This window comes from Phytoactinopolyspora halophila (assembly GCF_003287285.1).
Lineage (GTDB): Bacteria > Actinomycetota > Actinomycetes > Jiangellales > Jiangellaceae > Phytoactinopolyspora_A > Phytoactinopolyspora_A halophila.
This window is the reverse complement of sequence record NZ_QMIG01000025.1, coordinates 1-57,671: the sequence shown is the minus strand read 5'-3', so window position 1 is coordinate 57,671 and position 57,671 is coordinate 1. Positions and strand designations below refer to the sequence as shown.

Annotated in this window: 47 protein-coding genes and 1 pseudogene (1 of these 48 running past the window's edge); 18 read left to right on the top strand and 30 right to left on the bottom strand. The window is 69.0% G+C overall.

The genetic code is table 11. From position 1 onward, the window contains the following. On the top strand, positions 1-288 hold the end of the coding sequence (locus DPM12_RS18705) for a GntR family transcriptional regulator (protein ID WP_211659136.1). It extends 429 nt beyond the left edge of the window; only the last 288 of its 717 coding nucleotides appear in the window; its start codon lies beyond the left edge, outside the window; it ends in the stop codon at positions 286-288. On the opposite strand, the gene DPM12_RS18700 is transcribed toward DPM12_RS18705, so the two are convergent. The 3 genes from DPM12_RS18700 to DPM12_RS18690 are packed head-to-tail and all read right to left on the bottom strand — an operon-like array spanning position 264 to position 5,400. Beyond that, complete coding sequence (locus DPM12_RS18700) at positions 264-1,481, bottom strand: metal-dependent hydrolase family protein (protein WP_112259870.1); 1,218 nt, start codon at positions 1,479-1,481, stop codon at positions 264-266. The genes DPM12_RS18705 and DPM12_RS18700 overlap by 25 nt on opposite strands. A gap of 54 nt (positions 1,482-1,535) precedes the next feature. After that, complete coding sequence (locus DPM12_RS18695) at positions 1,536-3,257, bottom strand: hydantoinase B/oxoprolinase family protein (RefSeq protein WP_112259869.1); 1,722 nt, start codon at positions 3,255-3,257, stop codon at positions 1,536-1,538. After that, on the bottom strand, positions 3,250-5,400 hold the full coding sequence (locus DPM12_RS18690) for a hydantoinase/oxoprolinase family protein (protein WP_112259885.1): 2,151 nt from the start codon (positions 5,398-5,400) through the stop codon (positions 3,250-3,252). The genes DPM12_RS18695 and DPM12_RS18690 overlap by 8 nt, the downstream gene beginning before the upstream one ends. Before the next feature lie 183 nt (positions 5,401-5,583). Between DPM12_RS18690 and DPM12_RS18685 the strand changes: the two genes are divergently transcribed. The 8 genes from DPM12_RS18685 to DPM12_RS18650 are packed head-to-tail and all read left to right on the top strand — an operon-like array spanning position 5,584 to position 14,319. Beyond that, entirely contained in the window at positions 5,584-6,660 is a 1,077-nt protein-coding gene (locus DPM12_RS18685) for a sugar ABC transporter substrate-binding protein (RefSeq protein ID WP_112259868.1), read from the top strand. Positions 6,661-6,677: 17 nt separating this feature from the next. Continuing rightward, complete coding sequence (locus DPM12_RS18680) at positions 6,678-8,204, top strand: sugar ABC transporter ATP-binding protein (protein WP_158542948.1); 1,527 nt, start codon at positions 6,678-6,680, stop codon at positions 8,202-8,204. Next, a complete protein-coding gene (locus tag DPM12_RS18675; RefSeq protein ID WP_211659134.1) occupies positions 8,201-9,190 on the top strand; it encodes an ABC transporter permease in 990 nt (329 codons plus the stop codon). Before DPM12_RS18680 ends, DPM12_RS18675 begins: the two co-directional genes overlap by 4 nt. A gap of 4 nt (positions 9,191-9,194) precedes the next feature. Further along, a complete protein-coding gene (locus tag DPM12_RS18670; RefSeq protein ID WP_112259866.1) occupies positions 9,195-10,424 on the top strand; it encodes an NAD(P)/FAD-dependent oxidoreductase in 1,230 nt (409 codons plus the stop codon). After that, complete coding sequence (locus DPM12_RS23675) at positions 10,421-10,867, top strand: (2Fe-2S)-binding protein (protein ID WP_211659133.1); 447 nt, start codon at positions 10,421-10,423, stop codon at positions 10,865-10,867. Before DPM12_RS18670 ends, DPM12_RS23675 begins: the two co-directional genes overlap by 4 nt. Further along, positions 10,860-12,395 carry an NAD(P)/FAD-dependent oxidoreductase gene (locus DPM12_RS18660; protein WP_211659132.1) on the top strand — a complete coding sequence of 512 codons (1,536 nt, stop codon included), beginning with the start codon at positions 10,860-10,862 and terminating at the stop codon, positions 12,393-12,395. Before DPM12_RS23675 ends, DPM12_RS18660 begins: the two co-directional genes overlap by 8 nt. Continuing rightward, positions 12,392-13,309, top strand: coding sequence for a dihydrodipicolinate synthase family protein (locus tag DPM12_RS18655; protein ID WP_112259864.1), 918 nt, complete (start codon positions 12,392-12,394; stop codon positions 13,307-13,309). The genes DPM12_RS18660 and DPM12_RS18655 overlap by 4 nt, the downstream gene beginning before the upstream one ends. Before the next feature lie 8 nt (positions 13,310-13,317). Continuing rightward, positions 13,318-14,319 (top strand): proline racemase family protein, encoded by a 1,002-nt coding sequence (locus DPM12_RS18650; RefSeq protein ID WP_112259863.1) that lies wholly within the window; start codon positions 13,318-13,320, stop codon positions 14,317-14,319. 100 nt (positions 14,320-14,419) lie between these two features. Here DPM12_RS18650 and DPM12_RS18645 read toward each other — a convergent pair whose 3' ends face one another. Next, entirely contained in the window at positions 14,420-15,550 is a 1,131-nt protein-coding gene (locus DPM12_RS18645; RefSeq protein ID WP_211659131.1) for a YeiH family protein, read from the bottom strand. Between the two features lie 71 nt (positions 15,551-15,621). Here DPM12_RS18645 and DPM12_RS18640 point away from each other — a divergent pair, with 71 nt between their 5' ends. Next, the gene (locus DPM12_RS18640) at positions 15,622-16,551 is read left to right on the top strand and encodes a LysR family transcriptional regulator (protein WP_112259861.1); all 930 of its coding nucleotides are present in this window, start codon (positions 15,622-15,624) and stop codon (positions 16,549-16,551) included. 15 nt (positions 16,552-16,566) lie between these two features. Here DPM12_RS18640 and DPM12_RS18635 read toward each other — a convergent pair whose 3' ends face one another. The 5 genes from DPM12_RS18635 to DPM12_RS18615 all read right to left on the bottom strand — a co-directional run bounded on the left by DPM12_RS18635 (position 16,567) and on the right by DPM12_RS18615 (position 22,172). Then, a complete protein-coding gene (locus tag DPM12_RS18635; protein ID WP_112259860.1) occupies positions 16,567-17,382 on the bottom strand; it encodes a carbohydrate ABC transporter permease in 816 nt (271 codons plus the stop codon). A gap of 12 nt (positions 17,383-17,394) precedes the next feature. After that, on the bottom strand, positions 17,395-18,363 hold the full coding sequence (locus DPM12_RS18630; RefSeq protein WP_211659130.1) for a carbohydrate ABC transporter permease: 969 nt from the start codon (positions 18,361-18,363) through the stop codon (positions 17,395-17,397). Between the two features lie 142 nt (positions 18,364-18,505). Further along, the gene (locus tag DPM12_RS18625; RefSeq protein ID WP_112259858.1) at positions 18,506-19,843 is read right to left on the bottom strand and encodes an ABC transporter substrate-binding protein; all 1,338 of its coding nucleotides are present in this window, start codon (positions 19,841-19,843) and stop codon (positions 18,506-18,508) included. A gap of 29 nt (positions 19,844-19,872) precedes the next feature. Continuing rightward, entirely contained in the window at positions 19,873-21,288 is a 1,416-nt protein-coding gene (locus DPM12_RS18620; protein WP_112259857.1) for a hypothetical protein, read from the bottom strand. Continuing rightward, positions 21,288-22,172, bottom strand: a complete 885-nt coding sequence (locus DPM12_RS18615) for an aldolase (RefSeq protein WP_112259856.1) — start codon at positions 22,170-22,172, stop codon at positions 21,288-21,290. The genes DPM12_RS18620 and DPM12_RS18615 overlap by 1 nt, the downstream gene beginning before the upstream one ends. Positions 22,173-22,371: 199 nt before the next feature. On the opposite strand from DPM12_RS18615, the gene DPM12_RS18610 reads away from it, so the two are divergent. The 3 genes from DPM12_RS18610 to DPM12_RS18600 are packed head-to-tail and all read left to right on the top strand — an operon-like array spanning position 22,372 to position 27,960. Continuing rightward, positions 22,372-23,178: a DeoR/GlpR family DNA-binding transcription regulator gene (locus DPM12_RS18610; RefSeq protein WP_112259855.1), complete on the top strand. Its 807-nt coding sequence runs from the start codon at positions 22,372-22,374 to the stop codon at positions 23,176-23,178. Beyond that, positions 23,178-25,622, top strand: coding sequence for a GH116 family glycosyl hydrolase (locus DPM12_RS18605; RefSeq protein WP_112259854.1), 2,445 nt, complete (start codon positions 23,178-23,180; stop codon positions 25,620-25,622). The genes DPM12_RS18610 and DPM12_RS18605 overlap by 1 nt, the downstream gene beginning before the upstream one ends. A gap of 10 nt (positions 25,623-25,632) precedes the next feature. Further along, positions 25,633-27,960 (top strand): glycoside hydrolase family 31 protein, encoded by a 2,328-nt coding sequence (locus DPM12_RS18600; RefSeq protein WP_158542947.1) that lies wholly within the window; start codon positions 25,633-25,635, stop codon positions 27,958-27,960. A gap of 25 nt (positions 27,961-27,985) precedes the next feature. Here DPM12_RS18600 and xerD read toward each other — a convergent pair whose 3' ends face one another. From xerD to DPM12_RS18585, 3 genes and pseudogenes are all read right to left on the bottom strand, one after another. After that, the gene (gene xerD / locus DPM12_RS18595) at positions 27,986-28,918 is read right to left on the bottom strand and encodes a site-specific tyrosine recombinase XerD (protein WP_112259852.1); all 933 of its coding nucleotides are present in this window, start codon (positions 28,916-28,918) and stop codon (positions 27,986-27,988) included. Then, complete coding sequence (ald, locus tag DPM12_RS18590) at positions 28,915-30,030, bottom strand: alanine dehydrogenase (RefSeq protein WP_112259851.1); 1,116 nt, start codon at positions 30,028-30,030, stop codon at positions 28,915-28,917. Before ald ends, xerD begins: the two co-directional genes overlap by 4 nt. 263 nt (positions 30,031-30,293) lie before the next feature. Continuing rightward, positions 30,294-30,914 (bottom strand): annotated as a pseudogene (locus DPM12_RS18585) (NUDIX domain-containing protein); the annotation flags it as partial. A gap of 73 nt (positions 30,915-30,987) precedes the next feature. On the opposite strand from DPM12_RS18585, the gene DPM12_RS18580 reads away from it, so the two are divergent. Further along, positions 30,988-31,503, top strand: coding sequence for a TetR/AcrR family transcriptional regulator (locus DPM12_RS18580; RefSeq protein ID WP_112259883.1), 516 nt, complete (start codon positions 30,988-30,990; stop codon positions 31,501-31,503). 7 nt (positions 31,504-31,510) lie between these two features. On the opposite strand, the gene DPM12_RS18575 is transcribed toward DPM12_RS18580, so the two are convergent. Together DPM12_RS18575 and DPM12_RS18570 are read right to left on the bottom strand one after the other, a co-directional pair. Then, complete coding sequence (locus DPM12_RS18575; RefSeq protein ID WP_112259882.1) at positions 31,511-33,181, bottom strand: CTP synthase; 1,671 nt, start codon at positions 33,179-33,181, stop codon at positions 31,511-31,513. A 66-nt stretch (positions 33,182-33,247) separates the two neighbouring features. After that, on the bottom strand, positions 33,248-34,522 hold the full coding sequence (locus DPM12_RS18570) for an aspartate aminotransferase family protein (RefSeq protein WP_112259849.1): 1,275 nt from the start codon (positions 34,520-34,522) through the stop codon (positions 33,248-33,250). A 386-nt stretch (positions 34,523-34,908) separates the two neighbouring features. Here DPM12_RS18570 and DPM12_RS18565 point away from each other — a divergent pair, with 386 nt between their 5' ends. Continuing rightward, on the top strand, positions 34,909-35,850 hold the full coding sequence (locus tag DPM12_RS18565) for an IclR family transcriptional regulator (RefSeq protein WP_112259881.1): 942 nt from the start codon (positions 34,909-34,911) through the stop codon (positions 35,848-35,850). 369 nt (positions 35,851-36,219) lie between these two features. Here the strand turns inward: DPM12_RS18565 and DPM12_RS18560 are convergent, their stop codons facing one another. Further along, a complete protein-coding gene (locus DPM12_RS18560) occupies positions 36,220-36,474 on the bottom strand; it encodes a helix-turn-helix domain-containing protein (protein ID WP_112259848.1) in 255 nt (84 codons plus the stop codon). Positions 36,475-36,664: 190 nt separating this feature from the next. Next, positions 36,665-37,696 carry a nucleotidyltransferase family protein gene (locus DPM12_RS18555; RefSeq protein WP_281269674.1) on the bottom strand — a complete coding sequence of 344 codons (1,032 nt, stop codon included), beginning with the start codon at positions 37,694-37,696 and terminating at the stop codon, positions 36,665-36,667. A 325-nt stretch (positions 37,697-38,021) separates the two neighbouring features. Here DPM12_RS18555 and DPM12_RS18550 point away from each other — a divergent pair, with 325 nt between their 5' ends. Then, the gene (locus tag DPM12_RS18550) at positions 38,022-39,470 is read left to right on the top strand and encodes a helix-turn-helix domain-containing protein (protein WP_112259846.1); all 1,449 of its coding nucleotides are present in this window, start codon (positions 38,022-38,024) and stop codon (positions 39,468-39,470) included. Between the two features lie 124 nt (positions 39,471-39,594). Here DPM12_RS18550 and DPM12_RS18545 read toward each other — a convergent pair whose 3' ends face one another. After that, a complete protein-coding gene (locus DPM12_RS18545) occupies positions 39,595-40,566 on the bottom strand; it encodes an AraC family transcriptional regulator (protein ID WP_112259845.1) in 972 nt (323 codons plus the stop codon). 299 nt (positions 40,567-40,865) lie between these two features. Here DPM12_RS18545 and DPM12_RS18540 point away from each other — a divergent pair, with 299 nt between their 5' ends. Beyond that, positions 40,866-42,239, top strand: a complete 1,374-nt coding sequence (locus DPM12_RS18540) for a tryptophanase (RefSeq protein WP_112259844.1) — start codon at positions 40,866-40,868, stop codon at positions 42,237-42,239. A gap of 110 nt (positions 42,240-42,349) precedes the next feature. On the opposite strand, the gene DPM12_RS18535 is transcribed toward DPM12_RS18540, so the two are convergent. After that, on the bottom strand, positions 42,350-42,643 hold the full coding sequence (locus DPM12_RS18535) for a helix-turn-helix transcriptional regulator (RefSeq protein ID WP_112259843.1): 294 nt from the start codon (positions 42,641-42,643) through the stop codon (positions 42,350-42,352). Positions 42,644-42,931: 288 nt separating this feature from the next. Here DPM12_RS18535 and tsrT point away from each other — a divergent pair, with 288 nt between their 5' ends. Next, positions 42,932-44,611, top strand: coding sequence for a tryptophan 2-C-methyltransferase (tsrT, locus tag DPM12_RS18530; protein ID WP_112259842.1), 1,680 nt, complete (start codon positions 42,932-42,934; stop codon positions 44,609-44,611). Here the strand turns inward: tsrT and DPM12_RS18525 are convergent. The 12 genes from DPM12_RS18525 to DPM12_RS18470 form a co-directional block, all read right to left on the bottom strand. Continuing rightward, the gene (locus DPM12_RS18525; protein WP_112259841.1) at positions 44,580-45,797 is read right to left on the bottom strand and encodes a glycosyltransferase family 4 protein; all 1,218 of its coding nucleotides are present in this window, start codon (positions 45,795-45,797) and stop codon (positions 44,580-44,582) included. The two genes, tsrT and DPM12_RS18525, sit on opposite strands and share 32 nt — an antisense overlap. After that, entirely contained in the window at positions 45,794-47,389 is a 1,596-nt protein-coding gene (gene murJ, locus DPM12_RS18520; protein WP_112259840.1) for a murein biosynthesis integral membrane protein MurJ, read from the bottom strand. Before murJ ends, DPM12_RS18525 begins: the two co-directional genes overlap by 4 nt. Positions 47,390-47,531: 142 nt before the next feature. Beyond that, on the bottom strand, positions 47,532-48,410 hold the full coding sequence (locus DPM12_RS18515) for a hypothetical protein (RefSeq protein ID WP_112259839.1): 879 nt from the start codon (positions 48,408-48,410) through the stop codon (positions 47,532-47,534). 2 nt (positions 48,411-48,412) lie between these two features. Further along, positions 48,413-49,489, bottom strand: a complete 1,077-nt coding sequence (locus DPM12_RS18510; protein ID WP_112259838.1) for a copper transporter — start codon at positions 49,487-49,489, stop codon at positions 48,413-48,415. Further along, positions 49,490-50,674, bottom strand: a complete 1,185-nt coding sequence (gene steA, locus DPM12_RS18505; protein WP_112259837.1) for a putative cytokinetic ring protein SteA — start codon at positions 50,672-50,674, stop codon at positions 49,490-49,492. A 2-nt stretch (positions 50,675-50,676) separates the two neighbouring features. Next, entirely contained in the window at positions 50,677-52,494 is a 1,818-nt protein-coding gene (locus DPM12_RS18500) for a DNA repair protein RecN (protein ID WP_112259836.1), read from the bottom strand. A 75-nt stretch (positions 52,495-52,569) separates the two neighbouring features. After that, positions 52,570-53,475, bottom strand: a complete 906-nt coding sequence (locus tag DPM12_RS18495) for an NAD kinase (protein ID WP_112259880.1) — start codon at positions 53,473-53,475, stop codon at positions 52,570-52,572. Positions 53,476-53,546: 71 nt separating this feature from the next. After that, complete coding sequence (locus DPM12_RS18490; protein ID WP_245951313.1) at positions 53,547-54,350, bottom strand: TlyA family RNA methyltransferase; 804 nt, start codon at positions 54,348-54,350, stop codon at positions 53,547-53,549. Positions 54,351-54,354: 4 nt separating this feature from the next. Next, on the bottom strand, positions 54,355-54,624 hold the full coding sequence (locus DPM12_RS18485; RefSeq protein WP_211659126.1) for a hypothetical protein: 270 nt from the start codon (positions 54,622-54,624) through the stop codon (positions 54,355-54,357). Positions 54,625-54,692: 68 nt separating this feature from the next. Then, positions 54,693-55,802, bottom strand: coding sequence for an HAD-IIA family hydrolase (locus DPM12_RS18480; RefSeq protein ID WP_211659125.1), 1,110 nt, complete (start codon positions 55,800-55,802; stop codon positions 54,693-54,695). After that, complete coding sequence (locus tag DPM12_RS18475) at positions 55,799-56,206, bottom strand: single-stranded DNA-binding protein (RefSeq protein ID WP_112259834.1); 408 nt, start codon at positions 56,204-56,206, stop codon at positions 55,799-55,801. The genes DPM12_RS18480 and DPM12_RS18475 overlap by 4 nt, the downstream gene beginning before the upstream one ends. Positions 56,207-56,396: 190 nt before the next feature. Continuing rightward, entirely contained in the window at positions 56,397-57,296 is a 900-nt protein-coding gene (locus DPM12_RS18470; protein WP_112259833.1) for a hypothetical protein, read from the bottom strand. Between the last annotated feature and the right edge of the window lie 375 nt (positions 57,297-57,671).

Here is a 57,671-nt window from a genome sequence, read left to right as displayed (position 1 = left end):
CACCTCTCGCTGCTGGAGCTGACCGGGAACCAGCGGCTCGTGGACATGGTGGCCGAGCTACGTCGCCAGACCCGGCTGGTCGGGCTGGCCAGCCTGAAGGACACGGTGGAACTGGAGCGCTCCGCTCACGAGCACCACACCCTGCTCGACCTTCTCTCCTCCGGGCAGGGTGAGCAGGCCGAGTCGCTGATGCATCAGCACATCGGCCACGTCCTCGGCTGGTGGGCCGGACGCCCAGAGGACGCTGAGAACCCTCGAGGCGCTCAGGCCACGACGGCGCCCGCCTGAACTACGGTCCGCGGCCGCACCTCATCCCAGAGGACGGAGGGTTCGGCGAACGGGTCGCCGGAAAGCAACACGAGGTCACCGGCACAGCCCTCGGCGATCCGGCCGATGTCGGAGCGTCCCAGCAGCGTGGCGTTCACCGACGTGAGCGCGCGCAGCACGTTCTCTACGGGCTCCACGTCGAGCTGCAGCCGGATGCCGTGCAGCTGCTCGCCCTCCAGGGGACCCATCAAGTCGGTGCCGAACCCGATGCGCACCCCGTGAGCCCGGGCGATCTCGATGGCCTGCTTTCCCGTGTCCAGCACTTCGGAGTTCTTCGCGCGCGACACGGCGGGCAGGTTCACCTCGCCACCCCTGCGGTTCATGGCGTCGTACGTCGCCAGCGTCGGCACCAGCGTGGCGTCGCGCTCGGCCATGACCCGGGCGGCCTCCGCATCGAGGAGGTTGCCGTGCTCGACGGAGCGTACGCCGTTGCCGACCGCATGCACGATCGCCTCGGCCGAGTACGCGTGCGCGGCGACATAGCTGCCCCACCGGGTGGCTTCGTCCGCCACGGCGGCGATCTCCTCGGCGGAGTATTGGGGCACCCGGATCGGGTCGCTCAGCGACACCACCCCGCCGGACGCCATGATCTTGATCGCGTGCGCGCCGGTGCGGAATCGCTCCCGTACCGCCCGGCGCAGCGCGTCGGCGCCGTCGACCAATTCGTTCATGTGCCCGCAGCACCAGCACACGTCGAGCTCGGGAGAACGCGGGTCGCCGTGGCCGCCGGTCTGGCTCAGGGCGGGACCGGTGTACAGGTACCGCGGTGCCGCCACCAGCCCGTCGTCGAGCGCCTGGGCCAGCCCGATATCGCCGCCGGCGACGTCGCGAACCGTGGTGAAACCGCGCCGCAGCGCAGCACCGAGACGGGACGCCGCGGCGAGGGCCACGTAGCTCAGCTTCCGGCTCTCGAGTTCGACACCGCCCATCGCCCACGCGTAGGCGTGGAAATGCGCGTCGATCATGCCGGGGATGAGAGTGCGCCCCCGCGCATCGATCACCTGCTCGGCCCGGGTCACCCCGGATGCGCCGATCTCGGCGATCACGCCGTCGTGGATGTACACGTCAGCGTAGTGCAGCTGATCCGAGACGCCGTCGAACACGGCGGCGTTCGTGATCGTGAGGTCGGCGCCGGGCCGCTGCGTACCGCTCATTCGCTGGCCATCCTCTCCTGCGGGACCTGCCCGACGTACCCGTCGAGCGTCCGCTCACGTCCTTCCCCGCGCACCGCGCCGCGCCGCCGTCGCCGCGGCGTCGACCTGCCACGAGGTGGTGTCGATGACGACACCATAATCCCCCTCGGCCGCCTCGACACTCACGAACCCGTTGATCACATCGGCGAGCACGCGTTGCGGGTCCCGCTCGAACGGGTCGCCGTAGCCGCCGCCCCCGCCGGTGACGTTGGCTAGCACGTCGCCCGCCTCCAGCAGGTTGTAGCTGCCACCCTGCACGACCTCCCGCTCGGTGCCGGGATTCAGCACGATGCGAGCGGGCACGCCGGGCCGTCCGCCGGCGACCGGCCAGGGCGCCGACTTCGTCTTGTAGACCAGGCAGATCCCCGTCGACGGCGTGGTGAAGCGGTATACCCTGCTCACGCCGACGCCCCCACGGTGCTTGCCGGCGCCACCCGTATCCGGAACGTACCCGTACGAGTTGATGATCATCGGCGACTTGGTCTCCAGCACCTCGACCGGATTGTTGCGGCAGCCCGGCTCGGACAGGTGCATGATGCCGTCTTCGCCGTCGCCGCCCGCGTGCCCGCCGAAGCCGACCGCCTCGTTGGTAGCTTCCAGCCAGGCGTCGCCGCGACGCGGGTTGACGCCGAGTCCCATCATCGACGACACGTCACCCCCAGAACAGGCCGGAACGCGATCCGGCATGCCCTGCGCCAGCGCCTTGAGAACCACCTCGCCGGACAGCAGCCCGGTCCACAAGGTGAATGTCGGCATCGGCGGCACGGCATGCATCACCGACCCCGGCTCGGTGACCACGCGCAGCGGCCGGAAGTTTCCCGCCACGACGGGCGTGTCAGGCGTGGTCATCGCCTTGAACACCAGGCTGCACAGCGCCTCGGTTTGTCCCCGCGGCAGGTTGAGCGGGCCCCGGACCTCGGTCTCGCTGCCCGTCCAGTCCACCACCATCTCGTCGCCGGTGATGGTGACCGTCGCATCCACCCGGATGGGGCGGTCGAGGTCGACGCCGTCGCTGTCGATGATGTCGTCGGCCTGCCAGGTGCCCGTGGGCAGCTCGGCCAGCGCCAGCCGGGCCAGGCGTTCCCCGTGGTCGTTGATCGCGGCCATCGCGCCGGTCAGCACGTCCGTGCCGTAGGTGTCGGCGAGGCCGGTCATGCGGCGCACGCCGGTGATGCACGCCGACACCTGCGCCTGGATGTCTCCGATGGTGCGCTCCGGCATCCGGCTGTTGAACCGGATCAGCTCGAAGGCGTCGTCGTCCTGCACGCCCTCGCGGTACAGCCGGGTCACCGGGAAGACGATGCCCTCCTGGTACATGTCCGTCGAGTCGAGCACGTACCCGGGATTCTTCTGCTTCAGGTCAAGCACGTGGACCCGGCACGAGGCGAAGCCGATGAGCTCGCCGTCGTGGTGCACCGGTGCGAACACCAGCGGATCCAAGGTGTGCGCCGAGGCCCAGTACGGGTAGTTGAGGATGAAGATGTCGCCGGGCCGCATCCGGTCCCGGCCCACGAATTCCAGCGAACGCTTGATGCCGTAGTCGTTACCGCGGGTGAACACGGCGATGCCGGGCGCATCGGCCACCACGTCGCCGGTCGCGTCGTGCAGCCCGATGCCGTAGTCGTGGATCTCGTAGACGACCGTGTTGTAGGCGGTCCGGCACAGATTGCGCGCCATCTCCTCGGTGCCCGCGAGCAGCGCGTGCCGGATGACCTCGGTGGTGATGACATCACTCATGGGGACCTGCCTTCCCGTTCGGCGCGACGTCGATGATCAGTTCCGCGTGCTCGCCCACCTGCAAGCGATCACCCGCATGGAGGACGGTGGTCGCCGTGTGCTCGGCGACGATCGCCGGACCCGCGAGGACGTCGCCGGAGCGCAGGTCCTCCCGGCGGTAGAGCCGATACGAGCGGCCCGCGTCGTCGAACGCGTACACGGCCCGCTCCCCCAACGCCGCCGGATCACCGCCGTCCCGCCCGGGAAGGCGCGGCAGTGCCGGTTTGTCGACGACGCCGACGGCGCGCACCCGTAGCGTGGTGATCTCGATCGGATCCTGCATCGTGTGCCCGTACATGCGCTCGTGCATGACGGTGAACCGCCGCTCCAGCAGCGACAATGGGCCGTCGGCCGCGTGTTCGGCAGCGCCGTGAGCATCGGCGGCGTCGCTACCAGCGGCTTCCGCGGCGTCGCCGGCGTAGCTACCGGCGACGCCGGCCGTGGATCCGTCCGGGTATGGCACCGTCACCGAGTGCTCCTGCCCGGCGTAGCGCACGTCCACCGTCCGGCTCATGACCCGCCGTTCGGGTCCGAATCCCTCACCCGCCAGCATCTCGTGCGCCTCGGCCTCCATCGCCGCGAACGACTCGTCGAAGAACGACGCGCTGGCCTCAGACAGCGGGATCACCGAGGTACGCGCCAGATCGTGCTGCACGTCGGCCATGAGCATGCCCAGAGCGGAGAACGCTCCCTGTCCCGGCGGCACGACCACCGTCGGGATGCCCAGCTCGCGGGCGACGTCGACGGCGACCAGTCCCCCACCGCCGCCGAACGTGAGCAGGGCGAAGTCCTTGGGATCGCGGCCCAGCTCCACCGTGATCGCCCGGACCGCTCCCATGATCTTCGTCGTCGAGATCTGGAGGATGCCGCGCGCGAGCTCCGTGATCGACAACCCCAGCGTGACCGCCGTATCGGCCAGCGCCTTCTCCGCCAGCGAGGCGTCGACCGTGAGATCCCCGCCGAGCGGGACATCGGCGCCGAGATAGCCGAGCACGACGGCGGCGTCGGTGAACGTCGGGCGCGTGCCTCCCGCGCCGTAGGCCGCGGGACCGGGTATCGCTCCCGCGCTCTGCGGGCCCACCTGCAACGCTCCGGCCTCGTCCAGCCACGCGATCGATCCCCCGCCGGCACCGATCGTGTGAATGTACAGGGATGGCGTGTTGATCGGCAGCCCTTCGAACTCGGTGCCCTGGTACATCACCGGCTCGCCGTCCATGACGAGTGACGCGTCCAGGCTGGTGCCGCCCATGTCGATGGTGATCAGGTTGGGCCGGTCGACGAGCCGGGCGAGCCCGGCCGCGCCGATCACCCCACCAGCCGGACCGGAGAGGATCAAGTTCACCGGCTGCTCGCGCGCCGCCTCCACGGTCATCGCCCCGCCACCGGAGCGTGACATGAGGAACGTTCCGTCGAACCCGTCCGCTTCCAGCTGTCCGTGCAACTCCGTCAGATACCGCCGCATCGTCGGCTTGATGTAGGCGTCGAGGACCGCCGTGCTGGTCCGCTCGTATTCGCGGTACTCGCGAGAGAGCTGGTGCGAGAGCGTGACCTCCACCCCGGGCGCCTCCTCGTCGAGGATCGCCGCCATTCGCCGTTCGTGTTCCGGGTTGGCGTAGGAATGCAGAAACGCCACGGCTACGGCCTGGTACCCCCGTTCCGCGATCCGCCGGGCAACGCTCCGGGCGTCGCTCTCGTCGAAGGGCACGGCGACGGATCCATCGAAGTAGCAGCGTTCGCCGACCTCGAAGGTGTCTTCGCGGTTCAGCAACGCCGGTGGTTTGCGGTACGTGATGTCGTACATCACCCGCCGATCGGTCCGCCCCAGCAGGTAAACGTCGCGGAAGCCGGCCGTCGTCACCACCGCCGTGCGTGCGCCGGTTCGGGTGAGGAGCGCGTTGAGGCCGAGCGTCGTGCCGTGATTGAACATGGTGACCTGGCCCGGCTGCGCGCCGGCCTTCGTGAAGGAACCGAGCACGCCGCGTGTCGGCGCGTCCGGCGTGGTCGCGACCTTCTCGAACGTCAGCTCTCCCGTGTCCGGGACGAGTTTGACGACGTCGGTGAAGGTCCCGCCGACATCCACCGCGATTCTCGCGTCGTCCGCCATCGGCTCCACGTCCTCTCATCCGTCTGGCTCGACCGAAGCATGGGTAGCTAGTAATATGTCACACTTTACATAGCAGACCAAACAACCACCATGGCGTTGTCACCAGCTACGAGAATCTGATATGTGACATATTACTCCGATTCATCGTGCCAGCCGGACCCACCGAAACCGCGGAGGTTCACCATGCACCGGCGTTCGCTTCCCATCCGAGCACTCCCCTCCCGTTCACGTCCCGCCGGAGCACGTCCCGCCCGTCCAATACCCACCCGAGCCGGCCTCGCCACCGCCACCATCGCCCTCGTCCTCGCCGGATGCGCCAGCGCCGACGGGGACGGAGACGGCGGGCTGCGCGTCGCGGTCCTGGCCGCGTCCAGCCAGAACGGTTACAACCAGGCCGTTCACGAGGGCGTCCAGCAGGCGATCGACGAGCATGACGCGGACGTCGAGGTACAGCTTCTCGACGGCCAGTTCGACGCCAACACGCAGCTCTCCCAGATGCAGAACGCCTCCACATCCGGGGAGTACGACGGCGTGATCGTCGTCCCGCACGACGGGCCCAGCCTCGCCGCGGCGTTCCCGCTCGCCAACGACATCCCCGTGGTCACCGTGCTCAATCCCATCGGCCCCGACATCAACGAGATGGAACCCCAGGTCGAGGGCGTCGTCTCCACCGTTGCGGTGCCGCCAGCCGAGGCCGCTGCCCGGCAGGCCGAAGCCGTCGCCGAGCACTGCACCGGCATCGATCCGTGCCGGGTCGTGCTCCTCGTCGGCCAGCTGAGCTCACCCCTGGATGTCGCCCGCGAGGAGGCGTACCGAGAGGTGCTCGAACCCGAAGACAACATCGAGATCGTTGCCACGGCCGAAGGCCAGTACGATCGCGACGAGTCGCTCACCGCCATCTCCAACGTGCTCCAGTCCAACCAGGACGTCGACGTCATCCTGTCCAACGCGGACCAGCAGACCTCCGGTGCGCAGATCGCGCTGGAGAACGCCGGGATCGATCCCTCGGAGGTCTACCTCACCGGCGGTGGCGGCACCGAGGACGCCATCACGGCGGTGCGCGAGGGAACCTGGCAGGCCGACTACGTCAACTTCCCGGTCAGCATGGGAGCGGCCGCGTTCGAACAGCTTCACGCCGCCATGACCGGTGACGACGTCGAGACCTGGGTCGACGCCGACGCCGTCGGCGACATCGAACCGTACGTGACCAAGGAGATCTTGGACGAGCATCCCGACTTCACGGGCGAATGGAACGGCTGAGACCCGGGGAGACGGACGTGGCCGAGGAGAAACGCCATCCGGTCGTCGAGACCCGCGACATCTGCAAACGCTTCGGTGGCACGCAGGCGCTCTCCGGCGTCGGCGTGTCTCTCGAACGCGGCGAGGTACACGCCTTCGTCGGCGAAAACGGTGCCGGGAAATCCACCCTCGGGAAGATCGTCACCGGGCTGTACACGGCAGATTCCGGACGTCTCCGCGTCGACGGGCGCGACGTGGAGCGCTGGGATCCGCTCCGCGCCCAACGCTGCGGCATCGCCATGATCGCCCAGGAACTGTCGCTGGTGCCCGAACTCACCGTCGAGGAGAACGTCTTCCTCGGCGTGGAACACCATCACCTGGGGGTTCTACGGCCCGATCTGGGCGAACGCTTCGCCCGCCTGGAGCAGCAAGCCGGCTTCGGCCTGCCGCCCCGTGCCCGGGTGGCCGACCTGCGCCTCGCCGACCAGCAAAAGGTCGAGATCCTGCGAGCGCTGGCCCGCGAGGCCCGCGTCATCGTCATGGACGAGCCCACATCGTCGCTCACGTCGGACGAGACGGCCCGGCTGCACGAGCTCATCTGGAAGCTCAAACAGCAGGGATGCACGGTGGTCTACGTCTCGCACTTCCTCGACGCCGTCTTCGAGGTCAGCGACACCATCTCGATCTTGCGCGATGGTCGCCTCGTCCGCTCGGGGCCGGTAGCCGGCGAGACGAAGCGCACCGTCGTGGAGGCCATGCTCGGCCGGCAACTCGAATCGACCTTTCCCGAACGGCCACCAGCCGTCGCGCCGGATGCCGCGCCGGTCCTCGAGGTCACCGACATGGCCAGCACCAACGGGGTCCGCGACGCCTCGCTGTGCGTCCGGGCCGGAGAGATCGTCGGCCTGCTCGGCCTCGTCGGAAGTGGCCGCACGGAGATCGCCCGCGCGATCTTCGGGGCGGACCGCGTCACGCGCGGATCCGTGGTACTTGACGGCGAGCCGCTGACCTCGGCCAAACCGAAGAACACGATCCAGCGCCGGGTCGCCTTCATCCCCGAAGACCGCCACGGCCAGGGCCTGGTACTCGAACGCTCGGTCCGCGAGAACGTCTCGCTCGCCACGTTGCGCCGGTTCGCCCGCATGGGTGTGCTCACGTCCCGCGCGGAGAAGGCCGCCGTGACGCACATGGTCCGCTCGCTCGACATGCGGCCGCCCGCGATCGAACTGCCCATCGGGAGCTTCTCCGGTGGTAACCAGCAAAAGGCGCTGCTGTCCAAGTGGCTGCTCGGTGACCCGCGCCTGGTCATCCTCGACGAGCCGACGCGCGGGGTCGACATCGGGGCCAAGTACACGATCTACGAGGCGATCGCCGAGCTCGCCCGCCGTGGCGTCGCGGTCCTCCTCATCTCCAGCGAGCACGAAGAAGTGCTGGGACTGGCGCACCGCGCCTGCCTGGTGAGCGACGGGTGTACGCGCGGCGAGGTCGATCCGGAGCGCACCCCCATCGACGACGTGCTCTTCCGCCTCTTCTCGATCCAGGAACGCAAGGAGCAGCCCGCATGACTACTGACCTGGTGTCCGCGGAACCCGCGCCGGCGCAGCGGACGGCGACCACCACCCGCACGCTGTACGTCATGCGCGACTACGCGGTGCTCATCCTGCTCGGAGCCATCCTCGTCGTGCTCGCGCTGGTCTCGCCGTCGTTCTTCACGTTCGCGAACCTGATGAACGTCGCGAACCAGAGCGCCCCGCTGGCCATGATCGCCACTGCCGGTACCTTCGTGATCATCTCCGGCAACTTCGACCTGTCCACCGGCGCGATGTTCGCCGTCGGCGGGGTGTCCGCGGCAGCCATCACGGTCGCCACCGGCAACCCCTGGCTCGGTCTCGTCTCCGCGCCCCTGATCGGTCTCGTCCTCGGCCTGTTCAACGGCATCGCCGTTACCACGCTGAAGGTCCACTCGTTCCTCGCCACGCTCGCCACCAGCCTGGTGTTCAGCGCGATAGCCGTGCTCATCACGGGTGGCTCGCTCATCACGGTCACCGTTCCCGGCTTCACCGACCTTGGCCGGCAACGGGTCGGTGGTGTCTTCCTCGCGGTGATCCTTCTCGCGACCTTCATCGCCGCACTCTGGTTCGTGCTCAAGCGCACCATCTTCGGCCGGCACGTGTTCGCCGTCGGCGGCAATTCCAGCGCCGCGGAGCTGTCCGGCATCCGCGTGTCGCGGATACGCATCTCGGTCTTCGCGCTCAGCGGTCTCGCCGCCGGGCTCGCGGCCGCCATCAGCGTCTCGCGCATCGCTTCCGGCCAGCCCCAGGCGGGGCTCGGGATGGAACTCGAAGCCATCGCCGCGATCATTCTCGGCGGGACAAGCATCTACGGCGGTGTGGGAGCCGTCTGGCGCTCGGTGGCCGGTGTCTACCTCATCGCCCTCATCGGCAACGGATTCGACATCATGAATGTGAACCCACAATTGAAGAACCTGGTCACCGGCGTCATCATCCTCGCCGCGGTGGCCCTTGCCGCAGCCGGAAACAGAAGGCGATAACACCATGGACGTCATCGTCATCGGGGCAGGAATCATCGGTGCGGCGGTCGCACGCGAGCTCACCCGATCGGGCATCGCCGTCACGGTGATCGAGCGCGGCGCGGCGGCCAGCGCGACGTCGGCATCCGGCGAGGGCAACGTGCTGGTGTCCGACAAGGAGCCGGGCCCCGAACTCGTCCTGGCCCAGTACTCCGCGCGCTTGTGGCCGCAGGTCGCGCGCGAGCTCGCCGACGAGCTCGGCGGCACGATACCCGCCGACGGGCTCGGCGGCGGGCATCGTGCAGGCTCCGGTGCGGCGTTCCCGTCCATCGAGTTCGACCGCAAGGGCGGGCTGGTGGTCGCGACCACCGACGCCGGGATCGAGCCCCTGCGTGATTTCGCGGCCACGCAGGTCGCCGCGGGCGTGGATGCCCGGCCGGTCACCCTCGACGAGGCCCGGGAATTGGAGCCGGATCTCACCCCCTCGGCGACCGCGGCCGTCTACTATCCCGAGGACGCGCAGGTGCAGCCGGTCATCGCCACCGAGGCGCTGCTGGCCTCGGCGCGGCGATCCGGTGCGAGCGTGCTGGAGGGTACCGAGGTCACAGGCGGCCTGCGCGGTGCGGACGGCCGGCTGAGCGGCGTTCGCACGACGGCAGGGGACCTGCACGCGGACGCCGTCGTGACCGCTGCCGGCCCGTGGTCGGCGGAGCTGACCGCGCGGCTCGGCGCACCGGTGCCGGTACAGCCACGCCGCGGCGTCGTCCTGGTGACCAGCCGCATGCGGCCCCGGATCTTTCACAAGGTGTACGACGCCGATTACGTCGACGCCGTCGGTTCCGGCGACGCCGCCTTGCAGACCTCCAGCGTCATCGAGAGCACGGCCGCCGGAACCGTGCTGATCGGCTCGTCGCGGCAGCGGATCGGCTTCGACGATCGGCTTCGGGTCGCCGTGCTGCGCGAGATCGCCGCGAAGGCCGCCAACGTCTTTCCCTTCCTGGCGGACACTCCGGCGATGCGGTGCTACGGCGGCTTCCGGCCGTTCGTGCCGGACCACCTGCCGCTCATCGGCGCGGACCCCCGGCTGCCCGGCCTCTGGCACGCGACCGGGCACGAGGGCGCGGGTATCGGGCTGTCCGTGGCCACCGCCGCGCTCTTGCGGGACCTGATGACCGGCACCGAGCCGGCCATCGATGCGCTCCCCTTCTCCCCCGCCCGTCCCAGCCTCGCCGAGCACCTCCAGGAGGTGATGTGACCGTGCCCCCGTTTCCCGTGCCACCGTCGCAGGATCCGATCCGCCCCGATCCGGGCACGAGCATCCGGATCAGCGTGGACGAGACGGAGTATCCCGGGCGCGCCGGGCAGACCATCGCCGGCGTCATGCTCGCCGCGGGCCTGTTGTCCTGGCGGTACAGCTCGGGCAGCGGCGCGCCGCGTGGGGCGTTCTGCGGGATCGGCGTCTGCTTCGACTGCCTGGCCACCGTGAACGGCCAGCGCGACGTTCGCACCTGCCAGCGCCGTGCGGTCGATGGCGACGTCGTCGTCACCCAGCACGATCCGCTGCCCCGTCCGCCGCGCGCGCCCGCGCCCGAGTCCGCAGCCGAGTCCGCGTCCGAACCCGCCCATCGATCGGCACCGGAGCCCCCGCACCCGTCCGGGCCCGATTCCCCGCTTCGGGAGGGAGGCAGCGGTGCGTGAGATATTGATCATCGGTGCCGGTCCGGCCGGTCTCGCCGCCGCCCGGGCAGCGCGCGCCCGGGGCGCATCCGTGACCCTCCTCGACGCCGCCGACGACGTCGGCGGCCAGTACTGGCGGCACCTGCCCGCGTCGCTGTCCGCCGGGCGCGAAGACCTCCTGCACCACGGCTGGGCCACCTTCACGGCGCTGCGTAGCGATCTCGACGACGATCCCGGCTGCCGCATCGTCCGCGGTGCCCAGGTGTGGGCCATCGAACGCGGGGAAACCACCGGACGCCCAGACGCCGCACGCCCAGACGCCGCACGTCCAGACGCCGGAAACCGAGACACGGGACGCCCAGACGCCGAGCCGGCCGAACACGACGATCGTGGTGGCCACGTCGTGCACGCGCTCGCCGGTCCGGTAGACGGGACCGACCGGGAACGGATCACCCTGACCCCGGACGCGCTGGTTCTCGCCACGGGTGCGCACGATCGGACCCTGCCGTTTCCCGGCTGGGACCTCCCGGGCGTCTTCACCCCCGGAGCCGCGCAGGCACTGGCCAAGGGCGAGAGAGTGACGGTCGGCGAACGCGTCGCCGTCGCCGGCGCCGGCCCGTTCCTGCTGCCCGTGGCCGCATCGCTGGTCCAGACCGGCACCACCGTCGTCGGCGTGTTCGAGGCATCCCGGGCACGCACCCTCGCCGCCGGATGGCTGTCCCGGCCGTGGCGGCTCGCCCGTGCCGGGAAGAAGGGCGCCGAGCTCGCCGGATACGCAGCAGGGCAACTCCGGCACCGGATCCCCTACCGCACCGGCACGGCGGTGATACGTGCGCACGGCACCGATGCCGTCACCGCCGTCACGGTCGCGAAGCTCGACCGGGACTGGCGCCCGATTCCGGGCACGGAGCGGCGAATACCCGTCGACGCGGTATGTGCCGGGCACGGATTCACTCCACGCCTCGAACTGGCCGTGGCCGCCGGTTGCGTTCTGACCGGCGATTCGTTCGTGGCCGTCGATGACGCCCAGCGCACGAGCGAACCCGGGGTGTACGCGGCCGGTGAGATCACCGGTATCGGCGGTGTCGAGCTGGCCATGGCCGAAGGCAGCATCGCCGGTCACCATGCCGCCGGCGGGGATACGGGCACGTCGCCCGTGCGAGCGGCCCGGGTGGCCCGCGGCGTGCATCGCGACATCGCGCGCCGGATCGAGGCCGCGCATGGCATCCGGCCGGGCTGGTCCAGCTGGCTCGACGACGACACCGTCATCTGCCGATGCGAGGAGGTCCGTCACGGGCCGCTGCGCGACACGGCCGCCGCGACAGCCTCGACCAGCCTGCGTTCGCTGAAACTGTCCACCCGCGCCGGGCTGGGCATCTGCCAGGGACGGATGTGCGGGCGCACCGTCGACGCCCTCCTGCGCCAGCACGCGCCGCACGCGCACCGCAACGACAACGCCACGTTCGACCACCGGCCCCTGGCTTTCCCGCTGCGGCTGGCCGAGCTGGCAGACCATCCGAAGGACAACGATCGAAAGGAATCTGCGTGAGCACCACATCGTTCGACCCCGCCGGAGTCATCGTCGCCACTACCCTGGCCTTCACCGAGGACCCCTCCGCTCCGGCCGGGCTCGCCGTCGACTACGAGCGCTTCGCCGCGCACTGCGACTGGCTCATCGAGAACGGCTGCCACGGCGTGGGGCCGAACGGATCGCTGGGCGAGTACTCGTCGCTGACGGAAGACGAACGGCGCAAGGTCATCCAGGTAGCGGTCGACACCGTCGGTGATCGCGGGGTCGTCGTCGCAGGCGTGCACGCCGCCGGCTGGCACCAGGCCCAGATCTGGGCCGAGTATGCCAAGGAAGATGGGGCCGACGCCGTCCTGCTCTTGCCCCCGACGCTGTATCGCGCGAACGATACCGAGGTGATCGAGCACTACCGGCGAGTGGCCGAGGTGGGCCTTCCGATCATGGCGTACAACAACCCGATCGACACGAAGGTCGACCTCACGCCGCAGGTGCTCGGCGAGCTCGCGAAGATCCCCGAGGTGGTCGCGGTCAAGGAGTTCTCGTGTGACGCGCGGCGGGTGCTCGAAATCAAGGAGCACGCCGACATCGCCGTCGTCGCCGGCGCCGACGACCTCCTGTTCGAAGCACTCGTCGACGGCGCCGTGGGCTGGTTCGCTGGCTTTCCGAACGCCTTTCCCAAGGAAGCCGTCGAGATCTACGACCTCGTCGTCGCCGGGCGGATCGACGAGGCGCGAGAGCTCTACCGGCACCTCGTGCCCGTCTTCCGGTGGGATTCGCGAACCGAGTTCGTCCAGGCCATCAAGCTCGTCATCGACATCGGCGGACAGAGCTATGGTGGGCCTACCCGCCCACCACGCGGGCCACTCGTTCCCGAACACGAGGCCGGCGTGCGCGCCGACACCGCTCGGGCGCTCGACTATCTCTCCGGACGCTGAGGAGCACCATGCGATCCTCCACGCTCTACTCCGCGGTCGACTCGCACACCGAGGGCATGCCCACCCGCGTTGTGACCGGTGGCGTCGGCGCGCTTCCCGGCACGACCATGAACGAGCGCCGGCTGCACGTCATCGAGCATCTCGACCACGTCCGCAGGCTACTGATGAACGAACCGCGCGGGCACGCCGCCATGAGCGGCGCGATCCTGCAGCCACCGATCCGGCCCGAGGCGGACTGGGGCGTCGTGTACATCGAGGTCTCCGGCTGCCTGCCCATGTGCGGGCACGGCACCATCGGCGTCGCCACCGTGCTCGTGGAGACCGGCATGGTGCAGGTCACCGAGCCAATCACCACCATCCGCCTGGACACGCCGGCCGGGCTCGTGGTCGCCGAGGTCGCCGTCAGCGACGGGCACGCCGACTCGGTGACCATCGAGAACGTCCCGTCGTACACCGAGCGGCTGGACGAGACCATCGACGTGCCCGGGATCGGCGCCGTGCCGTACAGCCTGGCGTTCGGCGGGAACTTCTACGCCATGGTGGAGCTGGACCAGGTCGGGCTCCCCTTCGATCGCTCCCGCCAGCGCGACATCGCGGAGACCGGCCTCGCCATCATGCGCGCGATCAACGAGCAGGCACCGCCGAAGCATCCCGAGATCGCCGGTGTCGACCACTGCCACCACGTCGAGTTCATCGCACCCGGGTCCACCGCGGAGCACTCGCGGCACGCCATGGCGATCCACCCGGGATGGTTCGACCGCTCGCCGTGCGGGACGGGGACCTCGGCCCGGATGGCCGAGCTGTGGTCGCGTGGCGAGCTGCCCCTGGAGCGTGACTTCGTGAACGAGTCGTTCATCGGATCCCGGTTCGTCGGCCGGCTCGTCGCCGAGACGGCGGTGGCGGACCGGCCCGCCGTGGTACCGACGATCACCGGCCGCGCCTGGATCACCGGCACCGCCCAGTACATGCTGGACCCGAGCGATCCGTTCCCGGCCGGCTTCGAGTTCTAAAGCACAACTTCTTGGGGCTGCGGAACGTCCAGAGCCGGATTCGGGCCGCTGGACGTTCCGCAGCCCCAAGAAGTCGGCGATGGGCGGTGGCGAGCCGAGCTCAGAGCAGCGCGACGCCGGCGTAGGACACGGCGGCGATGAGCAGCGTCGACAGCAACCCGACGGCGAGCCCGGAGCCGCCGCGCCGCAGGATCGTCGCGAGCCGGATGGCGGCGCCCATCCCGAACATCGCGGCGGCCAGCAACGCCGTCTGGACGACGGAGGCGGCATCGAGGACGGCTGCCGGGAGAACGTCCACGCTGCGCACCACCATGGCCGCCAGGAATCCGAGAACGAATCCGGGAACCACCGGAGGACGCTTGCGGCCCACGGCAGGAGTTGCCTGCGTGCCAGACCCGCGGTTCGCGTCATGGCCGGGCTGTGGCGTGCCCGCGTGGGCCGGCCCGGCGCTGGCCCGGTCTGCGTAAGCGAGGTCGGTGCCGGCCCAGTCCGCGTCGGCACCGGGACCGTGCCGCTCCTGGCGTCGCTGCCACACGCTCAGCCCCGCGATGACCGGTGCCAGCAGGACCACGCGGGTCAGCTTCACCACAACGGCGGGGGCGAGCGCGGCCGAGCCGACCGCACCGGCAGCCGCCACCACTTGCGCCACCTCGTGGACGCTGGCCCCGACCCAGATGCCGAACGTGTCGGCCGGCATGCCCAGCGGCGCGTACAGCACGGGCATCACCACCAGGGACGCCGTACCGAAGATGGTCACCAGCGCGATGGCCGTCGCGACGTCCTCGTCGTCGCTGTCGACGACGCTGCCCGCCGCCGCGACGGCCGAGGCGCCGCAGATCGAGAAACCCGTCGCGATCAGGATGCTGCGCTGCGGCGAGAGGCCCAGAGCGCGTCCCGCCACCACGGTGCCGGCGAACGTCACGGCCACGCTCACCGCCACCACCGCGAGGACGCCGGGGCCGAGGGACAGCACCTCTGGCACGGCTAGCTGGAGCCCGAGGAGAACCACACCGGCGCGCAGCAACTGGCGGGCGGCGAATGAGAGCCCGGGACGCAGCACGGGACCGATCAGCCCGGCGTTTGCGGCGATGACCCCCAGTACCAGGGCCACCAGCAAGACACTGACCGGGATGACCCGTGATACGACGACAGCCGCTCCGACACCGGCGGCAACGACGGCGAGGCCGGGCAGGAGTGTGCGGCACCGTCCGAGCATGGGGTCTGACCTCATTCCTCTCAGTGTGGGATGCGACAGCCGCGCCCGGTAGAGAGCGATCTCGCAAGGGGTCATAGGGTGACTGCATGAGCGGTACATGGCCGGACCTGCGCAATCTCGAGCTGTTCGTCCTGGTGGCCGAGCACGGAAGCGTCGGCAAGGCAGCAGCCCGGCACCGGATCACGCAGGCGTCGGCGAGCCGGCGGCTGGACACCCTGGAGCGTGAGCTCGGCGTACCGCTGCTGGTACGCACGCACACCGGCACCACGCTCACCGACCAGGGAAAGGTGGTCGTCGACTGGGCGCGCGCCACCCTCACCGCAGCCGGCGACCTGATGGCCGGCGTCTCCGCGCTGCGCCGGGAGCGGGCCGCGTCGCTGCGGGTGGCCGCGAGCATGACCGTGGCCGAATACCTGATGCCCGGGTGGCTGATGGCCTTCCGCCGCGCATGCCCCGACGTCGAGGTCAGCCTGCGCGTGGCGAACTCCGACGCCGTCGGCGAGATGGTCGGCGACGACGACGTCGACGTCGGTTTCGTGGAATCACCGACCGTGGCGACGCACCTGAGTTCCCGGCGCGTTGCCAGCGACCGGCTCGTGGTGGTCGTGGCGCCCGGTCACCGCTGGGCCCGTCGCCGCGCCCCGGTTCCGGCCGGCGAGCTCGCGGCCACGCCGCTCGTGGTCCGCGAGCCGGGCTCGGGCACGCGCACCGCCCTGGAGCAGGCACTCCGGCGCGGTGCGCACCGGATGGCTGCGCCGCTGCTCGAACTGTCGTCCAACGCCGCGGTCAAGGTGGCCGTGGAGGCGGGTACGGCGCCCGCGGTGCTGAGCGATCTCGCCGTCGCGGGCGAGGTCCGGGACGGCCGGCTGCGCGACGTGTCCGTCGACGGCCTGGAGCTCACCCGCCCCCTGCACGCGGTCTGGCCGGGCCGCCGCCGGCTCGCCGAGCCCGCCGCGACGCTCGTGCGGCTGAGCGAACGTGCCGGTGCCACGCTTCCTCCGGCTCAACCGTCATGACTCGCCAGCCGGTGCTCATCCCTTCACCGCCCCGGCGGTGATGCCGGCCACGAAGTACCGCTGCAGGAGCACGTACGCCACCACCATCGGCAACGACGCGATGACCACGCCGGTGAACAGGAGCGGGTAGTCGGTCAGGAACTGGCCCTGGAAGTCCAGCAACGCCAGCGGGATCGTCTTCTTGCTGTCAGTGCTAATGAACAGCAGGGGGTAGAGCAGGTCGTTCCACTGGATGACGAACAGGAAGATGGCCGTGGCCGCGAGTGACGGCATCGACATCGGCATCACGATCGACCAGTACGTCCGGAACGGGCCGGCGCCGTCGACGGAGCCGGCCTCGTACGTCTCGCGCGGCAGCGTCTTCATGAAGCCGCCCAGGATGAACACCGCGACCGGCAGGCCGACGACGATGTTGATGATCACCAGGCCGATCCGGCTGTCGAGCAGGCCGAGCTGGTTGAACAGCACGTACTGGGGGATCATGTTCGCCTGCGCCGGCACGGACATCCCCAGAACCAGGAAGCCGAAGATCAGCCACCCCTTCCAGCCCGGGATGCGCGCCGTCGCGTACGCGGCCAGGCTGCCGAGCAGCAGGGTGAGGAAGACGGACGTCGCCGTCACCACGACGCTGTTGGCGAAGGCTTGGGCGAGGTTCTCCTCGTTGAGCACGACGTCGTAGTTCTCGAACGAGAACGACGACGGCAGCCCGAACGGCGAGTCGAACAGCTCGGGCGTGGTCTTGAACGAGCCGAACACGACGACGGTGACGGGAACGATCACCAGCAGGGCGTAGACCGCCAGCACCGCACCCCTGGTCATGGTGAACCGCATGCGCGCGCCTCCTCAGACGTCTTTCTGGGTGAGCTTGAGCAGCCGGCGCTGGACGATCACGATCGCCGCGATGAACGCCATGAACACCAGTGACTCCGCCGCCGCGTAGCCGAACTGGGAGTTGGTGAACGTGGAGTAGATCCGGGTCGACAGGATGTCGAGGCTGTGCCGCGGCGGGTTGCCACTCAGCCCGAGAATGAGATCGAACGCCTTGAACGACTGGATCGTCGTGTACGCCACCACGATGGCGGTGGCCGGAGCGATCATCGGCCAGGTGATGGAGGTGAACTGCCGCCACTTGCCGGCGCCGTCGATCTCCGCAGCCTCGTACAGCTCGGAGGGCACCATTTGCAGCCCCGCGATGAAGATGACCATCATCTGCCCCGCGTGGAACCAGATCTGGGTGAGCGCCACCCAGTAGATCGCTGCGGCGTCGTTGCCGAGGTACGAGCTGGTGAACTGTTCAAGCCCGACGGCCTCGAGCACGGTGTTGGCCAGGCCGAAGTTCGGGTCGTAGACGAACTTCCAGATGTAGGCGACCGACACCGACGAGAGGATGGTCGGGAAGAAGAACAATCCCCGCAGCAGCAACGATCCGGTGGTGTTGCGCACCAGGAAGATCGCCAGGAGCAACCCCAGGAGCGTCTGGAAGACCACCACGACGATCATGAACTTCAGGTTGTTGCTCAGCGCGTTCGTGAACAGATCGTCGTTGGTCGCGAGCCGCTCGAAGTTGCCCAGCCCGACGTTCTCGTAGTCGGCGCTGAAACCGTCCCAGTCGGTGGTCGAGTACTGCACGGCCTGCAGCGTCGGGATCGCGAAGAATACGATGTAGACGGCAAGGGCAGGCAGCGGGAAGAGATACAGCGCCGGGTGGACGCGTGTGGCGCCGCGGCCCTTGCGGCGGCGCTTGCCGGCCCGGTCCGCTGCCGGCGGCCGCACCGGTTGGCGGGCGGGGCCCGACTCTGTTGTCGCACTCACGAGGTCTCCTCGCATCCGAGCGGCAGGCGGGTCCGGAGCGGGCCAGTCCAGCACCGGGGCCGAGCCCGGGCCGCACGGGCTCCGAAGCGTGCCCGCTCCGGAGCCCGTGCGGCCCTGGACCCGCCTGCCTCGTGGTGAGGTCTCAGGCGTCGACGCGCTGGTCGATGATCTGCTGGGCCGCCTCCGCCGCTTGCTCCGGGGAGTCCCCACCGACCACGTCGATGCAGGCCTGCTCGGCCGCGTTGCGGATGTCCAGGTCGGTGAACTGGAACCGCGGTGCGAGCAGGGTCTGCTTCTGCAGCCATTCCTCGTTGGTGGCCAGATCCTCGTTCTCGTACTCGACATCTGTCACCGTGAGGTGCTGGGCGGTGCCGTTGGCGTACGTGCTGGCCGGCTCCGGCGCGCTCAGGAAGCGCAGGAGCTCCATGGCAGCGGCCTGGTTGTCGGAAGCCGTGTTCACACCCAGGATGAACGTCGCGTTGTGGATGCCCTCGTACTTCATCTCGTCGGCCGAGACGGTGATCGGGGCCAGCATGCCCATCGGGAAGTCCGCTCCCAGCTCCCGGGCGGCCGCGATGTGGAACGAGCCGGTGACCATGATCGCCGCCTGACCCTCCGCGAAGAGCTGCTGCGCGGGTTCCACGGCCGTCCCGGTGGCGTTGGACTGGAAGTACGGGCGCAACTCGGCGTACTGCTCCAGCGTGCGCAGGAACCAGTCGTCCGTGCACTTGTACTCGCCGGTCTCGATCTTCACGCACATGTCGTCGGACGGCGCGTTGTTCATCACCATGCAGTTGAACAGGTGGCCGGCGTTGCCGATCTCGCCACCCGGCCAGGCCATCGGGATCACGTCGGCGGCGAGCAGATCCTCGCACATGGCCAGGAAGCTGTCCCAGTCCGGCGGCGGCTCGGTGATGCCGACCGACTCCAGCATGTCCAGGTTCGTCACGGGCTGGTTGAACACCAGCTGATACGGCAGCCCGTACTGGGTGCCGTCCTGCGCTCCGGCCTCGATGAGATCCGGTTGGTACAGGTCGACGACGTCGGTGCCGGACAGGTCGGCATACAGGCCGGCATTCACCATGTCCACGAACTGGGCGCCCCGGAAGGCCACGAACAGGTCACCGATGTTGCCGCTGCGGATCCGCTGCAGCGCGCTGGACTGGTAGTCGTTGGATGGCGAGATGTCCTGGGACACGGACGCGTCCGGGTATTCCTCGGTGAACTGCGCGAACAGCTCTTCCAGGACGTCCTGGTCCTCGGCGCGCCAGTGCGCGAACGAGATCTCGCCTTCCACCGGTCCCCCGGTGGCGAGCTCGTCACCGCCGGAACCGCCCTGCTGCTCGCCGCCCTCGCCGGAGCCGGGCCCGGCACACGCGCTGGACACAGCGGACACCGTCGCGATTCCCCCGAGCCCGAGCAGCTGGAGGGCACGGCGCCGCGTGATCGAATTTCCGATGCCGGAGGAGCGTTGCGTCATGATCGGTCTCCTTTGAACCGTGGGTGGGCTTACAACTCGATGACGGGCATGTCCAGGACGTCGGCAGCGGCTCGCAGCGCCGGGCGCACGTCCGCCCACGCGAGCACGGTGTGGTGTGGAAACCCACCCGTGACGAGACTGTGCACGAAGGTTGTCGCATCGCCGTCCAGGCGGACATCCGCCGTGTTTCCCTGAAAGCGGTTGGGCGCGGGCACGGACTCCCCGGAGGAGAGCAGCAAGCGCAGGCCGGACCTGCTTGCCGGATCCGTATCCTCGGCCAGCCGCGCGATGATGACGCGACCGGTGCGCAGCGGGAAGTTGCCAGCGACACCGATCTTGCGGTTGCAGTGCACGGACTGCTCGGCTCGTGACGGGTCGGCCGCCAGCTCCGTGGGCGCCGATCCGCAGTGCCAGAACCGGACGATGTTGTCCGCGGCTTGCAGGTCGACGGTGTCGACAAGGTAGCTGGGGCCGGCGCCGAGGGCCCGCAGCAGGAGCATGGTCACCGCCCCGTAGACGTCGCGCTCGCACTGGGTGAGCACGCCCTCGTCGGCGACCCTCGACAGGGACGAGCACGGGCAGACACCGAGCCGCGTGGGGAACTCCGGCCAGCACCGGACGGCGAGGGCCGCGAGGTCCCGCCCGGCGGTGACGTCCCGCAACGCGCAGGTGACGGCCGCGTGCTGGCGAACTTCCTCCGCATCCAGGGCCGCAAGACTTGGCCGGTGCGCCGTCGCCCGCTCCAGCTCCTGCTGGCGCGTGCCGGCATCCACGCTCGCCACCTGATCGAACACGTCGTCGACCGCCATGGGGTCGACTCCCAGGCCGAAGAGCTCGTCGAGCACGCGCGGGTCGAACTCGCAGGGCGTGAAGCCAGACGGGGCATCCCCCACCACGCCGATGCGCTGGCCGTGCAGCGAGTCGAGTGCCTCGCGGACGGGCCGTTCCGCGCCGCGCGGCCCGGGTGCGTCCGGCAGCGCTGGCGGGGTGGGCAGCTCGCCGGCCAGCGCCCGATCCAGCGTGGCCCGCACCCCCGGTTCGTCGGGGTTGCCGTAGAGGAGGCGCACCTCCTGCCCGGCCCGCACCAGGGCATGACCGAACAGGTTCGCGCCACACAGCGAGTTCAGCCACAGCCGGTCCCCGACCTCGCCGGGCTCGCGGAACGCCCACAGGAGCACGGGCCGGTCGAGCCCCGAGTACAACTGCAACGCGGGGCTGGCGTCCGAGAACGACGCGCAGACGTTGACGATCAGATCGGCCCGGTGATCGACGAAGGCGGCGGCCCGCGCCACGTCGTCGGGCGTCATCACGAGCGCGTCCGGCCCGCTGACGTCGGCGCCGAGCTCGCCGAGCAGGTGCCGCGCGGCCCGCGCGCGTTCGAGCGCCGCGTCGACGGCGAACGTCGGCCGCGCGGTGGCGATGACGACGGCACGTGGCACGGTCATCACCTCCCCACCGTCTCGTCGACGATCGCGGCCAGCCGGCGCAGCCGCGCCACGGCGCGCTCGCGCAGCTCGTGCTCGACGTCCGGCGCGCCGATGCACGACGCCCACACGGCGCGCCCGGCGAGGAACCCCGAGGCCCCCTCGGAACACGCGAGCTCGACCGCATCGGGAAAGACGTCCTCGGAGACTCCGCTGGAGAGCACCACCCACGGGGAACCGACACTCGCGGTGATCTGCGCGCACCGGCGCCGTATCTCGGCGGCGCCACCCTGGCCCCGCAGCGGGACCTCGGCCTTGTAGAGATCGGCGCCGCGGCTGCCCAGCTCGGCAGCCGCCGCCAGCACTCCCTCGTCCCGGTCCCAGGTCCCGCCGGCGACCGGTGCGCGCGACACCGCCTCGACGATGCTGACAAGGCCGGCGTCGCGGCACTGCCCGGCGAATCGCTCGACCGTCTCGATGCGCTCCCGCTGACCCGCGTCCGGGCGATAGAGCACTAGCAGCTTCAGCGCGACCGCTCCGAGCCGCTTGGCCTCGTGCGGGTCCACGAGGGGGTCGATGCCGGTCCAGCCGACGAGCTCGCCGTGCGCGGGTTCGAAATGATCCGCGGCCACGATGAGGCCGCATCCGGGAGCGACCGCCCGTTCTGCCAGCACGCGGTCGAGCCCGAACTCGCGGTCGACGAGGACGGCCGACGCGTGCGGGGTGAGCGTTCGGGTTGCCGCGACCTTGAACTGCGTCAGCTGCTCGTCATCCACGGGCTCGACCTGGTGTTGGGCGAACATCTGCCGCAGCGCCTCGCGCTGGTCGACGGCGAGCATCGCGAAGGCGCCGGACGGGCGCGCCAGCTCGGACAGATCGGTCGTTGACTCCGGGCGGAACGTCATTGAGCCTCCTGGGCACGTGTGGATGTGGGAGATGCGAGAGGGGTCGCGGCGCGTCGTCGCGACGGCCTCGGCGGCGTGGTGGCCATGCCTGCACTCCGGAACGGTAGCTGCTTGAGTATGGTGGCAAATAAACATTATTCTGTTCGAAAGTCAACATCCGGTGCGAGGATCACAACATGACGCGATACCGAGGTGGCCGATGAGCAGCGGCCGCCCGCCCGGCGCACACCGGCACGGCGCACGCCGGCACGGCGCGGAGCGCAGGGCCGAGATCATGCGGTTGTTACACGTCAACGGATTCCAGTCGGTCACCCAGCTGACCGAGCTGCTAAACGTCTCCGACATGACGGTGCGCCGCGACCTCAAGCGCCTCTCCGACGCCGGCGAGCTGCGCATCGTGCACGGCGGGGCGAGCCTGCTGCACGCCACGTTGCGAACCGCCGACTTCACCAGCCGCGGAGCGCAGGAATCCGAGGCGAAGCGCCGCATCGCGCGGCGTGCCGTGAGCCTCGTCGACCCCGACGCCACGGTGGCGATCGACGCCGGCACCACGACGTTCGAGCTGGCGGCGGCACTGCCCGATCACTTCCACGGATGTGTCATCAGCCACTCCGTGCCGGTCCTGCAACATATGCTCAACGTCCCCCGCGCCCAGGTGATCGGCCTGGGAGGCGAGCTGTTGCCGACCAGCCAGGCCTTCATCGGTCCCCTCACCATCGAGGCGCTGTCCGGAGTGCGAGCCGACACCCTCTTCCTCGGTGCCGCGGCCGTCGGCGAGCGGGATCTGTTCGTCTCGACAGACCACGAACGCCCCACCAAACAAGCCCTGATCGCGTGCGTCAAGCGCGTCGTCCTGCTGGCCGACCACACCAAGTTCGGCGCGGCCGCCCCGGTACGCCTCGGCCCGCTGGAGGACGTCGACACCCTCGTGTGTGACCGCCCGCTGGAACCCGAGCTCGCGAGCGCGTTCGCCGCCGCCGGCGTCTCCGTACTCATCGCGGAGTGATGACGATGCACCCCGAACCCGACACCAGCGCACGTCGCGAGACCGGCACGCTCGCCGACGACACCGGCACGCTCGCCGACGACACCGGCGCGCACGCCACCCGGCTCGAACGTGCCCGCACGTACGGTTTCCTGACCACCGCTACCCCCGGCGCGCGGTTCGTCGCCAAACCCCGCAGCCACGACGACGGCCCGGCGCAGGGCATGTTCCTGGGGCCCATCGGCGGGCCCGCGTTCTCGCGCGATCTCACCGGGCGCTTCACCCGCTGGCACCTGGAGCCCGGAACCCACGTGCTGGCCGACGTCGACGCCGCGTTCCTCGCCCTCCACTGGGTGCAGGACGGCGAACATCACCACGTACGGTTGCGCGCGGACGATGTGACCGGGCACGAGACGGCGGTGCTCTACCCGGTGTCGTACGAGCGCTTCTCCGGTGCGAAGCTGCCGTTCTCCGTGACGTTGTCGGCGTTCTCACCGGTGATCCCCGGGCTGGAGGCGGAATCGGCGCTGCCGGTGGTCGTCTTCGACGTGCAGATCGAGCCCCTACCCGGGTCGGGTTCCCTTCCGGCCGTCGACGTCGCGCTCTTCTGGCCGAACCTGAACGGCTGGAACGCCACGCCGGTCACGACGGCCGATCGAGGCGATCGCGCGTGGCCCGGCCAGCACCACGCCGGCAACATCAATGCGGCCGCCGACGCGCCGGTACCGGGCGCATTCGTGCTCCAGGAGCGCGTCGCCGCGACGGCAGCCGTGGCGGAACCCCGGAGTGTCTGTGTCAGTGCCGGTGGCAGCGCGGACTGGTTCTCGCGTCAGGTGCAGTTCAAGACCGATCAGAATGCCACGGGCGTACCGGACGAAGAGCAGTACTTCACCATCGGTGCGATCGCCCACACCTTCGCGACGACGGGACGGCTTGGTGTGACGCCGGACGGGAGCTGGCCGGCACACTGGCACGAGCCGATCGGATCGGCGGTGGCGGCACATACCGGTGCCGGGCGAAGCCGCGCCGGGGCGCGCTTCGTCGTCGCCTTCGACTGGCCACGTGTGCGGTTCGGCGCGGGCCGCACCTGGCGGCGGCGCTACGCGGCCACCGGGTCCCCGCCCACGGCGATCGAGCTGGCCGTGACGGCGCACCGGTCCGCGACGCGCTGGCTCGCCACGATCGACGCCTGGCACGAGGACACCCTGCGCCGCCTGGAACGCGCCGGCTGGTCACCGTCCGTGGCCGGGTGCGTGGTCAACGAGCTCGGCCTGCTGGGCGCGCTGGGAAGCGCCTGGGTCGACGGCACGCTCCCCGGCCACGAGCAGCCGGCGCACGCGGTACTGCGCCAGTCCGAGCATCTCGGCGTGCTCGAAGGCTTCGACGAGGGGTATTACTATTACAACACCAGCGACCTGTGGCATTACGCGTTTCCCGCCGTCTCGCTGCACTGGCCGCGCCTGGCCGGCGTGGTCTTCGGCGACCTCGCCGACGCCCTTGCCGGGGAGGACGCCCGCGAACGGCCGGTCTACCGGGTCGCCGAGAACCGGCCGATGCTGCGTGCGCACACGCTCCCGCACGATCTGGGCTGCGCACAGGAGGACCCGTTCGTGCAGCTCAACGGGTACGTCATGCGTGACGACCCGAACACCTGGCGCGACCTGACCCCGGCGCACGTGCTCGCCCGATTCGTGCACGCGCGGCTCACCGGACAGCCCGTGGATGACGACTCCTGGCGGCGGCTGACCGCCGCGGCAGAGCTGCACGCCGACATCGCGGACCGCGGGCACGGGGCACCACGGCACGACGAGTTCGGCGATTCGACCTGGGACAATCTCGCCCTGCGCGGGCATTCCACCTACACGGCGGCACTGAGCACCGCGATGTGGTCGGTGCTCGCCCACGAGAGCCAGGAACGCGGTGCGGACCCGCACGTGTACGAGCGCCGCCGCGCGGCCGCGGCAGGCGTGCTGTCGCAGCTGTGGAACGGGGAGTTCTTCCGGGCGGCGTCCGAGGGGAAATACGTCGACGCGATCATGCCGGACTCGGTCTTCGGGCTCTTCCAGGCCGACCTGTGCGGTGTGCCGACGGGCGTGGACCGGGACCAGCTGCGCAGCCACCTGCGCGCGGGCTACGAGATCTGCCACTTGGGGTACGACGGTGGCCGCGTCGGGCCGCTTCTCATCGGTGAACGCGAGCTGCGGCACTACTCGCGGGACGGTGGCGAGGAGCTGCAGGTGAACGAGGTCCTCATCGGATCCGGCTGGATGTTCGCCGCCATGCTGCGGCACTACGGGCTGGCCGCCGAGGCCGACGACGTCGCCGGCAGTTTGCGTGAGGTGCTCTATGGCCACAGCGGCCTCCAGTTCCGGACACCGGCAGCGGTGGACAGGTACGGCCGCTTCCGGGCGCCGTTGAACCTGCGCCCGCTCGCCGCGTGGTGGCTCGCCGTTCCCGGCCACTGAAAGGATGATCATGCCGGATCCGTCTACGTCCATCCTCCGCCAGGTCACCGGCGTCCGCTCCGGAGAGAGCGACGTCGAACTCTCCATCGCGGCCCGGCCAGCCGGGACGGTGGGCCGCATGCCCGGCTACCTCACCGGCGAATCGCTGGCCGAGCAGGGCATCGAGACCACGTTGCCGAACTTGCCGGAGCTCGAGCTGCCGCCCGCCGATCCGCACCCCTACGCGGTGCGGATCTCCTGGGTGGCGCCGGACACGGTGCGGATCACCGTCGCACCACCCGGTGCCGGCGTGCTCGCGGACGACGGCACCTGGCTCGGCGTCGTCACCGATCCCGGAGCCGCGAACGTGCCGGTCACCGTCGCCGACACCGGCCGCGCCGTCGTCGTCGAGAGTGCCGCGCTGCGGGTGAGCATCGACCGGGAACGGTTCGCGCTTCGCCTCGACGACGTCGCCACCGGCGCGGAGATCCTGCGCACCGCCGAGCGGCTACGCCAGGCCGCCGGCCTCCCCGTCGCGCCACCCGTGCTGGCGAATCGGGACGGCATCACCCTGAACCTGGAGCTGGGACCCGGCGAGGACATCCTCGGATTCGGCGAGCAGTTCGGCCGGCTCGTGAAGAACGGCCAGCGGCTGGTGCTGCGCTGTGAAGACGCGCTCGGCACCGGGACCGGGCTCGCCTACAAGCCGGTTCCGGTCTGGCACTCGTCAGCCGGATACACCGGGTTCGTCAACACCGGTGCCGTCGTCACCGCCGACGTCGGGCATTCGATGCCCAGCGTGTTCGGCCTGACCGTCGCCGACGACGCGCTCGACCTCTACGTCGTCGGCGGTGGCGGCCCACGCGAGCGGCTGCGTTCCTACACCGCGCTGACCGGGCGAGCCACCGTCCCGCCACTGTGGGCGTTCGGATACTGGATGGGCCGCTGCCGCTACCACTCGCGCGAGGAGATGCTCGATGTGGCCAGCCGCGCGCGCGAGCTCGGCGTCCCGCTCGACGTGCTGCACTGCGACCCGGACTGGCTCGTCGTCGACCGGCTCAACTGCGATTTCATCTGGAACGAGGAGCGTTTCGGCAACCGCCGGCAATTCGTCGAGGATCTTGCGGCGCTGCACACGCGGCTGTCCGTGTGGGAGTTGCCCTACCTTGACCCGGCGTCGCCCCGGTTCGCCGAAGCCGAGAGCAAGGGATATCTCGTACGCCGCGCGGACGGCGAGCTCGCGGAGATCGACAAGACACCCGCACCCGACGGCCGCCCGCGCATGCTGGTGGACTTCACCAATCCCGACGCCGTGGCCTGGTGGCAGGAGATGCACGAGGAGTTCCTCGCCGATGGCGTCGCGGTGTTCAAGACCGACTTCGGCGAGGGGCTGCCCGACGGCACCACCCCGCACGGCGGGCTGCCGGGCCACCACGCGCACAACCTGTACCCGCTGTACTACAACGGCGCGGTGTGGGATGCCGTCGCGCGAACGACCGGCCGGTCCGCCCTGGTGTGGGGCCGCAGCGGCTGGGCCGGCTCGCAGCGCTACCCGGGTCAGTGGGGCGGCGACGCGGAGTCCACCGTCGCCGGCATGCAGGCCACGCTGCGCGGAGGGCTCTCCTACGCGATGTCCGCACCCGGTTTCTGGAGCCACGACATCGGAGGCTTCTACGGGCCCGAGCTCACGCCGGAGCTCTACGTGCGCTGGACCCAGTTCGGCGCGATGTCGCCGCTGATGCGCGCCCACGGCCTGCGCCCGCGGGAACCGTGGAGATTCGGCGATCGGGCGCTGGAGATCTGCCGGCGGTGGATCCGGCTGCGCTACGAGCTGCTGCCGTACCTGTGGCAGGTGGCACACGAGTCCGCCCGCAACGGCTGGCCGGTGCTGCGCCCGCTCGCGTTCGAGTATCCTGACGATCCGGTGGCCGCCGGGATCGACGGGCAGTTCATGCTCGGCTCCGAGCTGCTGGTGGTACCCGTCTTCGACGACGGCGACCCGGCCGTGCGGCGGCGCTTCTACGTCCCGGCGGGACGTTGGACCGACGTGCTTACCGACGAGACGGTCGAGGGGCCGGCGTTCCTTACCCGCGAGGTCCCCCTGGAACGGATCCCGGTGCTGGCCCGCGACGGCGCGATACTCCCCCGCGTCCCGGTGGACGGGCACGTGCGCCGTACCGATGACCTGATCGGCCGTCCGTGGACGCTGCACGTTTACGGCGACGGCGACGTGGCGGATCGCGAGCTCACCGGCTTCGACGGGCATTCCACCCGGGTCACCGTCTCGGGCGGCACCGTCACCGCCGAGGGTTCCCAGCCGGTGTCCGGGCGGGCACGGCGATCCGGAATGTCCAGCTGAGACCGGCACCGTCGCCGTGGCGTCTTCAGCCCTGCGCCCGTGGATGCGCCGCCGCGTAGACCTCGCGCAGCTGCTCGACCGTCACGAGCGTGTAGACCTGCGTCGTGCTCACCGACGCGTGGCCGAGCAGCTCCTGCACCACCCGCACGTCGGCGCCGCCGTCGAGCAAGTGGGTGGCAAAGGAGTGCCGCAAGGTGTGCGGGGACACCGTCGCCGCCAGGCCCGCCCGCTCGGCCGCCGCCCGCAGGACCGACCAGGCGCTCTGGCGCGACAGCCGCCCTCCCCGGGCATTCAGGAACAGCGCCGGCGTTCCCTTGCCGGCTTCGAGCAACACCGGGCGCCCGCGCACCGTGTACGCCTCGACGGCATCGCGCGCGTACGAGCCGACCGGCACGATCCGGTCCTTGCTGCCCTTGCCTCGCAGCAGCACGGTGCCCGCCTCGAGGTCGATGTCGTCGCGATCCAGCCCGACGGCCTCCGAAATCCGCGCGCCGCACCCGTACAGGAATTCGAGCAGGGCACGGTCGCGCAGCGCCCGCGGCCCGTCCCCGACGGAGGCCGCCTCCAGCAGGCGCTCCACCTGATCGAGCGGGATGGCCTTGGGCAGCCGCCGCGGAGGTGTCGGCGGGCGCACCGAGCCCGCCGGATCGGCGACGGTCATCCCCTCGCGGCACAGGAAGCGGTGCAGGCCGCGCACGGCGACGACGGTGCGCGCCGCGGAGCTGGTGCCCAGCGGCGGATACGTCTCGGTACCTTCGCGCAGGCTGCGCAGGAATGTCGTGACATCTCCCTCGGTGATGTCCGTCGGCTCGGCACGGCCAGCATCGCGCAAGAAGTCCAGGTACCGGCGCAGATCACGCCGATACGACGCCAGGGTGTTGGCTGCCAGGCCACGCTCGACCGCCAAGTGGTCGAGGTAGGCTCCGACCGCCTTTTCCAGACCGGTGGTCTCGCTCAGTTGAGCACCTCATCCAGGTCGGTCACGGCAAGCCCGTGCGTCTCGGCCACGGGTGCGTACGTGAGCTGACCCGCGTGCGTGTTCAGGCCGCGAGCGAGCGCCGGATCGGCACGCATCGCCTCGCGCCAGCCACGATCGGCCAGCTGCATGACGTACGGCAACGTGACGTTCGTCAGCGCGTACGTCGACGTGTGGGGCACGGCACCAGGCATGTTCGCCACACAATAGAACACGGAGTCGTGCACCCGGTAGGTCGGCTGATCGTGGGTCGTCGGCCGCGAGCTCTCGAAGCACCCTCCCTGGTCGATCGCGACGTCGACGAGCACGCTGCCAGACCGCATCCGGGCCACCATGTCGTCGCGGACCAGCACCGGCGCCCTGGCACCGGGCACCAGGACCGCGCCGATCACGAGGTCGGCATCGAGGACCGCGCTCTCCACCTCGTACAGGTTCGAGGTAACCGTCTGCATCCGCCCGCCGTGCACGGCTTCCACCTCACGGAGCCGGTCGACATCCTTGTCGACGACCCACACGTCGGCCATCATGCCCGCGGCGATCACGGCGGCGTTCATGCCCGCGACGCCGGCACCGATGACGACGACGCGTGCCGCGCGCGTGCCGGGTACACCACCGAGCACGATGCCCCGCCCTCCGTGACCGCGTTCCAGGAAGTGCGCGCCGACCTGGGTGGCCATCCGCCCGGCGACCTCGCTCATCGGGGCGAGCAGCGGCAGGTGGCCGTTGTCGGCCTGGACCGCCTCGTAGGCGATTCCGGTGATTCCCGAATCGAGGAGCGCCTGGGTGCACTCCCGGGATGCGGCCAGGTGCAGGTAGGTGAACAACACCTGGTCCGGGCGCATCCGGGCGTACTCGTCGGCTACGGGTTCCTTGACCTTGCAGACGAGATCCGCCGCGCCCCAGATGTCGTCCGGTGAGCCGAGTATGCGCGCGCCCGCGGCGGCATACTCGTCGTCGTCGATCGAGGAACCCCACCCGGCATGGGTCTCGACCATCACCTCGTGACCGTGCCGCACGAGCTCGTGTACCCCGGCCGGTGTCATGGCCACGCGATACTCGTTGTTCTTGATCTCGGTAGGAATGCCGACGCGCACGACGATCCCTCACTATCCCGCTAGGCGACTCCACTGTCTACCCGCGCATCTCCGGCCCCGTCAGCAGCCTTGCGCCGAAGTCTAGATCAGCCCCTCCCCTGACGTCTCATCGCGCACGTGGCAAGACGTCAGGGGGAGCACCGATCTCAGCCGCCGGCGGTACCGCCGGGCATATCTGGCGCGCCGTTCTGCCGGCCGTTCTGCGGGCCGATCCGTGTGCCGTCGGGCGCGCCGTTCTGTGTGCCGTCGGGCGCGCCGTCAACGGCCTGCCAGGGCGCGTCCGGGCGGCGCAGCGCGTCGTAGCCGCCGTCGTGGCTGGCAGCCCACGCGGCCAGAGCACCGACACACACGATTGCGTTCTGGATCCGGCCGGCCAGTGCGGCGTCGACGAGCCGGGGCAGCGGCTGCCACGAGACGGGCATGTCGGCCTCCTCGTGGATGCCGTTGTAGCGCTCGCCGTAGGCGACCTCGGTGATGCCGCGGGCGAGGTAGATGCGTACCGCCTCATCCATCGTGCCCGGCGAGCTGAAGATATCGGTGAGAACCCGCCAGTCGCGGGCGCGGACGTGGCCCTCTTCGTAGAGTTCGCGCTGGGCCGCCTGGAGTGATGGCTCGCCGTCGACGTCGCGCAGGCCGGCGGGCAGTTCGTAGAGCCGGTAGCCCACCGGATGCCGATACTGCGAGATCACGAGCACCCGCTCCTGCTCGTCGAGCGCGACGATCGCCACGGCGCCGGGGTGGACGACGACGTCGCGGGTGAAGGTCGCGCCGTCGACGGGCGAACGGACGGTGTCCTGGCGTACCGAGATGATTGCGCCCCCGAAGACGGTCTGCGAGGCGTCGACGGGCCAGCGCTCCGGCCGGTCCTGCAATGCGTCATTCACGACGCCCTACCCTACGCCCCTCCCCTTCCGCTGATCATGAACACTAGTCAGCCACATAGGACGGATAGTGTTCATGATCAGCCTCGACGCACTCCAGACGATCCTCACCGAGGACGGCATGCACGCCGTCACCCTCGATGCCGTCGCCGCCGCCGCAGGGGTCTCGAAGGGTGGCTTGCTCTACCACTTCCCCAGCAAGGAAGCGATGCTCGACGCCTTCGTCCAGCGCATGTGCGACACGGCCGAGGCCGAGTTCGCCGAGGCCGAGCAGGCGGACGACGTCGTCGCCTCCTACCTGCGGGCGTCCGCTCCCGGCGACACCGAGGCCGCCCTGCTGTGGTCACTCATCGCCACCTTGCGGACCAGCGACGTCGCCACGGCCGAAGCCCGCCAGTTGGTCACCGATTTCTTCGCCCGATGGGAAGAGATACTCCATCGCAAAATCGACGATCCGGTCATCGCCGACATCGTCTGCCTCGCCGGCGACGGCATCTACCTGCGCGCCCTGGCCGGGCTCTCGATTCCCGACGACGAAACCCTCGCAGCGATCACCGACCGGCTCGCTCGCCTCGCGGGCACGCGCCCGTGACGCGGTGTCAGGAACTCGCGGGCTCGACGTCGACAGGCAGCTGGGTCTCTTGCTGGCGCCGCACCGCGGCCGCGACCAGACCCCGAAACAGCGGATGCGCGCGGGTCGGACGCGACTTGAGCTCCGGATGCGCCTGCGTGGCCACATAATACGGGTGCACGTCCGCTGGCAGCTCGATGAACTCGACGAGCCGGCCATCGGGCGACGTGCCCGACACCACCATGCCCGCACCGGTCAGCTTCTCGCGATACTCGTTGTTCACCTCATAGCGATGGCGGTGCCGTTCGGCCACCCGTTCCCGGCCATACAGCTCGCGTACCTGCGTGTCCTCCGCCAGCAGCGCCGGGTACGAGCCGAGCCGCATCGTGCCACCGAGATTGCCCTCTCCAGCCACGATGTCCTTCTGGTCCTCCATCGTCGCGATCACGGCGGCCGAGGTGTCCGGGTCGAATTCCGACGAGCTGGCATCCACCAGCCCCACGAGGGTGCGCGCGTACTCGATCACCATGCATTGCAGGCCCAGGCACAGGCCCAGTGCGGGAATGCCGTTCTCTCGCGCGTAACGAGCTGCGCCCACCTTGCCTTCGATACCGCGTACCCCGAATCCGCCCGGGAGGCAGACGGCGTCGACGTCGCCCAGCCGTGCCGCCGCACCCTCCCGGCTCTGGCACTCGTCGGAGGGCACCCAGCGGATGTTCACCCGGCAGTCCTCGGCGAATCCACCGGCTCGGAGCGCCTCGGTCACCGAGAGGTAGGCATCGGGAAGATCGATGTACTTGCCCACCAGCGCCACGGTCACCTCGTGCTTGGGCCGGTGGACCCGGCGCAGCAGCTCCTCCCACGCCGTCCAGTCCACATCCCGGAACGCCAGTCCGAGGCGCCGCACCAGATATGCGTCCAGGCCCTCCGAGTGCACCACCTTCGGGATGTCATAGATCGATGGCGAATCGACAGCGGCGACGACCGCTTCCGGCTCGACGTCGCACATCAGGGAGATCTTGTCCTTGACGCTCTCCGGAATCGCCCGGTCCGCCCGGCAGACCAGCGCGTCCGGAGCGATTCCGACCTGGCGCAGCGCCGCCACGGAGTGTTGTGTCGGCTTCGTCTTCAGCTCGCCGGAGGGAGCCAGGTACGGCACCAGCGACACGTGCAGGAAGAAGCAACGATCCCGGCCGACGTCGTGCCGCACCTGCCGGGCCGCTTCGAGGAACGGCAACGATTCGATGTCGCCGACGGTCCCGCCCACCTCGTGGATGACGACGTCGACCTCGGGGCCGCCCATGGCGAGCATGCGTTCTTTGATCTCGTTGGTGATGTGTGGGATCACCTGCACCGTGTCACCCAGGTACGCACCGCGTCGCTCCTTGGCGATCACATCGGAGTACACCTGGCCCGTGGTGACGTTGGCGAATCGGGTGAGATCGCGATCCAGGAACCGCTCGTAATGGCCGATATCCAGGTCAGTTTCAGCGCCGTCCTCGGTTACGAAGACCTCGCCGTGCTGGAACGGGTTCATCGTCCCGGGATCAACGTTGAGATAGGGGTCGAGCTTCTGCATCGTCACCTGCAGGCCGCGTGCCGTGAGCAGGTTCCCGAGGGACGAGGCGGTCAAGCCCTTTCCGAGCGACGAGGCGACGCCTCCGGTCACAAAGACATGTTTTGTTGGCTGATTTCCCACGGGCCTCCAGCCTAACAGCCCGTCGAGTATCCGTACGGAAAACGCGCCGACGAACGGCACGGGTTGTCAGCTCCAGTCGTTCAGCGCCTTGGCGAACCTCAGCAGCGTCGCGTCCAGTTCTTCGGAGCCATGACAGACCGATACGTACCACACGCCCCGCCCGGCCACCCAGAGCCCGTGATCGACGAGGACGCCGGCGAGCTTCTGGTAGCGCTCGAGGTCCAGGCGCTGCAGGCTGCGATAGTCAGTGACGCCCTCGTCGCCGAACGAGACATGGAAGGCAGCGGGCAAGCCGGCCACGCGCAGCGGCAACCCGTGGGATTCCGCGCATTCCCGCAACCCATCCATCAACGCCGTGCCGTACTCTTCGACGCCCGCGTAGGGGGACTCGTTTCGCAGGTAGGTGAGCGACGCGATCGTGGCCGCGGTGGCCATGACCGAGGCGTTGAACGTACCGGAGTGGTTCACCGTGCCCGAACCGAACCACTCCATCAGGTCACGGCGCCCCACCAACGCCGCGGCCGGCCAGCCACCGGCCATCGCCTTGCCGTACGTCGCGAGATCGGGCCGCACGCCGTAGCGGCCCACGGCGCCGTCGAGCCCGACACGGAAGCCGGAGATGACCTCGTCGAAGATCAGCACCACGCCGTACTGCGAGCACAGCTGGCGCACCTTGTCCAGGTAGCCCTCGATCGGCTCGATCACGCCCGAGTTGATCATGATGGGCTCCATGATCACGGCGGCGATCTCGTCCCGTCCGTGCCGCAGCACCTCGGCGAGCACATCGATGTCGTTCCACGGCAGCACCGTGAGATCGTCCAGATGACCCGGCACCTGGCCGGCGCTCGCCGCCCGCCACGACCCGTCCGGGCCCGGCGCGGCCAGCACGTTGTCCAGCCAGCCGTGGTAATGACCCTCGAAACTGATCACTCCTGTGCGTCCGGTCACGGCGCGCGCCAGGCGCAGCGCGGCCTGCACCGCTTCGGTACCCGACACGCAGAACCGCACCATGTCCGGCCAGCCGAGCACCTCGCAGAGCAGCTCGGACGCCTCCACCTCGAGCGGATGCTGGCCAGCGTAGATCGTTCCCTTCCGGCTCGCCTCGTCGACGGCGTCCAGCACGGACGTCGGCGCGTGCCCCAGAAAGTTCGGCCCCTGCCCCAGCAGGTAGTCCACATACTCCTCACCATCGACGCCATACAGCCACGCACCGCGCCCCTCGGACACGTATGCCTGCGGCCCCACCAGCCGGATGTTCGAGTGCACGCCTCCGGGTACCCGCTGATTCGCGCGGCGGTGAAGCTCGCCGGAGTGTGGATGGTTCGACCTATCGCTGTCCATGTACCTGCTCCTGTCCAACTCCCGCCCAAGCTCCCGTGCACGCCACGGAGCTGCACCCGCCCGCACGGCACCGCGGTAGTACCGAGACCACCAGAGAAGAGTTTCTTTGAATGGAACAATCTATCCATTTATAAGGGCACATTACGCACGCGGTGGTACACCGTCAAGGTCGAAAGACGCCATTCATGCGGGGGCGAATTTCGCCGGTTAATCCGAAAGTCGCTGATGTGCATCGATGCACCTTAAGGCTGGCCCCTGGGCAGCACAATTCGGACCGACTAGACTCTCAAACGTTGAATTCGTTTCACGAAACTGTGGGAAAGTGACCCAGCAACATGCACAAGGGCGGAGCCACGACGGGGCAAATGGATCAAGGGGAGAAATACATGACCGACGAAACGAACGAAAGCCCGACAAAGCGTACCGAGAACGCAGAAGACAAAACGATAGATGATCACACGGACGACCCTCCTGACTCCGCGGAGGGCGAGCAGCTCGAGGGAACCGGTGACGACTCTGACTCCACCGAGCCCGCGCGGGGTGAAGGGGCCCGTGGCGGGCGCGACTACACGCAGCGCTCCGTCGTGCGCGTTTGCTCCATCCTGAACATGCTCCAGCGCGAGGTCGACGGCGTCACGCTCAACGAGATCGTCGAGGCCACCGGCCTCGCCAAGCCGTCGGCGTTTCGGTACATGTGGACGCTGGTCCGGCAGAGCTACGTGGAACGCGACGAGAAGGGCCTGTATCGCCTCGGACTCGGATTCGCCGGCTTGCAGTCGCGCCAGCTCGAGGCGTTGCGCGAGCGCACTCGCCCGCACCTGCGCGCGCTGGGCAAGGAGTTCGAGGAGACGGCCAACCTGGGGCTGCTGGACAACGACGCCGTGCTGTATCTCGACGTCGTCGACTCCCCGCTGGGCGTCCGCCTGTCCTCGCCACCAGGGTCACGCGATCCACTGCACACCACCGCGATGGGCAAGGCCATCTGCTCGACGCTTCCCGAGGAACAGGCCCGCGAGATCCTCCGCCGGGCCGGGCTTACCGCGATCACCCCGAAGTCCATCACCAATCTCGATGACTTCACCGAGGAGCTCGCCCGGGTGCGCAAGGACGGCTACGCCGTCGACGACGGCGAGAACGAGCGAGACGGTCGCTGTGTCGCCGTTCCCTTGCTCGGCACCCGTATCCCGGCGGCGATCAGCATCAGCGCCCCGGCATTCCGGTTCGAAGGGCGCCGAATCGAACGGGCGGTGGAGAAGCTGACCGAGGCAGCCGAACTGATCGCTCCCCGCCCCGCCGAGGTGGATCTCAGCGGTGGCGACGACGACTGATCGATGACGGGACAGATGACGGGAGAACCGGTCCGGACCACCGGTGATCACCCGACATACCCGTTCCGATCAGCAATGTCACGTTCTGTACCACGGCCGTCACTACTAGTTCGCGGGAACGAATTTCGGTGAGTCGTTGAGGATCTGCGCAAGTAGGTTTAACGTGGCCTCATTGACATCGGGGAGGGGCAGCCGCAGCGGTGGTCTCGGGCCTCGACGTCGTCAGGGAATGATGGGCGACGCGGACCCGAGGCCACTGCGGCACACGGGGGTTGTGCCGGACAGATGGGCTGCACCTGGAATCGATCACAGGTGGACTGCACCTGATCGATCAGGACTGACAATCTAGCGCCGGCGCGGGCGACGGCGCTAGCTGTCGGCGCCGGGCAGGGTCTCCGGTGTGGCGTCCTCACGCGCCAGCGGGTTCTCCTTCACCCACCGCGCGGTTTCCTGGTGAGCACGTTCGATGTACTCGTCCAGCCGGTCGGGATGAACGCGCCACTGCCCACGGCCACCCATCTTCATCGCCGGGAGCTCTCCGCTACGGACCAGCGCATACACTTGCGCCTGAGAGGTATTGAGCACCTCGCTGACTTCGTCCAGAGTCAGTAGTTTGAGGTCCATATGGGACAGATTACCGATGGATGATCAAATTCGCCACTCACCACTCGTGACCATCTCATGCTGGGCCTCATAGCCCCCTCTCGGCGTCACTTGCCGCGTACCTCGTGCTCGCGTACCTCGTGTTCCTGGCTGGCGACCATTGCCGCTCGCGTGTTGCGGGGCGCATGTGTGGTGCCCGCCCGTGCCCGGATCAGATCTGACCCCGGGCACGAGCCAGCTCGTCCGGACGGCCGATATCCTGCCACTGATCGCGAAGCGACCACAGCGCGACCGGTTCCCCGCGCGTCAAGCAGTCGTCGAACAGCTTCGTGATCGGAAATAGCGTGAACGGCGGTATGCGCTCGAGCAGGTACGGTTCGAGCACGTAGATACCCGCGCTCACCGGCCACGCCGACGTCGGTTTCTCCGCGATTCGTTCGAGCCACGTGCCGTCGCCTTCCAGCACGCCGTACGGCACCTGATGCTGGTACTCGCTGGTAGCGATCGTCGCGACGGCGCCGGACTGCTGGTGGGTGTCGAGCATGTCGCCGACCGCGAACCCGGTGACCAGATCACCGTTCATCACCATGAGGGGCACCTGTGGCGACATGCCCTGGTCGTACAGCAGCCGCAGTGGCCCTCCGGTGCCGAGCGGGCGATCGGGATCCTCCCTGAGGTATTCGATCTCGCACCCCAGTGCCGATCCGTCGCCGAAATGCTCCTCGATCATCTCACCCAGATAGTTGATCGCGAGGAAGATCCGGGTAATACCTTCACCCACCAGGTGCAGAATCAGCCGCTCCAGGATCGGGCGCCCGGCAACCGGCAACATCGGCTTGGGAATGTCATTCGTCAGCGGAGCCAGCCGGCTTCCACGCCCGCCGGCCATCACCACTGCCCAGTTGTCGCGACGCGGGCCACCGATGATCCGGTCGTGCACGTGAACCCCGCGAACCCGGCCGTTCTCGTCGACCACCGGCACCTCGGAGACGCCCAGGGCGCTCATGACGTCGAGCACCTCCGCCCGCCCGCAATCCGGGGGAACCGTCGTGACGGGATTCTGGACCAGCTCACCCGCCGGGTCGTCGAGGTCCGAACCGCCGACCAGTGCCTTGCGCATCACCGCCTGGTCCAACACTCCCAGGAGGCGATCATCGTCATCGACGACGACCACCCCGTCGACGCCATGTTTCTCGATCACCGTCAGGCAATCCCGAATCGATGCCCACGGATGAGTCACCATGTCGGGCAAACCGACCCCATTTCGACGCATCGCCGTCCCTCTTTCATGTGGCTGGTGACAGACATCTGAATCTCGCCGCCAGGTCCACACTCACGCCCTGCTGCCAGGCGAGCCAGGGGGCGAGTTCCCCAGCCTCACCGGCCACGTGGGCTCGCTCGAGGAACACTCGAAGGTGGAACGAAACCCCAGGCAGATCGGCATTCCGATACTGGACAGCGGACGACGTTAATCGCACCACCGCACATGTCGTCAGGGTCGTAACGTCACCCCATGTGAAGCCTGCCAACCCCGGAACCGGCAGGCACGCTAGGGGAGGGTTTCTTTGATGGTCACCACCGTAGACCGACCGATCGGACAGATGATCCGTACCGCCCGCCAACGCCTCGGCATGAGCCAGTACGCGCTGGCCGAACGCCTCGCCACCATATCGGGCAAGCCGACGATGGGTAGGGATCGTGTTGCGCGCTGGGAACGTGGGCGGCAAGTTCCACGTGCAGAATGGCGGCGGTGGCTGTCCGCCGTGCTCGAGGTACCGCAAGAACAGCTCGACGCAGGGGCCGCCGCCACGCGCCGGCAGAACCGGCTCGGCAGCGCCGCTATCGCGACTCCCCCGTCACACGCTCCCAAGACCACGCGCCGCATGCAGGGTACCCCCGCACTGCTGCCGATCTTTCGCTCCCGTGTCGCAGCGGGCGTACTCGCCGCGACCTTGCTCAACCCGGAACGTGCCTTCAGCCTCACCGAACTGGCCGAACACGCCGGGGCATCACTCGCCTCGGTCTCGAAGGAGGCCGAGCTGCTGGCCGATGCCGGTATCCTCACCACCCGCAACGAGGGCGCCATCCGGCTGACGCAGGCGGCGTCCAACACCCCCGTGCTCGCGCCACTCACCGAGCTCATCCGGCTGACGTATGGAGTTCCCCAGGTCATCGCCGAGGAGTTCGGTCACGTGCGCGGGGTCGACCGGATCGCGCTGACGGGGTCTTGGGCCGAGCGATTCGCCGGCATCGTCGGGCCAGAACCTCACAAGGTACAGCTGCGGCTGATCGGGGATCCGCACCACAAGCCACATCACCAGGCCCTGTCCGGAGCCGCCGCACGGGCATCGCGCCGGCTCCGGCGCCCGGTGGAATTCCGGGTCGTCCCTGCTCCGCCGAGCAAGGCCGAACACGGGACCCACACGTCATCGACGGCGCTGGCCCAGCCGGCTCCACCGCCGGCACCGGCACGCGCGTCGAACGTGCCGCACCAGCGCCAGCAGAGCCCGCTCGTTCACGTGGAACCAACACCACCACCGGCAGGACCGCAGGCCACGCCAGATTACCGTGCGCCGGGCGCGGAGAGTATCGATCAGCTCGTCGAGACCCGCCAGCTTGAGCTCATCGGCGGTGCGGCTGCGGATGAGAGCCCGTACCTCGACCTCGCCGCGAACCACCTGTCCGCGGCCGAGCAAGTGGTGGGTTCCGCTCCCGGATCGGCGTTCATCCTGCTCTGCCAGGCGGCGCAGCTGATCGGCTCGGGCCTGCTGGCGGCCCAGGGGCTACGCCCGGCGCCGGGCACCGACACCGCGGTCATCACCCGGGCAGTCACGGCCCAGTTCGGCGCCCAGTTCGCGCAGATCGAGCGATTGCGCCAGCGCATGCTGGTGCTGAACACACCAGTGGGCCGCGACAATCGCGTCACTGCCGACGATGTCAACGCTCACTTGCCAGCGATACGGGAGATGCTGTCCAAGGCCCGCGACATCGTGCCCGAGCTCGCCCTGTACACCTAGCCGAGCGAAACCGGAATGGCCGGATGGCCAGGCTTCGCTGATCGTCAACGATCGCCCACATGGACATGTTCACCGTCGTCAATGATCGCGCGGGCGCGCGTGGCGGGGTCGAGCTCCACATCGATCAGCGCCGCAACGTGTCCGACGGCATCTCGCCGAACCGCTCGCGGTACACGATCGAGAACCGCCCGATGTGCCCGAAGCCCGCACCGCGGGCGATCTGCGCGACGGTGGACGTGTCCGGATGGGCTGCCCGCAGTTCCTCCCAGGCCCGCTTGAGCCGCACATCCGTCAGATACGCTTTCGGGCTCATGTCGAGATGTTCGACGAAGGCCGCGTGCAGCGTGCGCTCGCTGACGTTGGCGGCACGTGCCAGGCTGGTCACGGAGTGGCGGTACTCCGGATGGGCCTCGATCAGCTCGCGCGCCACGTTCACCGGGCGCGACGAGACGGTCGTGGACGGGGTCTCGTTCAACACCTCGGTGTAATTGTGCGGCTGGGCCATCAGCAGACCCGTGGTGAGCGAGTGCTCGATCGTGTCCGCAGCGCTCTGCAACGAGTACTCCTCTTGATCAAGGCCGCTGATCAGGTGGCGGAACTTGCGAGCCCACAGCGCACCGGCACCCTTGCTCACGTCGAACTCCGGCTCGAAGACCAGGGGCTCCCACAGCGGCCTGCCCAGCATGTCCCGCAGCCTCGAATGCAGCGCCGTGCGCTCGATCCGCAAGATCAATTGTGCGCAGTCACGCGTCCACATCTGTTGCAAATGCTCGGTCGGTGAGATCACCGTCGCGAGCCTCGCCGTCGAGAAGATCTTCCGATCGAGGTAACGGACAAGGCTGCGCCCGGACAGCGGCACCTGCACGACGTAGAAGGAACCGAGCGGTCCAGGGTCGATCGACACGTCGCCGCCGTACCGGAGATAGTTCACCGAGATGAGGCCGAGCCGCCGCGAATGCATCCTCGTCGCCAGCTGCGTCGCCCCGCCGAAGAAGTCGAGCCGGTGGTCGCAGAACACGCTGGCCACGCCCTCCCGGGCGTGATCGAGATCGTCCGCTCGAAACAGCTCGTAACGCTCCAAGGGCAAGGTAGACATGACCCCTCCGCATCCGCCGCGTCCGTCCCACCATGCCTTGGTTCCATGCCGACATTCCAGAACAGGTCCACGGGGGCCAGACCGCCTTGTGTCAATGCGCGTGATCGAGTAGAAACCAACGATAGCCGAACAATGACCAAGCGTCACCTATCGTGACATTCGGTCGTGCACGAGGTCCGCTCGCGAGAATGTACTCTGGCCCCTCCCATAGCAGCGACGGATCGCGCAGACTTGGCAGCGTCCCGTCGTGATCGCAGCACCGGGCCCGTGACCATTCGCCCTGGAGGAGGGACTGGCACATGCCGGCATTCATGGAGCCATTTCGCATCAAGGCCGTCGAACCCATTCCCTTCCCGGACGAACAGCAGCGCCGGGACACGCTCATCGCGGCTGGTTATAACCTCTTCCGGGTTCCCGCATCACAGATCACGATCGACCTGCTGACCGACTCCGGCACCAGCGCCATGTCCGCGGCCCAGTGGTCGGCGCTGATGACCGGCGACGAGTCGTACGCCGGCGCGCGCTCGTTCGAGCAATTCGAGGCCGTCATGCAGGAGCTGACCGGCTATCCCGAGATCATCCCGGCTCATCAGGGCCGGGCTGCCGAGCGCATCCTCCTGGGCAGCGTGCTGGGCCCGGGCGACGTCTCGCTCGCCAACACGCATTTCGACACCACGCGCGCGTCGGTCGAGTCGATTGGCGCCACGGCCGTCGATCTCCCGGTGACCGCGGACCCGGACACACCCTTCGGCGGGGACATCGACCTCGCGGCCTTGAAAGAGTTCCTCGACGCCCCGCACGGCACCAATGTGCGCTGCGTCGTCATGACCGTGACCAACAACGCTACCGGCGGCCAGCCGGTGTCGCTCACCAACCTGACCGCCGTCCGGCGGTTGTGCGACGAGCACGGCATACGCTTCCTTCTCGACGCGTCCCGGTTTGCGGAGAACGCCTATCTCCTCACCCAGCGCGACCCGGAGTGCCAGGCGCTGACGCCACGCCAGGCCGCACAGACGATCTTTTCTCTCGCCGACGGCTGCTGGGCCAGCCTGAAAAAGGATGGCGTGGCCAACATCGGGGGCGTCATCGCGCTGCACGACGCCGAGATCGCACGTCGGTGCCGCGATCGCCTGATCGAGACCGAAGGGTTCCCCACGTACGGGGGGCTGGCCGGCCGCGATCTCGCCGCACTCGCACAGGGACTCACGGAGGTCACCGATCCGCAGTACCTGCGTTACCGCGAGCAGACTGCCCGGTGGTTCGGCGATCAGCTGGAAGACGCCGGCTTTCCGGTAGTCCGCCCCACCGGGTGCCACGCCGTTTACATCGACGCGGCACGGTTGCTGCCACACCTGTGCCCTCAACGGCTCCCCGCAACCGCGCTGGCCAACCAGCTCTACCTCGCCGGCGCCGTCCGGGTATCGGAGCTGGGAACGCTCGTTTTCGGTATACCTGGTTCGAACGGTGAACCCGACCGTCCCGCTCCACGCGAACTCGTACGGCTGGCCCTCCCCCGGCGCGTCTACACCAAGAGCCACCTCGAATACGTCACCGACGTCGCCGCGCGAATCGCCGAGAGCCCGGATGAGGTGCCCGGCTACCGGATCACCGAACAGGCAAGCACGCTGCGCCATTTCACAGCCGTACTCGAACCGATCACCAGCGGCCGTTGATGAGCGCCACAGAACGCGCATCCGGACAGCGCGGCGAAGCGCGACGGAAACGCGCACCCAAAACCGCTCGACGAGCACGGGGGAACGCGTAGCCGTGCCCGCTCCCCGGTTCACACCTCGGGCGGCTCCCGAGGTTCGGGAACCGCCCGCTCGCCGCGGATGCGGCGGGTTTGCCGGGCCGCCGTCGTCAGTTCGTCGACGGGCAAGCCGAGCACATCACCGATCCACGATCGCAACCGAGGCCGCGGGATGCGCTTGCCGCTTTCCCACCGCTTCACCTGATCGCGCGTCACCGTGCGCTTCCCGGACCTCCGGGCGAGCTCAGCAGCGAGTTCGGCTTGGCTGTAGCCATGGTCGACGCGTGCGCGCCTGATCATCTCACCGATGCACTCGCTGGTGTCCACCCCTTCATCCCTCACCTCCGCGGTCGGTCTCCACCCGGGACCTCACCTTAGAAACCAGGCCGCGCGGCGTCAGTCCATGCAGTGCGGGATGGTGTCCGTTTTCTGCGTCATGCCGCGCAGCCCTACGTCGCACCGCGGTGTGCCGAATATTGGCCCCTATACATCCCGTCCGCATCCTGCAACGATCGCGGGGAGATTCGACGTAACCCACAGTTACCAAGATCCCGATCGTGCCCTGGCACGTATCCGACGAACGACGACGGAGCGAGCGAGGAGCTGACTGCCGCGATGCCACACACGGCCGCATCCACCGGCCTCGTCACGCTGGTGAACCCCAACCTGGTTCACCCGCCCATCGGCCCGTATGCGCTGGACATCCTGACAACCTCCCTGGAGGCTGCCGGTTTCGACGTCGACGTGCTCGACCTCACCATGAACCGCGAGCGATGGTCGCAAATGATCGCCGACTACTTCGCACACCGCGCTCCACTCCTGGTCGGTGTCACCATACGTAACACCGACACCATCTATCCCCAGGAACAACGCGTGTTCCTGGACTCCCACCGGCAGATCATCTCCGAGATTCGTCGCCACTCGCGGGCGCCCGTCGTCGGCGGTGGCGTCGGGTTCTCGTCGATGCCGTTCGCGCTCGTCGACTACTTCGACCTCGAATTCGGCGTGAAAGGACCCGGGGAGGTCACCATCGTCGAACTCGCCACCGCGCTGGCCGCGGGCGAACCCGCATCGTCGGTCCCAGGTCTGATCATCAACGAATCCGGCCGGGACGTGTACCAGGTCGCGCACACCAGCCAGCTCGTCTCGCTCGGACGGGCCGCCCTGGTCAATCGGTCCACGCCATACGTTCGCCGATCGGGGACGCCGCTCAAGGTGGACAACCTCGAGTACTACCGGCGCGGCGGCCTCGGGAACATCCTCACCAAGAACGGCTGCACGTTCGCCTGCTCGCATTGCGTCGAACCCGATGCCAAGGGCAACCAGTTCGCCCGCAGGGCCGAGGACGCCGTCGCCGACGAACTGGAGATGCTGACCGCTCAAGGTGTCCACGACGTACACACCACGGACAGCGAGTTCAACCTCAACATCGCCCACAGCAAGGCCATCCTCCGCGAGATCGCCCGGCGCAAGGAGGCCGACCGGGCGTCGCCCCTCCACCGGTTACGGCTGTGGATCTATGTCCAGCCCGCGCCGTTCGACGCGGAGTACGCCGAGCTGCTGGCCGCGGCGGGCTGCGCGGGCATCAACGTCGCGCCCGATCATGTGCGAGAAGACGTACTCAACGGCTGGAAGGTCACCGGACGGGGCAGCCGCTTCTACACGTTCGACGACGTGCACCACCTGTGCCAGCTGGCCCGCGAGCACGGGATGCTCACCATGGTCGAGGCGCTGCTCGGCATGCCCGGCGAGACCGAGGAGACCATGCGGGCATGTGTGGACGGGCTGCAATCCCTCGACGCCACGGTGGTCGGATACACGCTCGGGATTCGCGCGTTCCCTTACTCACCGCTCGGCCGGTACCTCGCCGCGTCCAGCGACGGCAGACACCACGTGCGTGGAGTGCAGTCAAACACCGCGACCGGCCCGATACTGCTCAGCCCGCTCGCCAAGTGCGAGAGCATCGCCCACTACGAACGGCAGTTCATGTTCGACGCGTCCGGCAACTTCCGGCCGGTGTTCTTCTTCTCGCCCGACCTGCCCGACGGCGGCGCGGAGCCCGCACCGGATCACCGCTGGACCCGCAGCATCGACCTGCTGTGGGAATGGGTTCCCGAGCACGATCGGCACCGTGTCATGCTGCCCACCGCGCCAGGTCTGAGCGAAGACGACAACAACTACGCCGACAACCCGTTCCTCACGCGGCTCACCGAGCTCGGCTACACGGGAGCATTCTGGTCACACTGGCGCGACCGCGAGGAGATCATGGCCACCGAGCCTGCCGGGGCGGCGTGAGCGGGATCCGGGCGAGCTCGGCGTAGATCTCGGCCAGCTGACGCGCCGTCTCGTCCTCATCCGGCCACTGCCGGGCGCGTTGCCTGCCACGTTCGGCCAGCTCGCGCCCGCGAGCCGGATCGTCGAGCAACGCCTCGACCGCGCCGGCCACCGCCTCCGGCGAACCGACCGGCACCAGCATCGCGTCGTCGCCGACGAGCTCGGGAAGGCCCCCGACCGCCGTGCACACGACCGGCACGCCAGCCAGCATGGCCTCTTGCACCACCAGAGCACGAGCCTCCCAGCGGGAGGTGATGGCATAAACGTCCGCCGCGGCGAGCAGGTCGGCGACGTCGTCGCGGCGGCCGAGAAACCGCACATCCACCCGTGCATCCTCGGCGGCCCGGCGCAACCGCCCGAGATCAGGCCCGTCACCAGCGATGACAAGCAACGGCCGCGGCTCGCGCAGCGCCCAATGTGACGCCGCGGCCAGCAACGTGTCGTAGTCCTTCTGCGGGGCCAACCGCCCGACCGCGAGCACCACCGGGCGATCTCCAGCCCCAAGCTCCGCACGCACCTCGTCCCTCGTGCGCTGTGGTGCACCCGTGGCCGGTGCCGCCACCGGGGCCAACCGCGCATCCGGCGCGCCCAGCACGCGTGCACGCTGCACCAGGTCGGCAGAGGCACCCAGCGTCACGTCGGCGCGGCGCGCGGCCAGCCGCTCCAGCCCGGAGAGCACAGCTCGGCGGGGCGCGCTGCCCAGGAGTGCGTTGTGCCAGGTGGCGACGAGTGGTGTACGTCCGTGCCGGCGCCGCCCCAGGGCCAGCCCGACCAGTGCGGCCGCCCGGAACCCGTGGGCGTGCACGACATCCGGCCGGGGCACCCCACCAGGACGCTCGCCGCCATCCCCGCTATCCCCGGCGTCGTCGACGCCTCGCACGACGGCACGCAGCTGGCGGATCGCCTCGAAATCGTGGCGGGGTCGTGGCCGGGTGAAGATTTCGACGGGTGTGAATCCCACGCCGCCGTCGCTCTCGCCGCGTGCTGCCATGTCGGCGAAACCGAAGCTCTGCCCCGTAGCGGCCGGAGCGACCACGTGCGGGCGCACCCCGAGTGCCGGCAGCCTGTCGACGACGGAACGGACGTGCGCTCCTACCCCGCCGCTACTCGTCGACAGCACGACTGTCACGCGCAACGGAGATCTCATCGCCTCAGAACCGCCGAGAACGCTTTGCGATCGGTCACCATCAGGATTCCCCCCACGACCACGGTAGCTGCGAGGGCCGAGACTACCCCGGCACCGATGATCGAGCCAGCGCCGTCGCCGGTGATCCGTTCCCCTACCCACCAGCCTGCGGCACCACCCAGGATCGCGCCCACGACCACGCCGCCCAGCAACCTGCCCACACCAGCAAGCGCCGCACGTCCCGAATCACCGACCACCGCCCGGATCAACAGGATTCCCGCCAATGTCATCCCTAGCGAGTGTGCCGCGCCCAGAGCCGCCGTAACCCGTTCCGCGTGCACGATCCCGGCCAGTACCACCGCCGCCAGCACCACCAGCAGCCACCCGCTCGCCATGGCGGTGGCCGCGACGCGCCCCCTCCCCCGTGCATACAGCGCGCGGCCCAGGTGAGCGACCAGCCCGTACCCCAGCAGCCCGGGCGCGAAGGCGATGAGCGCCCACGCCATCCGCTCGGTCGGGACGTCACCCTGATCGAGGTATCCGAAGAAACGGGCGACCGGCCATGCGGTCGCCACCAGCACCGCGGCGCCCGCGCCCGAGGCCGCGAGGACAGCTCTCGTCGATCCGGCCAGCGTGCGCGCGTAACCGTCCGGATCTCCCTCCGCCGACGTCGCCAGCCGCGGAAACGCCGCCGTCGCGATCGGCACGGCCAGCACGGCATACGGCAGCAGGTAGACCATCCAGCTGTTCAGAAACGTGACCGCGCCACCGGTGCCGGCATGCTCGTTCGACATTAGATACGAGGTGAGATACGCCAGCTGCTGCGCCGTCAGCGTGGCCAACCCGGCACCGGCCAGGCCGGCCGCCCGCCGGCCGGTACCTGGCGGGAACGAGAGGGTCGGGCGCAGCCCCGTCACGCGCACCACCATCGGCACCAGGGTCACCAGAGCCAGGGCCAGGACGCCGACGGTGGTGCCTCCTGCCAGGAACAGTTCGGAGCGCCGATCCAACGTGGACAGCTCGTTGAGATCACCGGTGAAGACCCGGGCGAACGCCACGAACGCCGTGGCGACGACCACGCTGGACACGATCGGCGCCACGGCGGGCGCCAGGAACCTGCGGTGAGCTTGCAGGACGCCGACGGTCACGACGGCTATGCCGTACAGCGGGATCTGGGGAAGGAAGATCAGCAGCATGGTGCGACCGGCTTCCACGCCGTCGGCGCCGCCCCTGCCGCGCAGGATGAGTTCCGCGATCGGCCCCGCCAGCAATGCTCCCAGCAGCGCGACCGGTACGAGCACGACGAGTGTCCAGCCCAGCAGCGCCGATACGGTCTGGCGCACGTGAGAGGTGTCGCCGTGCGCCGCCGCGGCGGCGATCAGCGGAACGACGACGCTGGTGAGCGCGCCACCTGCGACGATTTCGAAGACGACGTTGGGTAGCGCGTTGATCGTCGCGTAAATCTCGCCGAGGACGGTCTGTCCGACCGTCGACTGGAACACGAGCTGGCGGCCGAACCCGACGATCCGGGAGACGACACTGATCACACCGATCAGCGCGGCACCACCGGCGATACCGGCGGTCACCCCCGTCGCGATCCGCTTCGCGCCCACCTACGGCTCCTCAGCGCGAGCGCCGACGCAACGACACACCCCGCCGTCAGAATGATCATGTTTGGTACGTTTTCTCGGGCCGTAACACGTCTGCAGCCGTGGTATGGCCCGAGAAAACGTACCAAACATGATCATTCGGAGATCACAGGCGGCGGCCGAGGTGGTCGAGATCACGCAACACGGGAGTGCTCTCGATGACCTTCGAGAAACTCACCTTCTCGCTGGCGAGAATCAACCCCGTCACCACCGCGAGATGTGCGAGCCGGGCACGCCGGCCCTCACCCGCCACCATCGCCAGACCAAGCAGGCCACCGAGCGCGTTCGCTCCGGCATCGCCGAGCATGGCCCGCTCCCCGAGATCGTCGGGAAACGCCGCCAACATCGCCCCCAGCGCCGACGCCCCGATTCCGGCACCGGGGCCACGCAAGACCAGCGGCGCATGCAGCAACGCCACCTTGCCAGCCCGGCCCGGTCGCAGGTCCAGGAGGTTGATCACGTTCGCGTGGCCCGCAATCGCCGCGCCGCCGATCACCGCGTCAACCGCCGAACGGCTCACCAGCGACGCGCCAGCCAGACCGGTCAAACCGATCATGCCCACCTTGACAGCACCGGTGGTGACGTTTCCCGAACGGAGCGCTTCCAGATGGCCCAGCAAACCCTTGCTCGACGAGTCCCCCAGCAGGTCGTCGTACAACCCGACCGCGCCGATCGCTAATGCCGTGCCGGCGCCAGCAATACGCAGCCGCGCATCCAGCCCGGGCGCGACGCTGGCTCCCGCCGCCGAGCCAATCGCCAGTGCCGGGCCGCCGACGAGGGAGACGGACTCGCCGTGGAAATTCTCCCGCGTCCACGAGGCCGCGGGCTCACCCGCCATGGATGCTGGCTCGTCGATCACCGGCGACGGCTCGGTGGAACGGCGCGGCACCTCGGGTGGTCGGCTCATCCAGCGCCGGGTCAGCGCCCATGTCGCCGCTCCAGCGACCGCACCGCACGTCACCAGTCCCGCAATGCGTCGTGCCACACTCACTGTTCATCACCCGCGTCAGCGCCGTCCTCTGCGTCGTCGGCGTCGTTACCGGCATCGCCGCTATCGGGTTCATCGCCGGAATCCTCCGAGCTATCGTCAGACTCGCCATCCGAGCCGCCGGACTCGTCGGACTCGCCCCCCGGCACCGGCGGTAGCGCGCCGTCGATGTCGCCCACGATGCCATAGTGTCCCACCGAGTCGTGCTGCTGCTCGGTCAGCGCGAAGACCACCGCGACCCGGCCACTCGGCAGATCGCCGACGTCCACCGTGGAGACGTCCTCCCCGACATCACCGTTGCGCAGCGCCGTCAGCAGGCCGCCCTCGGCGGTGCTCGACGGACCGGCCAGGACGACGCCGTCGCCGTACTCGTCCAGTGCCTGTGTCAGTGACGTCAACCGGACGTATCGCTCCTCGGCGTCATCACCCGACACGGGACCGGCGATCGCTACCGCCAGCGTCGGCGCCGTCGACGTATCCTGTTCGAGCTCGATCAGGTCGGCATCCTCGTACTCGGAGACCACCGTGGTGTCCACCGTCTGCGGGGCATCGTCCAGCCCATCCTCAGCGTCGGCGGGCCGGCTCAGCAGGGCCGACGCGAGGACCGTCGCGCCGCGGTCGAAGCCGTTGCCCTCTCCGAGCTCGGTTCCCGACGACACCAGGTCCGTGGCCAGCTGGTCGAGCACCGGCTCGGAATCCGGATCGGTCCAGCTCGGCTCGATCCGGATCAACAGTTCAGCGGTGGCGCCCGAGTTCTGGAGGGCTTCCTGGACATCGGTCACGATCTGATCCTCCGCGCCCGGCAGCGCGATCACCGCGACGTTCTCGCCTTCTAGCTGCTCGGCCACCAACCGCGGCGTCACCTCGTTGACGAAGGCCTCCTGGTACGCATGTTCTTCATTCGCGGTGTCCAGCTCGTCGTGCAACCGCCGGTTCTCTTCGCGAAGCTGTGACGTCTGGTCGGCCAGCGTGTCGTCGATCGTCTCGCTCAACGGGCCGGCGCCGAGCACGATGCCGGTAGCCAACGCGAAGAAGATCGCAATGATGGATACCAGGTGGTAACGGAAGTCGATCACTTAGAACAGTCCTCGAATCCAGTAGAAGAAACGGTCCCACCACGATCCCCCGATATCGAGGTAGGCCTGTCCGGTGGGCGTCGCGATGATCGCCGCGAGCACCGCTGCGGCACCGGCGACGACGAGAAGCCACAAGAGCCATACCGAGACCCGGCTACGATACAGCCGGCTGACACCCTTGGCGTCGACGAGTTTGCTTCCTACGCGCAGCCGGGTGAGGAACGTGCTCGCCATGCCGGCGCGACCCTTGTCCAGAAACTCGACCAGCGTCGCGTGCGTTCCCACCGCCACGATCAGCTGCGCTCCCTTGTGGTCGGCCAGCAACATGGCGACGTCCTCGCTGGTACCCGCGGCGGGAAACGGCACGCCGGAGAGGCCCATCCGCTCCAGGCGCCCGGTGCCGGGCGCGCGCCCATCCCGGTAGGCATGCACCACCAGCTCGGCGCCGCTGGTCAAGGCGTCGTCGGAGACGGAGTCCATATCCCCGACGATCATGTCCGGCGTCAGCCCGACCTCCAGGAGAGCGTCGGCTCCCCCATCCACGCCGACCAACAGCGGGCGGTATTCCCTGATGTACGGCCGCAGCGCCCCGAGATCGCCCTTGTAGTCGTACCCGCGCACGACGATCAGGACGTGCCGGCCCTCGAAGTTCGTCCGGACCTCCGGCACACCGACGCCGTCGAGCAGCAGGTCCCGCTCGCGTTTCAGGAACTCCATGGTGTTGGCGGCGAACGCTTCGAGCTGGGCGGACAACCCCTCCCGGGCGTCGTCCATGAGCGCGGCAAGGCTCTCGGTAGTGTGCCGTCGTCCCTGATCGATCGGCGCGCTGCCGTGCACGGAGTCGCGGTAGATCGTGTCGCCGTCGACCCGCAGGACCTCGCCCTCGCGTACCGCGTTGAACAGCTCCGGACCGACGTCGTCGATGAGGGGAATGCCCGCGTCGACGATGATGTCGGGCCCCAGGTTCGGGTACCTGCCGCTGACCGAGGGCCGCACGTTGACGACCGCGCCGACCTCGCGTTCGACTAGGGCCTCCGCGCTCACCCGATCCAGGTCCAGATGGTCGATGATGGCGATCTCACCAGGTTTGAGTCGCTTGGTCAGGTTCTTCGTTCGGTGATCCAGGCGCGCCACTCCGGACACTCCCGGTAAGTCGTCCGGCCGTCGCCGGCGCAACATGGGCATTCTCACGCTCTGCTCCTCATTCGTTCTGCCGCAGCCGCGGACAGCAGCTCCTCGGCATGGGCCTGGGCCGATGCCGAGTCCTCCTGCCCGGCCAGCATGCGCGACAGCTCTCGCACCCGCCCGGTGTCGTCGAGGGTTTGAACATCGCTGCTGGTCACACTACCGTCGTCGGATTTCACGACGGTGAGGTGGCGGTCGGCGAAGGCCGCCACCTGCGGCAGGTGCGTGACGACGAGCACCTGGGCATGCCGGGCCAGTGCCGCCAGCCGGCGGCCGACTTCCACGGCGGCTTTGCCTCCCACTCCGGCGTCGACCTCGTCGAAGACGAACGTCGGCACCGGATCGGCACCGGCGAACACCACCTCGATCGCGAGCATCAATCGCGACAGCTCACCACCCGAAGCGCCCTTGTCCAGCGGTCGCGGCTGGGCGCCGGTGTGGGCGCTGAACAGGATCTCGACATCGTCAGCCCCCTGCGGTCCGAGCTCCCCACGAGGGCGCACCTCGACCTGCACCCGGGCGTGCGGCATCGCCAGCGCGGTGAGCTCGTCACCCACCGCAGAGCTGAACTTCTCCGCGGCATCCGTTCGCGCCCGGGTGATGGTGCCGGCCAGCTCGGTGAGTTCGGCCGTGAGCTGATCTCGCTCGGCGCGCAGCGTGGCGACCCGTTCGTCATCGCCGTCCAGCTCGAACAGCCGCCGCGAACCGTGCTCGGCCCACGCGAGGACCGCATCGATCTCGCTACGCCCGGCCTCCGTCTCGCCGGGCTCGCCAGACGCCTCAGCAGGCTCGCCGGACGCCCCCGCGGGCCCGCCGGACGGCTCGCCGCGGCCGGCACCGGGACCGCCGTCGCCGTATTTGCGGATGAGGTCGGCCAGCGCCGCACGCCGTTCCTGCACCTCGGCCAGCCGTACGGGATCGGTGTCGATGTTGTTGGCGTACGAGGCGAGATCGGCCGCGATGTCACCCAGCAGGTAGGTCGCCTCGGCCAGCCGATCGGTCAAGGCGGACAGCTCCGGGTCGTGACCAGCTTCGGGTTCCAGCGCTTGCCGCGCGCTGCCCAGCAGCGTCAGCACATCGGCCTCGCCTGGTCCGGTCTCGTCCGCCGACAGTGCCCGGTGCGCCGTCTCCGCGGCGTTACGCAGGGCGTCAGCGTGGCCCAGACGTTCCTCCTCCGCGGCGAGCGCGACGTCTTCCCCCGGCTGGGGATCGACGCGCTCGATCTCGCCGAGACCGAACCGGAGCATATCGGCTTCTTGCGCGCGCTCGCGCGCGCGTGTCGTCACCTCGGTCAGCTCCGCCTCGACCGCTCGCAGCCGCTCATAGCGGTGCCCGTATTCGGCCAGCGGTTCGGCCACATCCGCGCCGGCGAAGCGATCCAGTGCCAGGCGCTGACGTGACGACCGCAGCAGCCGCTGCTGGTCGCTCTGGCCATGCACCGCGACCAGCTCCTCGGCCAGCTCCGCGAGCAGGCCAACCGGCGCGCCCCGCCCGCCAACGTGCGCGCGCGAACGGCCCCCGGCCGACAGCGTCCTGCTCATCAACAGCTCTCCGTCGTCGAGCTCCGCGCCGGCCTCGACGGCACGGACGACGGCGGGACTCTCCGGTTCGACCTGTAACCGGCCCTCGACAACAGCTCGATCCGCGCCTGCCCGGACCGCGCCGCCGTCGGCGCGACCACCCATGAGCAGGTTCAGACCGGTGAGCACCATGGTCTTACCAGCACCGGTCTCGCCGGTCACAACCGTCAAACCGGGTCCAAGCTCGAGTTGCGCGTCGTCGATGACGCCCAGCCCGCGGATCCGGATTTCGTGCAGCACGAGAATCCAGCCTAGCCGAAACGCCAGCGGTCACCGTGCCGGCAACGCGGACGCAACCACGCGAAGATGCCGAAGCTAGTCCCGGCGCCCGCGCCACCCCTCAACAGGGAGCCCGAACTTGGCCACCAGCCGATCCGTGAACGGGGCCTCGTGCAAGCGCGCCAGGCGAACGGGCCAGTGTCCACGGCGCACCTCCACGCGCGCACCAGGAGGGAGGTCGACCGCCCGGCGGCCGTCACACCACAACACGGCACCGGCCGTGCGCGGCTGCACGGTGACCGCCAGCTCCGACGACGGGGCCACCACCAGTGCCCGGGCGAACAGCGCGTGCGCGCTGATCGGCACCATGAGCAACGCTTCCAGCTCCGGCCAGACGATGGGACCGCCCGCGCTGAACGCGTAGGCCGTCGAGCCCGTCGGGGTGGCCATCACCACGCCGTCGCACCCCCACCGCGACAGTGCCCGGCCGTCAATCTCCGCGACCAGATCGAGCATCCGTTCCCGGCTCGCCTTCTCCACGCTGACGTCGTTCAGCGCCCACCCCTCGGCGAGCGTCACGCCATCCTGGCGGACGGTGACATCGACGGTCATGCGTTCTTCGACCACGTAGTCCCGCTCGACAACGTGATCGACGGTGAAACTCAGCGCATCGCGCTCGGCCTCGGCAAGGAACCCGATGTGACCGAGGTTGACACCCAGGATGGGAGTGCCCGTGGGGCGAGCGACCTCGGCACCGCGCAAGATGGTGCCGTCTCCACCGAGTACGACCACCAGTTCACAGTTCACGGCCGCGTCGGGAATGGCCTTGACGAGCTCCACCAGCCCGCCCAACGCACCCACGTGCAAGTCCGGCGCCTCCTCGGCGAAAACCTTGACGTTGATGCCCTGCTGGGCGAACAGCTGCGCCGCTTCCTTGGCGACGTTGCGGGCCTCCTGGCGTCCGGTATGGGTCACGAGCAGCACCGTCCGCTCGCTCTCCATTCCGCCGGATCCAGCTCCGGGCAACGACGCCTCCTCCGGCACCCGGGCGTGCTCCGGTTCCATGCTCGCGCTCACGTCGGTCCTTCCTCGACGGCGCGTTCCACCGTCGCCACATCCAGCTCGGGAGCTTCACGCTGGAGCCACAGGAAGTATTCGACGTTACCCGACGGTCCCGGCAGCGGGCTCGCGATCACCCCGCCCACGCCGAGCCCGAGTTCCGCGGCTGCTTCCGCCACCGACAGCACCGCTTCCGCGCGTAACGTCGGCTCGCGCACGACACCACCCTTGCCCACCCGCTCCTTTCCGACCTCGAACTGTGGCTTGACCATCAGCAGAAAGTCGGCCTCGGCCGTGGCGACCTCCCGCAACGGCGCCAGAACCAGGCACAGTGAGATGAAGGAGAGATCGGCGACGACCAGCTCGACCGGCATACCGACCCGCTCCAAAGTCAGGTCCCGCACGTTCGTGCGTTCGAGCACCTCGACTCGCTCGTCCGAGCGCAGTGGCCAGGCAAGCTGTCCGTAGCCGACGTCGACGGCGACCACCGCTGCGGCGCTGCGGCGCAACAGCACGTCGGTGAACCCTCCCGTGGAGGCACCAGCATCGAGACACCGGCGGCCGGCAACCTCGAGCCCGTCTGGCGCGAAAACGTCGAGCGCACCGGCGAGCTTGTACCCGCCACGGGAAGCGTACTCCTCGTGTGGCGGTTCCGATACGATCACGGCGGCCGCCGGATCTACCATGGTTGCCGCCTTGGTGGCTGGCATTCCGGCGATCTGGACTCGCCCCTCGGCAACGAGGGTGGCGGCGTGCTCGCGAGAACGCGCGAGCCGGCGCCGCACCAGCTCCGCATCAAGCCGGCGACGTGGCGCCACGTGGTCACCCCTGCCCGTCGCCCGCAGCAGCTGCATCGTTGGTCGTGGCGGCTGGCTCCACCGCTGCACCGTCCCCGACCTCGTCCTCGGGCTCATCCGCCAACCTCTCGTGCAATGCCTGGTGAGCTCGCTCGATCACGGATACATGCTCGTGCACCGGACGCTGGTCGAGGCCACGCAACGTCCGTAACGCCTCGTCGACCGCAGGATCGCCGGTATGGTTGCCGGTATTGTCGTCGGCCTGGCTCGTGCCGTTCGGGCTCTCGTCATGCATGAGAGTAACGCTAGTACGCCAACCCCACGGAATGGTCGGACTTCACCACGAACCGGCCGGGTGATGCGTCACAGGTGGCCACGACGGTCGCCTCCGCCGTTGCCGGAGCCGTCTCCGGCCATGCGCAGCACCCGGCGGATCGACTCGGCATCGATCTCACGCCGATACGCCCACGCCGCGCCGCAGACCGCACGTAACGCGTCGAGGTCGACACCGGAGGTCCCGAACTCTGGCACCTCGTCGGTGTCGGTCCCGTCTACGGCCGAGCGGTGCAGGTGCATCGTGCCGGCCTCGATCGTCGCCGTCCATCCACCACACTGGTCTCGGCCGGGCTCCACCCCGAGCTGGGGTGCCTGCTGGTGAAGTGCACGCAGATCAGCACCCACGTATGTCGGACGCAGCTGCGGCGGCGCCATGACAAGCTCTTCCGGCGACGTCACACCCGTCAGCACGAGCAGGCTGTCGCTGCCGGCGCGTCGTGCACCGTCGATGTCGGTGTCGAGCCGATCACCGACGACCAGGGGGCGGTGAGCGCCTGTACGTACCATTGCCTCACGATGCATCGGTGGTTCCGGCTTGCCTGCGACCACCGGATCGCGCCCGGTCGCCGCACGCACCGCATCCACCAGCGCGCCGTTTCCGGGCGCGACCCCACGTGCCGTCGGTATGGTGCGATCGATGTTGCTCGCCACCCACGGCAGCCCCCGGGCGACCGCATACGCCCCTTCAGCAAGGGCACGCCAATCCACGTCAGGGCTGAACCCCTGGACTACCGCCTGCGTGTCCTCCTCCAGGGACGTCACCGGTGCCAAGCCACGCTCGCGCACCGCCTCGTGCAGGCCAGCACCTCCGACCACCAGCACTCGCGCATCGCGAGGAAGTTGTTCCGCGAGGAGTCTCGCCGCCGCTTGGGCCGACGTGACCACCTCCTGCTCGCTCGCGTGAATACCGATGCGAGTGAGATGCGCGGCCACGATAGCTGGCGTCCGCGACGCGTTGTTCGTGACGAACGCCAGGCGCATGTCCCGCGCCCGCGCCTCACGTAACGCCTGGGCGGCATGCTCGACGGGTGCCTCACCGACATATACGACGCCATCGAGGTCGAGAAGCGCGACGTCATACATCTGCGCCAGCGTGCCCGCCTGCACGCGATTTTCCGTTGCAGCCTGCGTACTCACGTTGTCTCGTGCCCTTGCCGGTCCATTTGCTCAGGCTGCGATTCTCCCCCGGACGCTCGTGCCAACCGGAAACCCGTCTCCACTTCCACCTCGTATCGGTTACGCGGGCCGTCCTGCGCGCGCCAGAACCTGCGCCGCAGGGATCCCCGGACTTCGACGATGTCTCCGGCGTCCCACATACGAACGCGGCGGCGCGCGAGCGGATTCCACGCTGCGCACATGACGGTGTCGACCGACGGCCGACGACGTCGGCCATCCGAACCGGGCTGACGGCCGACGATGAGCCGGAGGTTGACCACCTCATCCCCGCTAGGCATCGCCGTGACCTTGGGCTCTGCCGCGACCCGGCCCACGAGTCTGACCTCATTGCGATGCTCGATCGCCGGCGCGAACGCAGCACTCATTGATTCCGCTCCTTCGACGAGAGACACGACGGGCCACAGCCCGTCGAGTTGATGTGTGCAACCATCGTCTGCCGTGGCTCGCCGGAGCGCTACTGGGTGCCGAGCAATTGTGGACAACACAGGTTTCGAACCGACCCTTGTGGACAACAGCGCCCCATGTCGGGCTGCCGATCTCCAGAACGCTACGCGCTCAGCCTGATGGCGCGAGCTGCGCCGCGCGTTCCGCCGCATCCGTCTCCGCGTCGGCGTCCGCCTCGGCGGCTCGCAGAAACCACCGATGCGCCTCCCGCTCGCGCCCGGAGGCTGCGAGCGCATCGGCATACGCGTACCGCAGCCGGGCGATCCACGGCTCCGTGGACTGCGAGCGCAACTCCGGCACTTGCAGCATGGCCGCCGCAGCGGCGTGCTCACCCAGGTCGCGACGAGCTCCGGCCGCCACGATGAGCATCTCCATCCGGCTTGCCGTATCCAGCGCCGTGACGGCCGGGTCCGAAGCCAAATCCAGCGCGCGTACGGGCCTGCCCAGGCCACGCTCGCAGTCGGCCATCATCGGCAGGTACTCCGCCGAGCCCGTCATTCTCCGCGCCGCGCGGAGCTCGGCCAGCGCATCCGAATACCGTCCGGCGCGATACGCTGCGATTCCCGCCGCTTCACGGACGATTCCGATCCGGGCGGCCTTCCGCCGTGCCGTCCGGGCATGCGCATATGCTGTCTCCGGATCTTCCTCCAGCAGCGTGCCGGCCATCACGAGGTGACGCGCCACCGTCTTCGCGACACCTCCGGGCAGGCCTCGGAGTTCGGCCCGGACGTGCTCGTCGAGCTCGTCGCCGGTGACATCCTCGTCGATCACCGGCTCGTCAGCTTTCTTCTCCCGCGTCTGCTCGCCCCGCCCACCCCGTGGGGCGGACGCGTCGCCGCGTCGACGCTCCTCACCGGGCCGTGGGCGGCCGCGCCCGTTGCCACGCGGGCCGCCGGAATCGTCGCGGCCACCACGGGCACCGTCCCGCCGTCCACGTTCCCCCGGCCGGGAACGGCCGCTCTCCGGTCGCTTGCCCTTGCCGTGTGGCGGCTCGTTCTGGTTCTCGCTCACCGCCGCTCACCGCTCGAGGCAGTCACGTGCCCGTTCTCGTCGTGCCATTTCGCCATCTTGCCTCCCCACCATGGCGCTGGAACCTCCGTTCCGCCGCACGCCATTCTCGCTCACCGGCGCATACCGGCCGCTCTGTCGAAATACCCACGGCCGCTGGCAACGATGCGCCAACACGCACAGTCTTACATGCGAGTCGTGTTGTCCGATTCGGGGTACATGCGTTCTCTTGTCACGATGCCCGGGCCGTGCTGGCGGTTCAGGTTCCGACAACAAATGAAAGGGGGCCACCCGCATGCGGGTGGCCCCCTTTTTTCTGAGTGTGTGGCCGGCGGTGTCCTACTCTCCCACCCTGTTTCCGGGGCAGTACCATCGGCG

Excerpts from the sequence above, each read along its gene's own strand:
- DPM12_RS18700 (WP_112259870.1), bottom strand. The coding sequence starts at position 1,481 with ATGAGCGGTACGCAGCGGCCCGGCGCCGACCTCACGATCACGAACGCC.
- DPM12_RS18695 (WP_112259869.1), bottom strand. The coding sequence starts at position 3,257 with ATGAGTGATGTCATCACCACCGAGGTCATCCGGCACGCGCTGCTCGCG.
- DPM12_RS18690 (WP_112259885.1), bottom strand. The coding sequence starts at position 5,400 with ATGGCGGACGACGCGAGAATCGCGGTGGATGTCGGCGGGACCTTCACC.
- DPM12_RS18685 (WP_112259868.1), top strand. The coding sequence starts at position 5,584 with ATGCACCGGCGTTCGCTTCCCATCCGAGCACTCCCCTCCCGTTCACGT.
- DPM12_RS18675 (WP_211659134.1), top strand. The coding sequence starts at position 8,201 with ATGACTACTGACCTGGTGTCCGCGGAACCCGCGCCGGCGCAGCGGACG.
- DPM12_RS18670 (WP_112259866.1), top strand. The coding sequence starts at position 9,195 with ATGGACGTCATCGTCATCGGGGCAGGAATCATCGGTGCGGCGGTCGCA.
- DPM12_RS18650 (WP_112259863.1), top strand. The coding sequence starts at position 13,318 with ATGCGATCCTCCACGCTCTACTCCGCGGTCGACTCGCACACCGAGGGC.
- DPM12_RS18645 (WP_211659131.1), bottom strand. The coding sequence starts at position 15,550 with ATGAGGTCAGACCCCATGCTCGGACGGTGCCGCACACTCCTGCCCGGC.
- DPM12_RS18640 (WP_112259861.1), top strand. The coding sequence starts at position 15,622 with ATGAGCGGTACATGGCCGGACCTGCGCAATCTCGAGCTGTTCGTCCTG.
- DPM12_RS18635 (WP_112259860.1), bottom strand. The coding sequence starts at position 17,382 with ATGCGGTTCACCATGACCAGGGGTGCGGTGCTGGCGGTCTACGCCCTG.
- DPM12_RS18625 (WP_112259858.1), bottom strand. The coding sequence starts at position 19,843 with ATGACGCAACGCTCCTCCGGCATCGGAAATTCGATCACGCGGCGCCGT.
- DPM12_RS18620 (WP_112259857.1), bottom strand. The coding sequence starts at position 21,288 with ATGACCGTGCCACGTGCCGTCGTCATCGCCACCGCGCGGCCGACGTTC.
- DPM12_RS18615 (WP_112259856.1), bottom strand. The coding sequence starts at position 22,172 with ATGACGTTCCGCCCGGAGTCAACGACCGATCTGTCCGAGCTGGCGCGC.
- DPM12_RS18610 (WP_112259855.1), top strand. The coding sequence starts at position 22,372 with ATGAGCAGCGGCCGCCCGCCCGGCGCACACCGGCACGGCGCACGCCGG.
- DPM12_RS18605 (WP_112259854.1), top strand. The coding sequence starts at position 23,178 with ATGACGATGCACCCCGAACCCGACACCAGCGCACGTCGCGAGACCGGC.
- DPM12_RS18600 (WP_158542947.1), top strand. The coding sequence starts at position 25,633 with ATGCCGGATCCGTCTACGTCCATCCTCCGCCAGGTCACCGGCGTCCGC.
- DPM12_RS18580 (WP_112259883.1), top strand. The coding sequence starts at position 30,988 with ATGATCAGCCTCGACGCACTCCAGACGATCCTCACCGAGGACGGCATG.
- DPM12_RS18570 (WP_112259849.1), bottom strand. The coding sequence starts at position 34,522 with ATGGACAGCGATAGGTCGAACCATCCACACTCCGGCGAGCTTCACCGC.
- DPM12_RS18565 (WP_112259881.1), top strand. The coding sequence starts at position 34,909 with ATGACCGACGAAACGAACGAAAGCCCGACAAAGCGTACCGAGAACGCA.
- DPM12_RS18560 (WP_112259848.1), bottom strand. The coding sequence starts at position 36,474 with ATGGACCTCAAACTACTGACTCTGGACGAAGTCAGCGAGGTGCTCAAT.
- DPM12_RS18555 (WP_281269674.1), bottom strand. The coding sequence starts at position 37,696 with ATGGTGACTCATCCGTGGGCATCGATTCGGGATTGCCTGACGGTGATC.
- DPM12_RS18550 (WP_112259846.1), top strand. The coding sequence starts at position 38,022 with ATGGTCACCACCGTAGACCGACCGATCGGACAGATGATCCGTACCGCC.
- DPM12_RS18545 (WP_112259845.1), bottom strand. The coding sequence starts at position 40,566 with ATGTCTACCTTGCCCTTGGAGCGTTACGAGCTGTTTCGAGCGGACGAT.
- DPM12_RS18540 (WP_112259844.1), top strand. The coding sequence starts at position 40,866 with ATGCCGGCATTCATGGAGCCATTTCGCATCAAGGCCGTCGAACCCATT.
- tsrT (WP_112259842.1), top strand. The coding sequence starts at position 42,932 with ATGCCACACACGGCCGCATCCACCGGCCTCGTCACGCTGGTGAACCCC.
- DPM12_RS18525 (WP_112259841.1), bottom strand. The coding sequence starts at position 45,797 with ATGAGATCTCCGTTGCGCGTGACAGTCGTGCTGTCGACGAGTAGCGGC.
- steA (WP_112259837.1), bottom strand. The coding sequence starts at position 50,674 with ATGCCCATGTTGCGCCGGCGACGGCCGGACGACTTACCGGGAGTGTCC.
- DPM12_RS18495 (WP_112259880.1), bottom strand. The coding sequence starts at position 53,475 with ATGGAGAGCGAGCGGACGGTGCTGCTCGTGACCCATACCGGACGCCAG.
- DPM12_RS18485 (WP_211659126.1), bottom strand. The coding sequence starts at position 54,624 with ATGCATGACGAGAGCCCGAACGGCACGAGCCAGGCCGACGACAATACC.
- DPM12_RS18475 (WP_112259834.1), bottom strand. The coding sequence starts at position 56,206 with ATGAGTGCTGCGTTCGCGCCGGCGATCGAGCATCGCAATGAGGTCAGA.